Annotated in this window: 48 protein-coding genes, 1 pseudogene and 1 CRISPR repeat array (1 of these 50 running past the window's edge); of the genes and pseudogenes, 13 read left to right on the top strand and 36 right to left on the bottom strand. The window is 49.0% G+C overall.

Translation table 11 applies throughout. From position 1 onward, the window contains the following. Positions 1–324: 324 nt before the first annotated feature. The 6 genes from spoIIID to abc-f all read right to left on the bottom strand — a co-directional run bounded on the left by spoIIID (position 325) and on the right by abc-f (position 6662). Complete coding sequence (gene spoIIID, locus H9Q78_RS09655; RefSeq protein WP_231062968.1) at positions 325–585, bottom strand: sporulation transcriptional regulator SpoIIID; 261 nt, start codon at positions 583–585, stop codon at positions 325–327. Between the two features lie 84 nt (positions 586–669). After that, a complete protein-coding gene (locus H9Q78_RS09650; protein ID WP_249301320.1) occupies positions 670–1623 on the bottom strand; it encodes a DMT family transporter in 954 nt (317 codons plus the stop codon). Between the two features lie 54 nt (positions 1624–1677). After that, entirely contained in the window at positions 1678–2493 is an 816-nt protein-coding gene (locus tag H9Q78_RS09645; protein WP_249301319.1) for a helix-turn-helix domain-containing protein, read from the bottom strand. A 387-nt stretch (positions 2494–2880) separates the two neighbouring features. Beyond that, positions 2881–3525 (bottom strand): WYL domain-containing protein, encoded by a 645-nt coding sequence (locus H9Q78_RS09640; RefSeq protein ID WP_249301318.1) that lies wholly within the window; start codon positions 3523–3525, stop codon positions 2881–2883. Between the two features lie 58 nt (positions 3526–3583). Further along, complete coding sequence (gene malQ / locus H9Q78_RS09635; RefSeq protein WP_249301316.1) at positions 3584–5083, bottom strand: 4-alpha-glucanotransferase; 1500 nt, start codon at positions 5081–5083, stop codon at positions 3584–3586. A 31-nt stretch (positions 5084–5114) separates the two neighbouring features. Beyond that, positions 5115–6662, bottom strand: coding sequence for a ribosomal protection-like ABC-F family protein (gene abc-f / locus H9Q78_RS09630; protein WP_249301314.1), 1548 nt, complete (start codon positions 6660–6662; stop codon positions 5115–5117). 469 nt (positions 6663–7131) lie between these two features. Here abc-f and H9Q78_RS09625 point away from each other — a divergent pair, with 469 nt between their 5' ends. From H9Q78_RS09625 to asrC, 4 genes are all read left to right on the top strand, one after another. Beyond that, a complete protein-coding gene (locus H9Q78_RS09625) occupies positions 7132–7821 on the top strand; it encodes a Crp/Fnr family transcriptional regulator (protein ID WP_249301312.1) in 690 nt (229 codons plus the stop codon). An 80-nt stretch (positions 7822–7901) separates the two neighbouring features. Next, positions 7902–8924 (top strand): anaerobic sulfite reductase subunit AsrA, encoded by a 1023-nt coding sequence (gene asrA, locus H9Q78_RS09620; RefSeq protein WP_249301310.1) that lies wholly within the window; start codon positions 7902–7904, stop codon positions 8922–8924. After that, on the top strand, positions 8911–9702 hold the full coding sequence (asrB, locus tag H9Q78_RS09615; protein ID WP_249301308.1) for an anaerobic sulfite reductase subunit AsrB: 792 nt from the start codon (positions 8911–8913) through the stop codon (positions 9700–9702). Before asrA ends, asrB begins: the two co-directional genes overlap by 14 nt. A gap of 12 nt (positions 9703–9714) precedes the next feature. Beyond that, complete coding sequence (asrC, locus tag H9Q78_RS09610) at positions 9715–10683, top strand: sulfite reductase subunit C (RefSeq protein WP_249301306.1); 969 nt, start codon at positions 9715–9717, stop codon at positions 10681–10683. Positions 10684–10696: 13 nt separating this feature from the next. Here asrC and H9Q78_RS09605 read toward each other — a convergent pair whose 3' ends face one another. Together H9Q78_RS09605 and H9Q78_RS09600 are read right to left on the bottom strand one after the other, a co-directional pair. Beyond that, complete coding sequence (locus H9Q78_RS09605; protein WP_249301304.1) at positions 10697–11131, bottom strand: MarR family winged helix-turn-helix transcriptional regulator; 435 nt, start codon at positions 11129–11131, stop codon at positions 10697–10699. An 87-nt stretch (positions 11132–11218) separates the two neighbouring features. Further along, positions 11219–14980, bottom strand: coding sequence for a diguanylate cyclase domain-containing protein (locus H9Q78_RS09600; protein ID WP_249301302.1), 3762 nt, complete (start codon positions 14978–14980; stop codon positions 11219–11221). A 238-nt stretch (positions 14981–15218) separates the two neighbouring features. On the opposite strand from H9Q78_RS09600, the gene H9Q78_RS09595 reads away from it, so the two are divergent. Together H9Q78_RS09595 and H9Q78_RS09590 are read left to right on the top strand one after the other, a co-directional pair. Next, positions 15219–15725, top strand: a complete 507-nt coding sequence (locus tag H9Q78_RS09595; RefSeq protein ID WP_249301300.1) for a pyridoxamine 5'-phosphate oxidase family protein — start codon at positions 15219–15221, stop codon at positions 15723–15725. Next, positions 15722–16570, top strand: a complete 849-nt coding sequence (locus tag H9Q78_RS09590; protein ID WP_249301299.1) for a DNA-3-methyladenine glycosylase family protein — start codon at positions 15722–15724, stop codon at positions 16568–16570. The genes H9Q78_RS09595 and H9Q78_RS09590 overlap by 4 nt, the downstream gene beginning before the upstream one ends. Positions 16571–16591: 21 nt before the next feature. Here the strand turns inward: H9Q78_RS09590 and H9Q78_RS09585 are convergent, their stop codons facing one another. The 6 genes from H9Q78_RS09585 to bilS all read right to left on the bottom strand — a co-directional run bounded on the left by H9Q78_RS09585 (position 16592) and on the right by bilS (position 24570). Continuing rightward, positions 16592–17986 carry a glutamate synthase-related protein gene (locus H9Q78_RS09585; RefSeq protein WP_249301298.1) on the bottom strand — a complete coding sequence of 465 codons (1395 nt, stop codon included), beginning with the start codon at positions 17984–17986 and terminating at the stop codon, positions 16592–16594. Positions 17987–18121: 135 nt separating this feature from the next. Next, positions 18122–21517 (bottom strand): leucine-rich repeat domain-containing protein, encoded by a 3396-nt coding sequence (locus H9Q78_RS09580; protein WP_249301296.1) that lies wholly within the window; start codon positions 21515–21517, stop codon positions 18122–18124. Between the two features lie 188 nt (positions 21518–21705). Then, positions 21706–22062, bottom strand: coding sequence for an MGMT family protein (locus tag H9Q78_RS09575; protein ID WP_249301295.1), 357 nt, complete (start codon positions 22060–22062; stop codon positions 21706–21708). Positions 22063–22072: 10 nt separating this feature from the next. After that, positions 22073–23059, bottom strand: a complete 987-nt coding sequence (locus H9Q78_RS09570) for an alpha/beta hydrolase (protein WP_249301292.1) — start codon at positions 23057–23059, stop codon at positions 22073–22075. A 32-nt stretch (positions 23060–23091) separates the two neighbouring features. Further along, positions 23092–23931 (bottom strand): ZIP family metal transporter, encoded by an 840-nt coding sequence (locus H9Q78_RS09565; RefSeq protein WP_249301290.1) that lies wholly within the window; start codon positions 23929–23931, stop codon positions 23092–23094. Between the two features lie 135 nt (positions 23932–24066). After that, positions 24067–24570, bottom strand: coding sequence for a flavodoxin family protein BilS (bilS, locus tag H9Q78_RS09560; protein WP_249301288.1), 504 nt, complete (start codon positions 24568–24570; stop codon positions 24067–24069). A gap of 192 nt (positions 24571–24762) precedes the next feature. On the opposite strand from bilS, the gene H9Q78_RS09555 reads away from it, so the two are divergent. Together H9Q78_RS09555 and H9Q78_RS09550 are read left to right on the top strand one after the other, a co-directional pair. Beyond that, complete coding sequence (locus H9Q78_RS09555) at positions 24763–25761, top strand: linear amide C-N hydrolase (protein ID WP_249301286.1); 999 nt, start codon at positions 24763–24765, stop codon at positions 25759–25761. 248 nt (positions 25762–26009) lie between these two features. Next, complete coding sequence (locus H9Q78_RS09550; protein ID WP_249301285.1) at positions 26010–26162, top strand: hypothetical protein; 153 nt, start codon at positions 26010–26012, stop codon at positions 26160–26162. A gap of 239 nt (positions 26163–26401) precedes the next feature. Here the strand turns inward: H9Q78_RS09550 and H9Q78_RS09545 are convergent, their stop codons facing one another. The 14 genes and pseudogenes from H9Q78_RS09545 to H9Q78_RS09480 form a co-directional block, all read right to left on the bottom strand. Further along, positions 26402–26770 (bottom strand): desulfoferrodoxin family protein, encoded by a 369-nt coding sequence (locus tag H9Q78_RS09545; protein WP_249301283.1) that lies wholly within the window; start codon positions 26768–26770, stop codon positions 26402–26404. Between the two features lie 602 nt (positions 26771–27372). Continuing rightward, a complete protein-coding gene (locus tag H9Q78_RS09540) occupies positions 27373–27726 on the bottom strand; it encodes a hypothetical protein (RefSeq protein ID WP_249301281.1) in 354 nt (117 codons plus the stop codon). A 441-nt stretch (positions 27727–28167) separates the two neighbouring features. After that, a CRISPR array of direct repeats spans positions 28168–29137; the repeat unit is 33 nt; unit sequence ATTTCAATCCACAAGGCTCTTGCGAGCCTCGAC. Positions 29138–29321: 184 nt separating this feature from the next. Next, entirely contained in the window at positions 29322–29612 is a 291-nt protein-coding gene (cas2, locus tag H9Q78_RS09535; protein WP_249301280.1) for a CRISPR-associated endonuclease Cas2, read from the bottom strand. Between the two features lie 11 nt (positions 29613–29623). Beyond that, positions 29624–30655: a type I-C CRISPR-associated endonuclease Cas1c gene (gene cas1c, locus H9Q78_RS09530; protein WP_249301279.1), complete on the bottom strand. Its 1032-nt coding sequence runs from the start codon at positions 30653–30655 to the stop codon at positions 29624–29626. Beyond that, positions 30652–31320, bottom strand: a complete 669-nt coding sequence (gene cas4 / locus H9Q78_RS09525; RefSeq protein WP_249301278.1) for a CRISPR-associated protein Cas4 — start codon at positions 31318–31320, stop codon at positions 30652–30654. Before cas4 ends, cas1c begins: the two co-directional genes overlap by 4 nt. Then, the gene (cas7c, locus tag H9Q78_RS09520) at positions 31310–32194 is read right to left on the bottom strand and encodes a type I-C CRISPR-associated protein Cas7/Csd2 (protein WP_147595347.1); all 885 of its coding nucleotides are present in this window, start codon (positions 32192–32194) and stop codon (positions 31310–31312) included. The genes cas4 and cas7c overlap by 11 nt, the downstream gene beginning before the upstream one ends. 19 nt (positions 32195–32213) lie before the next feature. After that, positions 32214–33296, bottom strand: a complete 1083-nt coding sequence (locus H9Q78_RS09515; RefSeq protein WP_283245047.1) for a type I-C CRISPR-associated protein Cas8c/Csd1 — start codon at positions 33294–33296, stop codon at positions 32214–32216. 42 nt (positions 33297–33338) lie between these two features. Then, complete coding sequence (locus H9Q78_RS09510) at positions 33339–34820, bottom strand: type I-C CRISPR-associated protein Cas8c/Csd1 (protein WP_249301277.1); 1482 nt, start codon at positions 34818–34820, stop codon at positions 33339–33341. Beyond that, positions 34795–35571 carry a type I-C CRISPR-associated protein Cas5c gene (cas5c, locus tag H9Q78_RS09505; protein WP_249301276.1) on the bottom strand — a complete coding sequence of 259 codons (777 nt, stop codon included), beginning with the start codon at positions 35569–35571 and terminating at the stop codon, positions 34795–34797. Before cas5c ends, H9Q78_RS09510 begins: the two co-directional genes overlap by 26 nt. Positions 35572–35634: 63 nt before the next feature. Next, a complete protein-coding gene (locus H9Q78_RS09500) occupies positions 35635–38016 on the bottom strand; it encodes a CRISPR-associated endonuclease Cas3'' (RefSeq protein WP_249304808.1) in 2382 nt (793 codons plus the stop codon). 9 nt (positions 38017–38025) lie between these two features. Then, positions 38026–39048: pseudogene (locus tag H9Q78_RS14585) on the bottom strand (virulence RhuM family protein); the annotation flags it as partial. Positions 39049–39148: 100 nt separating this feature from the next. After that, positions 39149–40576 (bottom strand): 23S rRNA (uracil(1939)-C(5))-methyltransferase RlmD, encoded by a 1428-nt coding sequence (rlmD, locus tag H9Q78_RS09490; protein WP_249301274.1) that lies wholly within the window; start codon positions 40574–40576, stop codon positions 39149–39151. Positions 40577–40648: 72 nt separating this feature from the next. Continuing rightward, the gene (locus H9Q78_RS09485; protein ID WP_249301273.1) at positions 40649–41593 is read right to left on the bottom strand and encodes a 3'-5' exoribonuclease YhaM family protein; all 945 of its coding nucleotides are present in this window, start codon (positions 41591–41593) and stop codon (positions 40649–40651) included. 107 nt (positions 41594–41700) lie between these two features. After that, positions 41701–43077, bottom strand: coding sequence for a S1C family serine protease (locus tag H9Q78_RS09480; RefSeq protein WP_249301270.1), 1377 nt, complete (start codon positions 43075–43077; stop codon positions 41701–41703). 146 nt (positions 43078–43223) lie between these two features. Between H9Q78_RS09480 and H9Q78_RS09475 the strand changes: the two genes are divergently transcribed. From H9Q78_RS09475 to H9Q78_RS09455, 5 genes are read left to right on the top strand one after another with little or no spacing between them, the layout of a single operon-like run. Next, positions 43224–45626 carry an endonuclease MutS2 gene (locus tag H9Q78_RS09475; RefSeq protein WP_249301268.1) on the top strand — a complete coding sequence of 801 codons (2403 nt, stop codon included), beginning with the start codon at positions 43224–43226 and terminating at the stop codon, positions 45624–45626. Between the two features lie 9 nt (positions 45627–45635). Continuing rightward, positions 45636–46346, top strand: a complete 711-nt coding sequence (locus H9Q78_RS09470) for a response regulator transcription factor (protein WP_249301266.1) — start codon at positions 45636–45638, stop codon at positions 46344–46346. After that, positions 46343–47755 carry a sensor histidine kinase gene (locus H9Q78_RS09465; RefSeq protein WP_249301264.1) on the top strand — a complete coding sequence of 471 codons (1413 nt, stop codon included), beginning with the start codon at positions 46343–46345 and terminating at the stop codon, positions 47753–47755. Before H9Q78_RS09470 ends, H9Q78_RS09465 begins: the two co-directional genes overlap by 4 nt. A gap of 23 nt (positions 47756–47778) precedes the next feature. Then, entirely contained in the window at positions 47779–48918 is a 1140-nt protein-coding gene (locus H9Q78_RS09460; protein WP_249301263.1) for a sensor histidine kinase, read from the top strand. Further along, the gene (locus tag H9Q78_RS09455) at positions 48915–49619 is read left to right on the top strand and encodes a response regulator (RefSeq protein WP_249301261.1); all 705 of its coding nucleotides are present in this window, start codon (positions 48915–48917) and stop codon (positions 49617–49619) included. The genes H9Q78_RS09460 and H9Q78_RS09455 overlap by 4 nt, the downstream gene beginning before the upstream one ends. Positions 49620–49624: 5 nt before the next feature. Here the strand turns inward: H9Q78_RS09455 and H9Q78_RS09450 are convergent, their stop codons facing one another. The 8 genes from H9Q78_RS09450 to H9Q78_RS09415 form a co-directional block, all read right to left on the bottom strand. Further along, positions 49625–50749: a glycosyl hydrolase family 18 protein gene (locus tag H9Q78_RS09450; RefSeq protein ID WP_249301260.1), complete on the bottom strand. Its 1125-nt coding sequence runs from the start codon at positions 50747–50749 to the stop codon at positions 49625–49627. A 267-nt stretch (positions 50750–51016) separates the two neighbouring features. Then, the gene (locus H9Q78_RS09445; protein ID WP_249301258.1) at positions 51017–51517 is read right to left on the bottom strand and encodes a tRNA (cytidine(34)-2'-O)-methyltransferase; all 501 of its coding nucleotides are present in this window, start codon (positions 51515–51517) and stop codon (positions 51017–51019) included. Next, the gene (locus tag H9Q78_RS09440) at positions 51514–52686 is read right to left on the bottom strand and encodes an aminotransferase class I/II-fold pyridoxal phosphate-dependent enzyme (protein WP_249301256.1); all 1173 of its coding nucleotides are present in this window, start codon (positions 52684–52686) and stop codon (positions 51514–51516) included. The genes H9Q78_RS09445 and H9Q78_RS09440 overlap by 4 nt, the downstream gene beginning before the upstream one ends. After that, positions 52683–53165, bottom strand: coding sequence for an Lrp/AsnC family transcriptional regulator (locus tag H9Q78_RS09435; RefSeq protein ID WP_249301254.1), 483 nt, complete (start codon positions 53163–53165; stop codon positions 52683–52685). Before H9Q78_RS09435 ends, H9Q78_RS09440 begins: the two co-directional genes overlap by 4 nt. A gap of 44 nt (positions 53166–53209) precedes the next feature. Then, positions 53210–53785 (bottom strand): AIR synthase-related protein, encoded by a 576-nt coding sequence (locus H9Q78_RS09430; protein WP_249301252.1) that lies wholly within the window; start codon positions 53783–53785, stop codon positions 53210–53212. Between the two features lie 123 nt (positions 53786–53908). Next, positions 53909–55570, bottom strand: coding sequence for a VanW family protein (locus H9Q78_RS09425; RefSeq protein WP_249301250.1), 1662 nt, complete (start codon positions 55568–55570; stop codon positions 53909–53911). A gap of 231 nt (positions 55571–55801) precedes the next feature. After that, positions 55802–56479 carry an endonuclease III gene (gene nth / locus H9Q78_RS09420; protein ID WP_249301248.1) on the bottom strand — a complete coding sequence of 226 codons (678 nt, stop codon included), beginning with the start codon at positions 56477–56479 and terminating at the stop codon, positions 55802–55804. Continuing rightward, positions 56476–57671 carry the 3' portion of a B12-binding domain-containing radical SAM protein gene (locus H9Q78_RS09415; RefSeq protein WP_249301246.1) on the bottom strand. 505 nt of this gene lie beyond the right edge of the window, so only the last 1196 of its 1701 coding nucleotides appear in the window; its start codon lies off the right edge, out of view; it ends in the stop codon at positions 56476–56478. Before H9Q78_RS09415 ends, nth begins: the two co-directional genes overlap by 4 nt.

Raw genomic sequence — 57671 nt, 5'->3', positions numbered from 1 at the left:
TAACCAAAACCATCATCACAAACTGTACAAGACCAAAAAGACAAGACAAAACATAAGACGCATTATAAAAGAACATCTCTTTTTCCTCCTTTGTCAATGGCAAACATTGTCACACCTGTTAAAATAATTTTATCGTATAGCGAAAAAAATATCAATGCATGTCCCATCTTTTATTTTGCCACACAGCAGATATATCTCGCCGTTCGTTCCAAATTTCCATATATAAAATCAAACTGCGCCCGGAGCCTGATTTCCCCCTGAGCGCAGTTTTCCCTTTGGTCACTTATAACCGGAGCGCGGCCATACGCCGTCCCGGGACTCTTGTCATTTTATTTCCATCTGATGGAGATACTTTTCTTTGGTCGCCATCCCGCCTCTGATATGGCGTTCCGATTTATTGACGTCCAGTACGATCCGTGCCTGGGATGCCAGAGTCGGATTGATCTGCACAAGACGATCTGTCACGTCCTTGTGCACCGTACTTTTGCTGATTCCGAATTTCTTTGCTGTCTGCCGAACCGTGGCGTTCTCCTCAATGATATAATTTGCAATTTCTACGGCACGCTCCTCAATATAATCTTTCAAAAGGGAGTCCCCCTGATACGCTTGTTTTTACAATCTATGCAGGGAGTATTCAATTCATGTGCAGGAAACTCACCATATTTACGGTTAATAATCCACCGCTGCTTCTTTCTCCTTTTTGCTCTTTGTCCGTCCCTCAGAGATCGCCAGCCCGGCTAAAGTAAGCGCCGTCCCCAGAGCAGACATCCAGGTGATCTTTTCATCCAGGATAATCGCTGACGCGGCTACCGTTACAACCGGGACCATATAGATATAGATCGTGGTCTTCACAGCGCCGAGCTTTTTGACCGCTGTATTCCAGGTGACAAAACAGAGAGCGGACGCTCCCAGGCTCAAGTACAGAAAGTTAAACAGCAGCGCAGGATTTCCAAGTACGGAGAAATCCGGCCGAAAATCCATGAGAAACAACGCCGGTATCATGAATACAAGCCCGTAAAAAAACGTCCTTCTGGTGACCTGGATGGTGTTGTATCCATAACGGCTGATCTTTCTGGAAAATACGGCATAAGAACTCCAGGCCAATGCCGCCCCCAGCTCCAGCAGATCCCCCAGCGGATTCACATGGAATCTGCTGGCTCCATTAAAGCTGATAAGACATATTCCGGCGATTGCTGTTAAAAACCCTATGAAAAATCCGGACCGAAGCTTTTCATCCTTTGTAAAAATGTGCGACAGAATTGCCGTAAAAAACGGCGTGACCGATATGATCACTCCTGCATTGGACGCCAGCGTATAAGTGAGCGCCACATTTTCCAGCAGATAATAAAAGGTGATGCCAAACAGCCCGGCGCCGACGAACAAAAGCTCATGCTTTTTCTCCTTCAGCTTCATCCGGCGCGGGCACACGGCGCACAATACCAGGAACGCCAGCAGAAAGCGGAAAAAAAGAATCTCCGCAGGCGCCATCCCTCTAAGTAAAATTTTTGTCGCTATGAATGTTGTCCCCCATACAGCTACGGTGAATACCGCCGCCATATGGCCGCGGGTACTCCCCGCCTCTTCCTCTTGACTTACTGTCTTCTGCTGAAGCTGCTCTTTCATCTCAAAATCCTCCCTATTCTGATCCCAGGTCCTCAAGCCCGTTCCATCCCTCTTTCATTCTCTGAAAATATCCCGGTATTGTCCCGGTGTCAGTCCTATAAATTCTTTAAAATAATTGGTAAAATGGCTCTGATCGGAAAAACCTGCAGCCATAGCCGCATCCAGCGGCTCCCCGCCATGCTCCAGAAACTCCTTCGCTTTATTCACCCGGATATTTTCCAAATACCGGTACGGCGTGATCCCATATAATCTCGTAAAGGTACGCAGCAGAGAATATTTATTCATATCTGCCATGGCCGCCAGTTTATCGAGAGATATCTTTTCTTCATAATGTGTCTCCAGATAGAGGCGGACCTTTTCCGCCTCCTGGTGGATGAAAGGGCTGCTTCCTCCCTCGCCGGGCTCCGCGTATTTCCGTATCAGCTGTTCTGTCAGAAAATAAAACAACTCTTCCTTGTCGAACTCTTTCCGCCCTTCCATTATCATATGATGAAGCTGGCGCAAAAGCTCCGTAAGGCCGCTGTCTGGAACTACAGTTTCCGAAAAATACGGCAGGCATCCTTTTCCGGTTATCTCTTCCGCCACCCGCCACATAGTTCTTCTTTTTATATTAATACACCGGTAATCCAAAGGAGCGTCGTCTATGGCCTCGCATGTATGGCTGTCCGAAGGATTGAACAGCAGCAGAGCCCCAGACTGGACCTGGTAATCCCTATTTTTGCATATCAGGTGCCTGCGGCCGCTCTCAATAAATCCGATCACATAATATTCATGGAAGTGGTTGGGAAACCTTTGCATGATTCCTTGAAAGCAGTACGCCTCTACTTGAAGTTCATTGTCAAACCGAACGCTCCTTTTACCCTGTTCCATGATATTCCCTCTCTTTCCTTATTCCGCGCACAGACAGTATAGCACAGTTCTCAAAAAAGCTCTTGTAAAATATTGCACCTTGTCCAAGAATATTATGGAAAGAAACGGAGCATAGGATGAGCGCCATTGGGACTTATCCATGGCCGCACTAGAAAGGTACACCACATACTCTTCACAACCTGAACGGCATATCCAAAACAGATATGACCTTTTACTTCAGGATCAAAGCAAAAAGAGCGGCCCAGGTACGGCTGGAATATGCCGTTGACTATGTAAAAACAAATGGCAGCCGACTGATCCGTTCTTCAGCCGCCTCCCTGGAGTCAAAAATGCCTGCCCGGCTCACAGCCGGACAGGCATTCCTCATTCTTAATCGCTTTCTCCTCCTCAGGCTTCCTCTTTATACAGGCTGCGGATCTCCTTCAGATACTTCCGATATTCTCTCATTGCGGATGGCGGAGCCGTCATCCTGACTTTACAGCCATATCCGGCCAGCCAGCCATAAAAAGCGTCTCCCACCGCGGCTTTTAATTTCAGGGAAACCATCTGAGCGCTCCCTTTTTTTGTACCAGAGCTGCTTTTCCCGCGAACAGAAACGCCTCCTCCCAATTCATTCAGAATGCTCTCAGCCGCCGTCTCACTGCAAAGCAGCTCAATCTTTGTTTTCCCACGAAGCCAGTCCGGACGCCGTACAGAAGCCGAAGGTTTTTCAGGCTCGGGAGTGATTTCTTTTTCTTTTTTCTGGTCAGCCGGCAAACCGGGCAAAATGCCGGGTACAGCCAGCAGCCCGGCAATACTGCCGGCGTTCTTTAGATAATAGCCGGCCGGCCGCTCTCTCCTGCTGACCACCTCAAAGCCGAAAGTCCGAAGTGCGTCCAGATCATCATAAATGCTCTTCCTCTCCGCGGAAATGCCATGGCTTCGAAGCTCTTCGAGAATCTCATTCATTGTCACCACATGGGACGCATCCGTCCCCGCAAGCAGCTTTATAATGTACAACACTTTCAGTTTTTGATTCATCGATCTGGCCATATGCATTCCTCCTTCTCTTTCCGGCAGACGCCGCGAACCCGTCCTCTGCAGGGCTGTTTCAATACCTGTTATATACGTGCACCAGATGGCCCAGCCAGTCCGATTCCCTTTGACCCAGCTGGCCCTTCCGCAGACGCCATTTCCAATTGTTTCCCAAAGTGGACGGAAAGTTCATGCGGGCGGAATTATCCAGCTTCAGCACATCCTGGGCCTGGAATATCACCACATTGGCAACGCTTCCGTACGCGAGCCGGAACAGCTCCTCCACGATCTTTTCCCGGTCTCTGGTCCCGATCAGGTCAAATAAATAACCAAGCACTTCATCCGACTTGTCGCAGAACAGGCCCGCCAGTGTCTCATTGTCATGAGTCCCGCCGTAGGCGATACAGTTCGTCTCTTTGTAATTATGGGGAAGATGCTCATTGGCCGGATTTCCATCAAAGCCAAAGGCGATTACCTTCATGCCCGGATAATGGTTATCCTCCAGCAATTTCCTCACCGCCGGCGTCACGATTCCCAGATCCTCCGCAATGATATACAGGTTTTCCGCTGTCTCATTGATGACATCGGTCAGTTTTTTTCCAGGACCATCCATATAAGTGCCATGGACACTGTCCTTCGCGCCTCCGGGCACGGCATAGTATCTGGTGATTCCAATAAAATGATCGATTCTCACCGCGTCATACAGCTCCTGGGAGGAAAGGACTCTCCTGCGCCACCACTCAAAATCCTCTTTTTCCATGGCATCCCAGTCATAAAGCGGATTCCCCCAAAGCTGCCCCGTATCGCTGAACGCATCGGGCGGCACCCCGGCAATGAACTTCGGCATCAGATTCTCATCCAGCTGAAAAAGCCCTGGATGAGTCCAAACATCCGCGCTGTCCATGGCGGCATATATGGGAATATCTCCTATGATCCGAATCCCTCTCTCCGCCGCGTACTCCCTCAGTTTCTTCCATTGGCAGAAAAATTTATACTGGCAGAAAGCCCAAAAATCCATATCCTCTTCCAAAAGCTTCTCATACTTCTCCACCGCCTCCGGCCTGCGAAAACGAATGTCTTCCTCCCATTTCAGCCATTCTATGCCGCCAAAATACTCCTTGCACGCCATAAACAGACAGTAATCCCGGAGCCAATAGGCATTTTTCTGTTCAAAGGCCTGAAAATCCGGCTGTTCCCGGTGCCGGCTGTTCTTCGCGGCTGTCCGGAGGACTTGAAACCGGTTCCGGTATACGGTCTCATAAGATACATAGGATTCCTGGTCTCCCCAGGAAAAGCTCTCCACATAGTCCCTTTGCAGCAGCCCCTCTTCCGTCAGAAAATCCAGGTCGACAAAATAGGGATTCCCCGCAAAAGCAGAAAAGGACTGATAAGGGCTGTCTCCATAGCTCGTAGGGCCCACAGGCAGGACCTGCCAGTATTTCTGGCCCGCCCGCTTCAAAAAATCTATAAAATCATAGGCCGCGCGGCCAAAGGTCCCGATTCCATATGGGGACGGGAGACCGCTGACGGGAAGCAGGATACCCGCGCCCCGTTCCAAAACTTGACCTGTCATCATTCGTTACCTCTCTTTTTCTTCTTTTCTATCATTATACTGAAAAACAGGCCGATATACAATACTTACAGCCCCTGGAAATCTTTTCTGAAAATGCGCTGTCATGCTCCACAAAAAGAAGGGAAAGATCGGATTCCTCCAAAAGGTCCTCTATCTGCATTCTGGAAAAAACATCGATATAATTAAGCGGTTCATCCCAGATGTAAAGATGGGCCCGCTCCCCGAGACTTCTGGCTAGCAGCACCTTTTTCCTCTGCCCTTCGCTGTATTCCTCCATGGGCTTCTCAAATTGTTCCCGGGAGAAATCCAGCTTCCGCAGCAGCATTTTCATTAGCTGCCCGTCGCAGCCGCAGCTGTAAATATAATCATCCAGACTTCCGGATAAAAAGGAGGTATCCTGAGGCACCCAGGAAATCTTAAGCCCCGGAGCTGTCTCAATGTTTCCCCGAACCACCCGCAGGCCGTCTCCCGCCAAGCGGGCTTCCACATGCTCCCCGGCGGCCGCCTGAGACAAAACCGCCTTCAGCACCGTGGATTTCCCGCATCCGTTTCCGCCTGCCAGCACCATCCGTTCCCCTCTTCTCAGGGTGAATTCCAGATTTCTGCACACTTCCTTCTCTCCGTACGCCAATGATACTCCGCGGAATTTCACCAGCTCTTCTTTATAGTGGCGGAGCGGAAACAGCTTCAGCTCTTGGACGCTCTCCACATTTTTAAGAAGTCCTGACTTTTCCTTCGCGGCCTCCTCCATCCGGCGTTCCGTCGTCTTGGCGCGCTTCATCATTTTCGCGGCTTTATGCCCGATCGCCCCGCGGTCAGGTCTTAATCCGCCCACCCGTGTCCCGAATTTAGTCTTTTCTATTTCTCCTGACCATGTCTCCGCCCGCTTTGCCGCCACAGACAGTCTTCCGATTTCCTTTTTCAGCTTTTCATTTTCCCCGGCCTCCCACTGATCCCTCCTCGTCTTGTCTTCCCACCAGGATGAAAAATTGCCCTGTACCACATCTATCCCCTGCCTGTTAATAGACATGACGTGATCGATGCAGCCGTCCAAAAAGACTCTGTCATGGGATACCAGGATAAACCCCTTTTTTCGGTTCAGATAGCGGCTCACAATCTCCCGTCCTTCCAGATCGAGATGGTTGGTGGGCTCGTCAATGAGCAAAAAATGATGCTCCTGAATAAACAGCAGCGCCAGCAGCACCTTTGTCCTTTCTCCCTGGCTGAGCGTGGAAAAGGGCCGGTACAGAATCTCCGGATCTGTCTCCAGAAATTGAAGTTCACGGCACAGACGCCACAGCTCATACCCCGGCAAAACTTCCTCCGCCACCTCAAAGGCCATGTTGTCCAAATCCATATCGAGCAAGAAAGGAAAATAGGTGAATTCCCCAGACGAAACGATCCGGCCCTTATATTCCTCCTTTCCCAAAAGCAGGCGCAGGAGTGTCGTCTTCCCCCTGCCGTTCCTTCCGATAAGCCCCAATTTCCAGTCTGTGTCAATGGTAAACGACATATCCCGGAAAATTTCCTGGTGACTTCCTCCATAATAAAATGTTACATGTTCCGCGCGAATTTGTGTCATACAATTTTCCTCCAATCCTTCTAAATTACTTTTCATTGGAGGGTGCGCTGCCATCCTGTCATGGCAAAGATTCCGCCTGGGCGGAGCACAAAAACAGGATGCAGGAATTCCTGCATCCTTTTGTCCATACCATATCATATCGTCACTCTGTCAACGCCGTCTCTGCGGACAGGCATTTCCAGAGCTCCGCTCTATTTGGTTCGCGATAAAAGGAAAAAGCATTACATTCCTGCGGGCATGACAAATAGACATATTCAAAATGTCACGCACCATCCGACCGATCATCTGCAGGAATTAATCTTCATCCTTTCATCTCCTCTCTTCTCATCTCCGCTCCTCCATATGAGGAAGCTTAATCCATGGTATCACAATAGCCATTTGCCTGTCAAGCCTCCGTCTCTCTTTACGAACGCCCTTCTCTTCTGATATAATGAATTTATTTGTACCATTCGTACCAAAGGAGGCCCCTATGATTCCCATGAAAGATGCTCTGAAGCGAATTCCTGTCTTTCAAGATATATCGCCGTCCACTTACGCAGATCTGGCCGGATGCGGTATCATGAGACAATACCGACGGGGCACTCAGCTCTTTCTGGATAAGGAGCCAGTATCTACTGTCTTTTTCCTGGCTGAGGGAAAAGCTTCCCTCTATAAATTGAATCATTTGTATGAAAAAAAGGTGATTTTTCTCTGCGGTCCGGGACAGCCTCTGAACGAGGTCATTCTTCAGGATCCCACCGCCTCCATAAACTGTGAGATTCTGGAGGATTCTCTGATACTCTGCTTTCCCCGCAGGACATTTCTCGGCTTAATGGAACGGGACGCTCATCTGTCCATGGCCGTCATGTCTTCCATGGCCCTCAAAATCCGCCGCCTTTACCATCAGCTTAAAAACACGGTCGGCAGTGTGCGCGGAGACAAACGGCTGGCCGCCAAGCTCTGGAAGCTGTCTCTGGACTATGGAATCCCTTTGGACGACGGCACTCTCATTGATTTTGATCTAAGTATCACGTACCTGGCAGAGCTTCTCGGCTCCAAGCGGGAAACCGTCTCCCGCCTGGTAAAGCAGCTCAGTGAGGCTGGATTGGTAGAATACCGGAAAAATCATTTTTTCATACCTGACCGTGAAAAACTAATGGAGTATTTTAAAGAACCGTGAGAAAGCTCACGGTTTTATTTTTTTCCCAATGATACATTACTTGACAGAACAAATGTCTTCGAAAAGAAAGAGGTGGATATATGGGTTATTGTCTGTCAACAGAGGCGTTATCCGAGGTTTTTCAGCATCTGTCCCTCGAATACGACCTCTACGCCCCCCGTCTTTATCCCAAAGGCGGCGCATTTTCTGACACGGATCTGGTACGTTATGGAAAGATTTCTTCTCCTGAGGAAATTGTGCTCCATGAAAAATCCCGTTTTTCCTGGAAGGAGATCCTCCTTCCCATCAGCCAGACTCTATTTTATTTTACGGAGGGTTCCGTCCTGGAGCCGGAACAGAAGCAAAAGGGAGCTGTCATCTTCCTGCGAAGCTGTGACCTCCACGCATTAAAACGTCTGGATCATATTTATCTGCAGAATGGTCCTGAGGATCCTTATTACCGGGAACGCCGGGATAAACTCCGCTTTGTCCTGATTGGCTGCAAAGAACCATTTTCCAGCTGCTTCTGTGTGGATATGGGGACGAACAAAGCCGACGGCTACGATTTTTCTCTGGATCAGGAAGGCGATGCCTGGCAGATCGACTGTCCAAACGCTGAATGGCAGGAGCTGTTCCGCCGCCATGCCGCCTGCGAGCGAGCGGTCTCTCCGTCCTATCTCACGGAAACCAAGACCAGGGTCCACATTCCCGATCATCTGACCGCGGGCGTCATCAAGAGTAAAATCTGGGAGGAATATGACAGCCGCTGCATCGGATGCGGCAGATGCAATTTTGTCTGTCCTACCTGTACCTGCTTCACCATGCAGGACTTATTCTATACGGACAATGGAAATGCCGGAGAGAGACGCCGTGTATGGGCTTCCTGTATGGTAGACGATTTTTCCGACGTGGCCGGAGGCGGAAGCTATCGGAATACCTGCGGTGAACGGATGCGGTATAAAGTGCTCCACAAGGCGCTGGATTTCAAGAAGAAGAGCGGCTTTCAGATGTGTGTAGGCTGCGGCAGGTGCGACGACGCCTGTCCGGAATACATATCCTTCTCCCACTGTCTGAACCGTCTGTCCGAAGCGATGAAGGAGGTAAATTCCGATGAAGCAAAATGAATATGTCCCTTTTCTCTCTGAAATTGTCGAAGTCATCCGCCACACGGAGATCGAATACACCTTCCGCATAAAATATCTGGGCGATGTAAAGCCGGGACAGTTCTTCGAAGTCTCAATCCCCAAATACGGCGAAGCTCCCATTTCCGTCAGCGGCATTGGCGACGGTACCATAGATCTGACGATCCGCCGTGTGGGAAAAGTGACCAATGAAATCTTTGAGCGCTATAAAGGCGGCCGGATGTTTCTCCGGGGTCCTTACGGAAACGGCTTCTGCTTGAATGATTATAAAGGCAAAGAATTGGTCATCGTCGCCGGCGGAACAGGAGTATCCCCGGTGCGCGGCGTCATGGAGCATTTTGCCAGTCATATGACGGAAATACGAGGCCTGACCATGATCGCCGGCTTTAAATCCCCTTCCGATATCTTATTCCGGGATGATTTTTCACGGTGGAGCCAATGTGCCCAGGTAATCCTCACCGTGGACAGCGGCGGCGGCACAGAATACCGGGAGGGGCTGGTCACCGCGTATATTCCCAGACTGTCCTTCGCTGACCTGTCAAATGCGGCCGCCATAGTGGTCGGCCCTCCGGCCATGATGCGCTTCTCCATACAGGCGCTGAAGAACCGAGGCCTGGAAGACAGCCAGATCTGGATCTCAAAAGAGCGGAAGATGTGCTGCGGTATCGGCAAATGCGGCCACTGCCGAATCAATGATACTTATGTCTGTCTGGACGGTCCGGTCTTCCCTTATACCAAAGGGCGCACACTGATTGATTAGGAGGGTGAATTTATGGATATCAATACAAAAGCACTGAAAAAAAACGCTTTCCGCGTCACTAAAGTGCGCGGGAAGACCGCTTCCCGTATCCGGGTGCCAGGCGGTCATCTGGACGCAAAATGTCTCTCAATGATCCAGGAGATCGCGGAGACTTACGGCGACGGCACCGTACACCTTACCAACCGCCAGGGCTTTGAAGTCCCCGGCATCTCCTATGAGGATATGCCCAAGGTAAACGCCATGCTGCAGCCCATTATCGACGGCCTGGATATCAATCAGCCTGTCCCCGGAAACGGATATTCTTCCTCCGGGACCCGAAATATCACAGCCTGTATAGGGAACAGGGTCTGTCCCTTTGCCTGCTATGACACCACGGCTTTTGCGAAGCGGATAGAGAAAGCCGTATTTCCCAATGACCTCCACTTTAAGATCGCTCTGACCGGCTGTCCCAATGACTGTGCCAAAGTACGAATGCACGATTTCGGCATTATGGGCATGACCATGCCCAGGCTGGATCAGGAGCGCTGTGTTTCTTGCGGCGCCTGTGTAAAGGCATGCAGGCGCAAATCTGTCGAAGCATTGACTACCGTCAATTACCGCCCCCGGAGAAATGCGGAAAAGTGTATCGGATGCGGGGAATGTGTCCTCAACTGTCCGGTCTCCGCCTGGAGCCGCGATCCGTCTAAATATTACCGGCTGACTTTGTTTGGACGCAGCGGCAAAAAAAATCCCCGCCTGGGCGAGGATTTCATCTTATGGGCCGATGAGGACAGTATTGTGAAGATTATTTTGAATACATATCACTATGTGGAGCATTACATAGACCGTACCGCCCCCGGAGGCAAGGAGCATATTGGATACATCGTCGACCGGACCGGCTTTGAGGAATATAAGCGCTGGGCGCTGAAAGACGTATCTCTTCCTCCCGAAGCCAAAATCTGCACACCCGTTTATTGGAAGGGCGTTTCTTACGTTCGCTGACTTATTCCACATGTCATAGGAAGGCCTGCCTGATGTTCTCCGATACCCGGGAAAGAATCCGCTCGAGCACTTCCTGGTCTTCCTCAGGAATACCTTTTCCAATGATCGACATGAACAGTTCCTGAGCTTCTTTGGCCTCCCGTATTATATTGTCCGCCGAAGCCTGTACGGAAAGGTGCAGGATCCGGCGGTCTTTTTTGTCTTCCATTGAAGTGAGATATCCCTTCTGCATCAGCAGATCCACCGCCTTCGACACATAGGATTTCGCTATACAGCGAACTTCCACAATGTCTCTGGCCGTGTCGTAATCCGGATGGTTATAAAGAAACAACAGGATATCCACTTCTATCTTACTCATTCCAAATTTTGCAGAAACCTGGCTGATAACCTTCGTATACAGCTTGTCCAGCTGCTGGCCGTTTTTCAGAATATCGCTGGATGACAGCATACTGATTTCCTCCCTGAGATCATTCTCCGAATCTTCCGAAAGCAACAGTTCTTTAGAGAACCATTCTAGTCCGGCCAAGCTTATTTGTCAAGCCTGGTTTTCCTGCAGCTTCGGTTCTTTATAGCATGTAATGTCACGGCATGAGACCAGGCAGGCTTCTCTTTTGCCCCATCGTATCATGGACGTATTCACGATGACCCACAGCTTCAGCATGGGATTGTACATTTCCCTGCTGCAGTCCTTTCTGAAATTTGTATCCTGGATTGGACAATCGTCGCAGATATCCCCCCTTCCCAGAAGAGACCGGTAGCACTTCTTTCCCACCTCGGCATCTGTCACAGTACTGCGTGTCTTCTCATTGACATACAAAAACTCATAGGTATCCATATCCACTACGTAAATCCATGCATTCTGGTTATCCAGTATCCTGTGAAGATTGTCCACAGCTCCTTTTTCCCGTCCGTTTGCCCGCTCCTTCAACAGAAAAATGGACAGAATCTGAGCTACAAAGGTCAGCGCCTCTACCTGCTCCTGGGTCCAAAGCCGTTTCTTGACACAGTCATCAAAGCCCACAAATCCCCGGAATCTGCCGCTGTCCATGATTGCGCACTGGAGCGTGGATCTGATCCCCTGCCGTTCTAAGATTTCCCGCTGCGTGTCCGGCAGGGCCGCCACATCCGGGCAGTAAAAGATATTCTGCTCTTTGAAATTTTCCTTATATGAATTCCCCACCTGAGCGTAAACGATATCCTGCAGACTGTCCTTTTCCGCTTCGATTCCCGTATTACACCATTCATACGTATTGCTGCAGGCGTTCCCATCCTCGCTGTCCTCAAAAATATAGGCCCTGCTCACCCGAAAATACTTTCCGGTAAATGCGAGAATCGACTCAACTGCCTCCTCAAAATCGTGGATGGCATAAAGCTTCCCAAATATTTCCCGAATCACGCCAGACAGATCATATGGGATACCCGCCTCCGAATCAATCCTCGTTTTCGCCGCCAACAGCTTCTCCGGGCCATGCCCCATGGCCTCCGGATTATAAAACAGGCACCGGTTCTTGCCCTGGCCCTTCGCCATATATAGAGCCTTGTCCGCACTTAAGAACAGCGTATCATAATCATTTCCATTATCAGGACACACAGAAACCCCGATGCTGCAGGAAAAGCAGTCCTCTCCCAAATTCTCCAGGAATATCTCCTTAAACAACTGGAGAATCCTTTCTGCTTTTTCCATGACGACCACAAGACTCGCACATCTGGGCATGAACACGAGGAACTCGTCTCCGCCTATGCGCGATACGATATCTTCTCTGCGGAAAAGGCTGTCTAAGATTCCGGCAAACTCCTTCAGCACCGCGTCTCCGAACATATGTCCGAAGCGGTCATTCATTCCTTTAAAATTGTCCAAGTCAATGATGAGCATAGCGGCCTTTCCCCGGTATCCCCCCTTCGCCAGACAATCCTTGATCTTTTTCCTGGACACAGCCTTGTTCAGAAGATTCGTAAGGGAATCCCGCCCCGCCTTGTCGATAAGCTCTTCTGTCTTCTTCTTCTCATCATCAATATCAATAATGACACCAACAGATTTCACTGCTCTCCCGCGTCCATCAAACTGTGCGGTCGCCCGGATCCGAAACCAAGAATAACTTCCGTCGGCCTTCGCGATTCTTACTTCCGCCTCTTTGTAAGGCAGCCCATCCGCTATCTCACGCATCAGGTTTAGGAATTCCGGCCGGTCCGCCGGATGCAGATGAGACGCCGCCGGAATCCGGCTGCCAACGCTCTCCCGTATCGGAGCATAGCCGAATTTCTTCTCCCAATTGGAAGAATAGACGATACTATCACCGTCAATATCCCATTCAAAGATGATATCGTTGCTCTGGTCCATGATGATCTCATGGCGCTCCAAACTCATCCGAAGCTCTTCTTGAGCCATCCGCGTCTTCGTGATGTCTATCAGAAGACAATACAGATATTCCCTGCCGTCCTGTTCCGTAACGACGCGGCATTTATCAAGCACCCATATGATCTGTCCGTTTTTCGATTCCAAACGGTATTCCACTTCTATGGTATTTCCCGCGTTCCGCTGCTCTCTCATCTGCCGCTTCACGCGGTCCCGGTCCGCAGGGCAGATCATTTCTATAAAATGGTTATGGAATTTTTCCTTAATCTCATCCCTGGTATAATCAACCAGCTTCAAAAAGCTTTCGTTTACATATTCAATGGTGCACCATTTATCGTAAACACATTTCTGCATTCCGGCAAACAGATCCCGCATGGCTTCTGTCCCTTCTCCAAAATGCTGGGGAAGGCGCCGTTCCTCCTGAATCAATTCCTCCGGATGCCAGATGATTATGACCTTTCTCTGGTGCGGATTCTCCACATCGATCCGCAGCAGCGTGGCCGTATTCCACCGGTATTCTTCTTTCATCTGGTCATATACGCGGAACTTCCAGCTCTGCTTGATCATCCCTCCGTTAAAGAACTCATACAGGTATTCTCCAAAGGAATAAAGCACCTTTTCCCGGTCGGAAGGGTGGATCATTTCTTTGGTAAAATTATAGAGCGCTTTCTCAAACAGCCCGCCGGAGCGGAGAAGCTGGAAATTATTGTCCGACAGATATATGACATGATAAACACCCGTGCTGATGTCCAGCTCGATCACCGTGGATTCCAGATAGCGGAGCAGAGAAAAATACTTCATCTGCCCCTGCTCCAGCGTACCCGTCCCCGTCTCCATGACATTCCGCTTCATCCCGCCCCCAATCATCAGATCAGACTTGGGAGAACGCCCGTCCGCATAGTCCCGGGCAAGCCCTGCAAAGGAATCCCTCACATTCTTAAAGCACTCCAAAAGCTTGGGGGAAAAGGTACCGCACTCTCCGTTCAAAATCATATTATATGCCTTCTCCTGCGAATAAGCCTTCTTATAGATCCGCTCTGTTGTCAACGCATCATAGGCATCCGCCAGCCCTACCACCTGAGCGCAGATAGGAATCCGGTCTCCTCTCAGGCCGTCCGGATATCCGTTTCCATCCCATCTCTCATGGTGGTAACGGCAGATATTATAGGCATACTGCTGGTATTCTTTATCATTCATCCGGTCCAATCCGGCCAGTATCTCACACCCTTTCAGTGAATGAGTCTTCATGACCTCAAACTCTTCCGGCGTCAGGCGGCCCGGTTTGTTCAGAACAGAATCGGGTATGGCAATCTTACCCACATCGTGCATGGAAGCGGCCCGGCTGATGATCTCGATCCTGCGTTCATCCAGTCCATATTCCTGGTAGCTCCGCGCCACGTCTTCCAGAAGAATTTTCGTAAACATGCGGATGCGGAGGATATGCTGGCCCGATTCCAGGCTCCGGTATTCGATGACGGAAGACAGCGCGTCGATCATGACCTCGTTGGATTCCCGCAGGCTCGTCGCCTGTTCTTCTACCAGCTCCTCCAGATGCTGCCTGTGTCTGTGCAGATCCACCACGTTTTCCACCCGCCGTTTCACCACATACGGTTCGAAGGGCTTCCTGATAATATCGGAAGCTCCCATATCAAAGGCTCTAACTTCGCAGTCATAGCTGTCCTCTGATGTGATGACGACCACAGGTATTTCCGGCAGGAACTTTTTCTTCTCCATCTGTTCCATCACCTGGTAGCCGTCCTTCATCGGCATGATCAAATCCAGAAGCACCGCCGCTATCCTGCTCCGGTAATGCTCTATAAACATTAATGCCTGCTCCCCATTTTCAGCCTCCAATATACGATACTCCGACTGAAATACTTCACTGAGGATTGCCCTGTTCACTTCCATATCGTCCACTATCACGAGAATGTCCCTTTTATCCATCCCACAGCTCTCCTATCATTCCCGCCCCGGGCGCCGTCTCTCCCTGTCAGGCTTTTTTTCAACATTATTTTGACATTATACTCTATTCTTTTGAAGTCTGCTACCATTTCCAGCACCTGTCGCACTATAAAATTGAAGTCTGCCGTAATACTTTGTCGATTTTTATCGCTTGATATGGTAAAATACAGCTTGAGCCAATAGAAACTATTCTGACTAATTTCAATATAAGGAGGCTGTTATGATACGTAAAGACAGAGAAATGCCCCGCGAATTCGCAGAATCCATCGTTGATAAATGTGAATGGGCTGTTATGGCAATGAACGATGCGGACGGATTTCCCTACTGTATTCCCCTGACTATCGCCCGGGACGGAAATTTCATTTATTTTCATGCAAGCAAAGCTATTGGAAAAAAAGCCGCCGCCCTGGCAGCCGATTCCCGGGTATGTATGACCTGTGTGGGGGATACGAAGCGCGCTTCCGATAAATTCACCACAGAATTCGAATCGGCTGTCCTCACCGGCACTGCGTCCGAAGTCAAAGATGAACAGGAAAAAACACATGCCCTGCGGCTCATATGCGAACGCCATACTCCCGCCAATATGGGGGAATTTCAGCGGTCCATGGAGCGAAGCCTGAACAACACCGCAGTATGGAAAATAACCATTGAAGAAATAACCGGAAAGCGTAAAAAATATGACAAAGACGGGGCAGAGCTGAAATATGGGAGAATGGAATTAGAATGATTGTCAAAACGCTCGCTGATTTTAATCTGAAACAGATTGCGGCCTCCGGCCAGTGCTTCCGTCTGGAAGAAACTGCGCCGGGCCGCTTTCATCTGCTCGCATCTGACCAGTATCTGGAGATTCTTGATATGGGCGGCAGAGAAGATACCCCCGTTGGAGAGCCGTATCGGACTTATGGGTTTTCCTGCACGGAACAGGACTTTGAGGAGTTCTGGAGTCCCTACTTCGACCTTTCCGCCGACTATGGAGCCGTCAAACGTCTGGTGCCGGAACGGGACAGATATCTTCGGAATGCCGTGTCCTTCGGCGGCGGGATTCGGATCCTGCGCCAGGACCTCTGGGAAACCATGGTCACCTTCCTGATTTCCCAGCAGAACAATATTCCCCGAATCCGCCGGTGTATCCGCCTCCTGTGCAAGAACTACGGAAATGCGGTCACAGATTCCAGCGGCCAGATTCACTATGGATTTCCGGGGCCGGATAAACTCGCTTCCGCCTCAGAAGACGAACTCCGGAATTGCAACCTGGGATACCGTGCCAAATACATACAGAAAACAGCCCAGGATGTATCAGACGGAAGTTTCTGCCTGGAATCCGTCCGGCACATGGACTACCCTGCGGCCAGGGAAGCCCTGATGTCTTGCTACGGCATCGGGGCAAAGGTGGCCGACTGTATCTGTCTTTTTGCCCTGCACCATATTGAGGCCTTTCCCATAGATACTCATATACGTCAGGTCCTTGAGCGGGAATATCCCCAGGGCTTTCCTGTCTCCTGCTATAACGGCTGCGCCGGTATCCTGCAGCAGTATATTTTCTATTACGAATTATTCCATTCTGGAAAATGAACCAATTTCGTACTCTCTCATTCACGCGTGGGGGATATTAGTATAGTCAGATATCTCCCGGTCAATGGTACACAAATCTTTTACAGAAAGGCCGCTGAGCTTTTCATGCCCTGTTATTCTCGCAAAGGTCTTAAGCTCCTCCAGGGATGCGTTCAGAAAATTAGCCACTCTTCTCGCCGCGGCATCTACTTTGAAACGAGCTCTCAGCTCCGGATCTTGAGTGGCTACTCCGACCGGACACATGCCCGTACCGCATATACGGTACTGCTGGCAGGCCGCCGCGATCAGTCCTGCTGAAGCTATCGCGACTGCGTCGGCTCCCATGGCGAGCGCTTTGGCAAAATCGGAGGATACCCGCAGGCCTCCCGTTATCACCAGAGAAATATCGGAATTTATGGAATCCAAGTATTTTCTTGCCCGGTATAGAGCATAGACAGTTGGTACGCTCGTCGCATCCCGTATAATCTGAGGACTGGCCCCCGTCGCGCCTCCCCGGCCGTCAATGGTGATAAAGTCCGGCTCCGCGTAGACACAGTATTCCAAATCCTGTTCAATATGCCCGGCGGCAATCTTTATCCCAATAGGCCGTCCCTCCGAAGCCATTCTGAGCTGGGCCACCAGCTCCTTCAGCTCCTCTTTATTGGTCACGTCCCGGAAATAAGACGGGCTGATGATATCTTTTCCCACAGGCTTATTCCGAATCTTTGCGATCTCCGGAGTGACCTTGCCGCCGGGCAGATGGCCTCCCATACCCGGTTTCGTTCCCTGGCCGATCTTAATTTCAATCGCGTCGGAGTTCTTCAGATTTTCCGGTGTCACACTATAGCGGTTCGGCACATATTCAAAAATATATTTGGCAGCCGCTTCCATCTCCTCCGGCAGGATTCCGCCTTCTCCGCTGCACATGGCGGTCCCCGCCAAAGCGCTTCCCTTTGCCAGGGCAATCTTCGTCTCTTTGGAAAGAGCTCCGAAGGACATATGGGAAATGTATACCGGATTATCAATGACCAGAGGCTTTTTGGCATGCGGCCCAATGACTGTGGTTGTATCAATCTCAGCATGCTCTTCCAGAGGCATCGGGTTAAGCTGATTGCCCATTATCAAGATATCGTCCCAGCCCGGCATTTTCATCTGAGTACCCATCGCTCCTATGATCGATGCTCCGCTCACTGCCATCTGATGGATTTCCTTCATATACCGGATGCTGTCATCTTCCCGAACAAAATCAGCCGGATATTCCAGGCTCTGTTCCTTCGTCTCTGCCGGCGCCTCCTCAATCTTCTCTTTCTGTTCTACTCTGTCAAAAAATTTTTTCATCTGGTGACAGACCGGACATTCTTTGAGCTCCGAAAAGGCTTTTCCCTCTTTTTCCTCATCAAACATGTATCCGCAAATACTACATTTGTACACCGCCATAACACACCTCCGTATAAAAAATAAAATAGTAACTATTATCATTTTATTACCAAATATAGGGTTTGTCAACAAGAGAAACAAAAACCGGCGGAACCCTTCCGCCGGCTTTTACATTCATAGAAGCTTATCTGCCTTTTACATTTCTTTCTGATGAGCTGTTTTTTTCTTATGAGAGATCAGGAGGGCCGACGCCAGTATTGCCGCAATAATCCCACATATGGCAGGTAAGACAGGAGCCTGATCCCCGGTTTTCACATTTTGACCTGCCGTGCCGGCAGCTCCTTTTCCATTTTTTCCTCCCATGCTCCCCGGCCTGGATGGACCGTCCGGTCTCGTCGGATTCACAGCCGCCGTACTTTCGGAGCTGCCGCTTCCCTCTTCTTTGCTTTCTTCCGATTCCGTGGTTTCCTGCGGCTCCGTAGTTATCTCTGTTTCCGTAGATTCTTCTTCTTTCTTTGAATCGGCATACACTACGGAGTATGTGGAGAAATAGCCGGAATCAACTGTTATAGTTGAAGCTTCCATATCCAGATCCTCCAAAACCTGTGAAACAAGCTTTCCGCCAAAATCATGGGTTCGGATCAAAGCGAATTTCCGGACTGTGCCTTCAGATGGCATCAGCTCTTCCGGTACTGTAAGAACCAGGCGGAGCGGTATGCCCAGTTCTGAAATAGTCTCAGTCCGGTCCGGCTCTCCCGACGAAGCGTTTTCATATATCTGTTTTTCAATTCTTATCTCATAGTGCGCCCCGATCTGGTAATCTCCCAGGACCTGTGCCACAGAATCGGCTACATCCGACTCTGTTTCATCCTTCGGAAGCACATGCATAGCGACCACAAAACGTCCTATGGCGCCGTCCAGAAGCTGTTCCGCCTCTTCCGCAGTCATGCAGCTCAGCAGATACGCCTCCTGCTCTTTTGAAAGAATCTCTCCCTGTGCCTCCGGCAGATTGGTCTGTACTTCTACGGAAGGAATCTGCAGGAGAGCATCCGCCATTTTTTTGACCGTATCCTCTGAAACAGAACTTTTCTCCTGTTCATCCAGAGCTTCATAATGCAGCTTCATATTCAGGATATCCCGGATATCCTGTTCATCTTCCACCGCGTCCGGCAGGGCCTCGGCCATGTCTTCCAGGTCCTCCGTCTTGACCGGCGCGAAGATCACCTTCATTTCAGTCTGACCCACGGGGATAATGTTCAGCGTGTAGCTGACTTTCCCAGTATCTGACTGCTGTACCCTTTGTATCATCTCCATGCCGTTCACTGACACGGATTCGAGCTTATATCCATATTCAGGCGTTAAAGTAAAGAGCTGACCGGCCACGGGACACGAGTCTATGTCAGGATCAACGGTTCCCCTTCCTTCTGTCTCGATGTGTATGGGGTATTCCACATCGCCAGTGATCTTCGCCTCCCCGGTCAGTCCGGCCGAGATATAGTTTTCCGTATCCTCCGGAATATAGGTCCAGGTTAAGGTCTGCTCCCCCTCCTTTATAACTGCGTCCGAAACGTCCCAGCTGACCGTCCCCGGCGTATCCCCGGAAGTCAATTTAAGAGGAATCTGTGAGACAGCTGTTCCCACCGGCACATGGTCCGGAAACTGAGGATGATAAACGGGACTGGTCTGTCGGATATCTACCCATGTCGCAAAATATTCATACCAGGTGCTCAAGTTCCATTTGCCGCGGTACTCCGGGTGAGCCTTTTCGTACATCTGCACATAGCAGACATATCTCATGGAATCCCCCACATTAGTGACCGGATATACAAAGGGCTCATCGCTGACGTAAAAAAACGAACTGTCATTCCCTTTTAAAGTACAATACAAAAAGGTGTATTCTCCGTCCTCTCCCGCCAGGGGATGAGATGCCGAACATCGGATGTATTCGGTCTTTCCGTCATATTCTTTCGTTTTCACTTCTTCAAATGTAATCTGCGGAGCAGATACCGATTTGGAGAAATAGAGAGTTCCGCCCGTCACAAGCGCATTGGCAGCAACTACCTTCCCCCCTTTTGTAAAACTCCAGCCGATATCATAGCCCGCCATGCTCTCTGCTGTCTCGGGAAACTGAAAACCCGAATCCGTCTCCCATCCGTTGGCCGTTTCATGGTAATTGAGAGGACGCTTATACAGAACCTCTCTGGTCGCCAGAGTCTGTTCCTCTTCATCCAGAAACGTCACCGTCAGCGGATACGCACAATACTGCCTGGACCCGCTGTTCATCTTGGGCTGATACTGGTCGTATAAAGCCTTAGTCGGAAATACGGCAGCGTTCAATGTGGTATCAAAAAGAAAATTAGTGGTATAAGCGACCGTATCGCTGTCCGGCATATAAATCGTACGAATCCCTGTCCCTGTGAAAACGCTGGAACCCACACTGGTGACTCCATCCGGTATCTTTACCCATCCAGACAGCTTTTTACAATTTTTAAACACGTTGCTGTCCAGCACGGATAAAACGTCCGGCAGCTCCACCGCAGCGCCGGAATCTGTTTTTCCGGCAATCCGAACCCTTGTGATCTGGCCGCAGCCCATGAATGAGGAGCCGCCTATTTTCGTAATTCCGTTATTCAGGACAATATCGGAAAAATCATTTTCACTGAAAGCAAAATTCCCAATGATAGACGTCACATTGTCCGGGATTTTCAGACTCCCGGTGAAATGGCATCTCTCAAATACCTGTCCCTGTACTTCCTTAAAGGAAGGATTCTCCGGAAGGCGCAGGGTACCGTCAAACCCACAGCCGGAAAACGCGCTGGAGCCAATGCTGGTCACGCTGTCCGGTATATACAGGTTTCCTTTAATTGTCTTCTGTCCATTAAACGCGTTGCCTCCGATGGCAGTCAGCCCCTCATTCAGCACCAGAGAACAGCTGTCCATTTCACTGTATATGGAGCCAAGGGCATAGAACGCCATACTGTCTATGGTCACGAGATTGACGGCCTCGGACAGATCGATCCTTTTTACCCGTATTCCCTCGTACCTCTTCGTGCTTCCCAAAAAAGCGGAGCTGCCGATCTTCGTCACCTTCTGCCCGTTTATTTCAGCCGGTATGACGATGTCCGTATACCGGAATCCATTTTCTTCCGGAAGGCTGTTCAGATAGCTGTCGGAAAAACCGGTGATCGTGCCCTGGGAGAACGTATACATCTGGCTGTAATCCGGCTGAGAAGAAAAGACCTTGATATTGTCCACCGTCTCCTGCAGATCTTCCTTGCTCCCTGCTGCGTCCGATCTTGATCCATTCTCCATCGGAGTTTCTGACGAATCTGCAGAATCCGTCTCATGGGATTCCCCACTGCTCCCCTCCTGAGGATTCTCGCTGCTCTCCCCTTTAAAGACCGCTGTTTCCTCAGTCCCGGCCGTTTCCTTCTGTGATTCCGGGACACTGCTTTCATTGTCCGTATCCCCTGCTGTCTGAATGCTCTCCTCCGGCACCTCCGCCTGAACCGGCCCAAGACCTCCCAGTAAAGAAAGTACCATGACCATGCACATTAGAGCAGCACAGCCGGCCGCTATTCTTCGTTTCATATTTTCCCCCTATCCGCCGGATACCAGTCCATTTATAGTCCCCTCTCTATGCAGTATCTGACTTTGTTATTCCCCTATGATACTTCTTTCTCTCGTTTTAATCAACCGCTTTTATACTTTCCTCCCGTTTACTGCCTCAGGTATTTTCTGGCAAAGAAAACGGGAGGCCTTTTTTATCCTCCCAGCTTTTATATTCCATGTTTGTCAAAAAAGCTCCGAAGCTCCAGCGCATCTTCTAAAGAATTATTCCACCCGTATCTTTTAAGGTCTACAGTCCTTTCCGCGTTCACTCGGATTCCTTCCTCTTCCAGCAAAAGCTTCTGCAGGTCCGGTGTATCAAAGGAAGCCGCCCCGCTTAAATATCCTTTGGAGTTCACTACCCGATGGGCCGGGATATCCCGTCCCATAAGGCGCCGTCCCAGCGCAAACCCCACCTGTCTGGCGTTCTTTGGAAACCCGCAGAGCAGGGCGATCTGTCCGTATGTAGCCACCGTCCCGCGGGGAATCCGTCTGCAGACTTCCGCGGCCCTTTTATAAAAGTCCATATGCCCCCCTTTACCTAACTCCGTATCTTTCCAAAAAAGAAAAGACCGTTCCATAGTATTCATCGGGCGCTTTGTCCGGCGCCTGAGCATGCCCGGCTCCTTCCATTAACAGAAGCTCTTTGTCACCCGCCGCAGCGTCATACAACTCCTGGGCCATCTCCACCGGGACAAATGCGTCCTCCACTCCATGGATGATAAGAATGGGGAGAGGACACTCTTTTACCGCATTAAGGGCGGAAGCCTTTTTCAGATCGTAACCGCCCCTGAGCTTCAGCATGAGGTTCGCCCCGTCCAGCAACGGAAATGCCGGAAGGTGGAACCACTCTTTCAGCTGTTTTTTAAAGATACTGTATACGTCTGTATAAGCGCTGTCCGACACGATCGCTTTTACATTGGCGGGCAGTTTTTCGCCGCCCATCATCAAAGCACAGGACGCGCCCATGGACTGCCCATGAAGGACAATTTCCGCGTCCGGATCCTTTTCCAGGATGACATCCAGCCAAAGCTGGTTATCCAGCCGGTCTGTCCAGCCCATGCCAATAAAATCTCCTTCACTGTCACCGCTGCACCGCATATCCGGCGCCAAGACCTGATATCCCTGCTGCACATACCGGTAAGCAATTGGATACAGCTCTTCCTTCCACCCGGTATATCCATGCAGGAGCAGTACCCATCGATGATCTGCCCTCTCCTGATAAAATGCCTGAGCCACCAGACGATACCCGTCTTCCGTGGTGACCGACAGAAGCTCCGTATCCGCCGACTGAAGCCATTTTTTGGTCCTTGATATGGCCTCTGCCCGGTTCTCCTGGATATCGTCTGTCTGTACCAGCGCTTCCATTCCCTCTTCCGTCAGGTCCTCAAAGGCCTGGGCCTGCTCCATTTTTTCCGGTATCAGCGCGAGATCGATCAATACATTACAGGCGACGACATATGCTGCGGCCAGCAAAACCGCCAAAATGATCAGAGTTCGTTTCAGCCATTTCTTTTTGTGCATCTTATCAACTACTTTCTATTTTGTCGTCCACATCACAAATAGATGATCAGCAGCCCTGCCAGCAGCCCCAAAATCGTAGAAAATGTGGGGAGCTTGCTCCGATACATTAGAATTGCCTGCGGCAGTATTTCTCCAAAAACTACATAGAGCATAGCCCCGCTGGCAAACCCGAGACTCAGGGACAGCCCCAAGGGGCCCACATCTCCAATCCAATAGCCGAGCATCGCCCCCAGAATCGTCGGCGCGCCGCTAAGGGCTGTGATCAGGACTGCCTTCAGCCGTTTCATCCCTCCGCCGATCAGAGGGACGGAGACGGCCATTCCCTCTGGAATATTATGAATGCCAATCAAAACCGCCAGCATAAGAGCTGAATTTCCCATCACTCCGTCAGTGCTGGCGTAAGAAGCCCCGATCGTCATCCCTTCCGGCACATTATGCAGCGCAATCGCAGCCGCCATAACACTTCCGGCGATCAAAAGACCAAATCTGCTGTCCTTTTTCTTATAATGCTGTTCCAAATGATCGCTGTGGATCAGCTCGTCCAGATCGTCAGCCGTCTGAGGGTGATTCTTGTCAATATGGGGCACCTCCGGATTAGTCCTCCGATCGATCAGATAATTCAGCAAAAAAATCAAAACCACACCTGCTCCGATGGCCGCGACCACGGTAAATATACTCACCCCAGTACCGATGGCTTCTGTGATCAGATCAAAGCACACCACGCTGGTCATAACTCCGCCCGCAAAACTCAAGAGCAGACTGACCGTACGATTCGATTCTTTGCGGAACAGCGCGCCGATCACGCCTCCCAGCCCTGTGCCTCCTATGCCGGCAAAGGCCGTGACAATAATTAATTTTCCAAAAACTCCCATTTGGTTTATCTCCCGTATATCATTCTATTTTTTTCCTATGAGCTATTATAACGCAGAAATCATCATCTGCCACCCGCTAATTTATAATTCACCATCACTACAGTCGGAAGATATAAACCAAGACTGCCGTTCTGTTTATTCTTTTTCCAGGCACCTCAAGACCGCTCCTTTAAGATGCGCCAGATCTGCTTCATCCGGATGCAGCAGGGCCAGATCATAATTTTCAATCAGCTTCTTCATTTTCTCCGGTTCCTCAGAAAGCCTGGATTCATACCGTTTTCGAATCGCCGGGGCCATTTTACCCTGACACATATAAGAACCGATCACGGAATTGGACCCATCCAGCTGCTCTTCCACCCGGGACAAGATCTGCCGGAAATACTCCTCGCTGCCTCCAAACCCCGCCGTTCCAAACAAAAACACCTGCTTTCCGCGCAAGCTTTTCAAAAACTCGGAAACGGTCTCATCGCATGATCCCTTGTCGGTCCAAAAACCTGCAAAGATCATATCTGCTTCTTCTGCTCTCACATCCGGCGCACCGCTGTAGAGACATTCCGTTTCTGGCAGCGTATCCTTGATCTTTTCCGCCAGCAGTCCGGTATTTCCGGTTTTACTGCTAAAAACAATGGAATACTTCATATGGCACAGCCTCCTTATGCTTTTTTCTTTCTTCTGTAGCAAACGTCTTCCCCACGTCATATCTTACATTATATTGCTTTCTTTCCGTTATTTCCATAGCTCCCGCTTACTTTTCCGCCTGGGAGTTTCTCATACCGGATTTCTCGGCCGGCCATTGATCTAACCACTTTAATCCACAGGGAGGGCTTTTAAATGTGCACCGCTATGACTATACAGACCATCCATGGAGACACCTTTTTCGGCCGTACCATGGATTTTTCTTATCTTCTCGACCCTGAATTGTATATCGTGCCCAGAGGCTACCGATGGAATACGATGCTGAACACCCACCAATTCCGAAATCCCTATAGTTTCATCGGAATCGGGCAGGATATTTCCCCCATTACATTCGCGGACGGAGTCAATGAAATGGGCTTTGCCGCCGCCGCGCTCTATTTTCCGGGCTATGCCCAATATGACACCCTGGATTCTGACGATTCTTCTAAGATTCCTGTTGCTGCCATTGAACTGCTCAGCTTTCTTTTGGGCAGCTGCGCGTCGGTGGAACACGCAGTCTCACTTCTCGATACCATCCGTATCATCGGCGTGACAGATTCCATCACTCATTCTGTCGCTCCCCTGCACTGGCTTATAGCAGATCAGAACGGCAGATGCGTGGTAATCGAAAAAGTGGCAGCCGGACTCCGCCTGTATGACAATCCCATGGGAGTACTTTCCAACAGCCCCGAATTCCCCTGGCACATGGCTAATCTTCGAAATTATATGAATATAACAGCTTCTCAGCATGCTGAAGCCCATTGGAATTCCGTGTCTCTCACCCCTTTCGGCCAGGGAAGCGGCACTTTCGGCCTGCCTGGCGACTATACTCCCCCATCCAGGTTTGTTCGCACCGCCTATCATAAAAGCCATGCTTTTACTCCCACCGGGGACAAGGAGGCGGTTCTCTCGTGTTTTCACATCATGGAAAGTGTCAGTATTCCAAAGGGAAGTGTGATGACGGACCGAGGCGCTCCTGATTATACCCAGTATACCGCCTTCATAAACCTTACATCCAAGAAATATTTCTTCAGGACCTACGCCAACAGCCAAATCACCACAGCCAGTCTGGATAAAGACGGCCCGGGCGGTCCTGAGATTTTGTCTCTGGGAAAATTGAACCGTCCGGCAGAATTTAATTCCCTGCATCCCTGATTGGACTAAGCATACCTACAAATATCTTTAAAACAAACGTATCTTTATAACCAGATGAGGCAGGAGGAAATCCGATTCCATCCAGGCGGCTTGCTGGCAGCCGTAACCAGCATCTTTGCGGCGCTCGCCTTACGATGGGATCGGATTGTTCCTCTTTGTCTTTCTTCCCGCACTAAAATAAACGCTCATCTCACTTGAAAGTCATTGGAGCGGACACCGCAGCCCGCTGCTTTATGCGCGCGGGCCGTGTGGATATCCGATTCCGGGCCGGTCTAAAGGTAAGAGCCGCAGGGCAGCGGCCGGTGTTCCCCAGGCGGTGGGAGGCAGAAACGAAAAATACCGATTCCGTTTCCGAGCGAACAGGAGACGGGAAATCATCCGGATTTTCCATCGACATGTGAGCGGTACCCCTGGAGCGGGGATAAAGCGGCCCCTGCATCGCCATCGAACCGAAATCGTGACGGTCCGGAACTTCTGCCGGTGCCTAACTGGAGCGTAATCGGATATTACTAAAATGATTTCAAAAAGTATTTTGTATCATACCCAAGGGCACCCCTTAATTCATGCCCTACGGGCAGGCGCACTCCGTGCGGCAAGGTATAAAGCAAAAAACCGCCGGGGCATTCGTCCCGGCAATTTTTCAGGCAATCTCCGTTTTCCAGAGTCCATGGATATTACAGTATTCATACACCGCTTTCGGTGTCTCGCCCTTCGGCACCTGAAACACTGCCTTTGGCGCGTCATTTGGCTTAAGCTTCTTCAGGATTCCACCACAGCATGTCTCCAGATAGATAAACATGATATAATGCTCCTCAAGCATGGGATGTTCCACACTCCCCACCGTCACTGTGATGGTATCACCATCTCTTTCCACAGCCGGAAGATGCTTTTCATTGGAAGCTTCCACACAGTTGGAATCTAACTTGCCAAAGCTTTTCTCACAGGCATCTTCTCCTGCTATCACTTCCAAAGCGATACTTTGACAGCTGCCGCATTTATAAAATTCCATTTTTATTGCCTCCTTATGGCTTTTTGTATTAAATCTCCCCTAAAACTGCCAGATTATTCATGATTCAAACCTTAATCTTTTCTATTTCTTGAAGAACAAGGGAACCGGCAGAATTCCATACGTTAGTGATCGGGTCGTTTCTTTGCTTTCATGCCGTAAAAAAATCGGCGTCTCCTCTGAAGGACCTTGAAATACAAAAGCTCTATAAACGATGCTTACAGGAGATATGAGATATATTCGCTCCATGAGCTTCAGCATTACAAGTAAAAGGACGCCGCTGTAAATTATCGGAAGGGCCTCGCCAGAATCCTGTATTGGTTTAGCCCACTCGTTTGGTATATGCTGAAGGAAATGCGTGATGACAGTTAGGTTGCCCATGGCACTTCTGCTTTAAAACAATCGACAAAGACGCTTACAAAAAATATGGCAATCCCCTGATCAATTTTGCAGAGAAGGGAGCTCTTGAATCCTTCCCGTTTACTGCCTTCCCTTTCAAATCTGACCGTAAGTTCATGTGTTATGACGGTATCCTCACATAACCACAACACATACGGCCTCCACCATCATTGTGACTGTTTCGTTTTCATTTCATACAAATATTCTTACAGCCTATTATAGTCCAGGTCATCCATATTCCCAGAATTTTCCATTCCGAGATATGTCTCATAGCTGATAATTGGATATCCCGTTTTTTTGATTGCTTCTTTCATTTGAAGCATAGTCTCATCGGAAACAACAACATTGGATTCTTGTCTAACATGGTCTTCCACTGGGGAATCGTAGCCTTTCAGCAATTGCATTGCCGCTTCTTCCTCGCTTTTATCAATGTTTTCAGAAATAATTGTGTCGTTCATATCCGAATTCAGGCCGCTCAATGAATCATTATTACCACAGGCACACAGAACTCCAGCACTTAGGAAGACCATAATCCATCTGTAGACTTTTACTCCCGCCATATCGTTTCCCTATTGTACTTAATGTCAGCTGCAGCTCAAATTTATCCTGTTTCGCACGGAAGCTCTATCCGTAAATTTTCATCTTGGATATGATGAAGGAATTCTTATGTACAAGTAAAATATCTTCTTATCTAGAAAAATATTTGATCCTTATGTTTAAAAACATTACATTTGTTATGTACAATATCTAATTTCAAAGATCTTACACGCGTAAGATTTCTTGACAAAAAATAGTTCTAGATATATGTCTTCTCCCTATAAATATTACGTAAGTAAGATTTACAATTCGAATTAACCTAAAAAGAATTTTCAATAAAATATCACGAGAATATATGAACACTAATAGAGGAACCATAGCTACTTCAATGCATCATAAAACCAACGGACAGTAGACTCTCATGAAGTTCAACCAGGATCATGTAGGTTAAACCACTGTCGCATATTTAAATCTGCAAAGCTCTCGCGAACCTCGACTTTTTGAGCCAGGGTTGTCATTTCCATATCCCTCATTTCAATCCACAAGGCTCTTGCGAGCCTCGACTATGTTAAAATGGAGATATCGGGAGGGGCAGGAAATTTCAATCCACAAGGCTCTTACGAGCCTCGACATCGCCATAAAGCATATTTCTCACTGGACTATGATTTCAATCCACAAGGCTCTTGCGAGCCTCGACGCGGGAGGAACGGGACTGCCAGAGGTGTAAAGTGATTTCAATCCACAAGGCTCTTGCGAGCCTCGACAAGATCATCCGGGACCGAACAACCAAATTGTAAAAATTTCAATCCACAAGGCTCTTGCGAGCCTCGACCTCTACTCTGGATAATGCCATAATGGATATTCAATTTCAATCCACAAGGCTCTTGCGAGCCTCGACAATGACAGACGGGAAAGTACAATATCTGATTGCGATTTCAATCCACAAGGCTCTTGCGAGCCTCGACGCTGGAGGCGGTGGACGCCGGGATCAGCACCGTGATTTCAATCCACAAGGCTCTTGCGAGCCTCGACCGAGAAGATCGCAGAGCAATTTACAGAAGAAGTATTTCAATCCACAAGGCTCTTGCGAGCCTCGACGGCGGTGTCAATGCTCATGTGTCCGGTTATCTGATATTTCAATCCACAAGGCTCTTGCGAGCCTCGACATTTAAGCAGCTATCAAACAAGGAGGATAAAGCATATTTCAATCCACAAGGCTCTTGCGAGCCTCGACTGCGAACGATGATCAAGGCGACGAAGACCTGACAATTTCAATCCACAAGGCTCTTGCGAGCCTCGACCCTAATTGGAACAGGAGGAGATCATGTGTACGATATTTCAATCCACAAGGCTCTTGCGAGCCTCGACACGAGAAAATTAGAGGATTTCATGAATCAAAAGATTTCAATCCACAAGGCTCTTGCGAGCCTCGACGGCAAACACGCACAATTGTCGGTTATTATTTCAAAGATTTTTTGTGCAAGACAACCAATATCAAATAGAAAATTTACACCTTTAATCAAATTTACCTCTTATTCGCACTAAAACTCGGTGCGAATCTCCCAGGGAATCCATGTTCGCTGTAGGTTCGCACGGCCAAATCTCTTCCTTCGGGCCCCTATAATATCAAAGGATCGTCTACCTTCAGTCCGCGCTGCACTCCAAAGTGTTCAACCTTTCCGTTATAATGATTTCCTAAAGAATAAAAACGCAAGCTATCCGCTTCTTCATCTATTTCCTTCAATAGGAGATGCTTTAGCTTCACATACTGGGCAGCATCCACCCGGCATTCGAAAACAGAATTTTGTACCCGTGTACCATAGTTTACGCACTGCTTGGCCACGCGTCTTAAACGACGTGCCCCTGCCGCTTCTGTGATGTTGATATCATATGTTATCAGCACAAGCAAATATAATCACCTCATTTCCATAAAAACGGCGGATATGCGTCTAAATCGCCTCGTAAATATCTGGATAAAAGCATAGCTTGCGCATAAGCAACCAGTCCCCATTGAATCTTTTCTTTTAGATAAGGATGCATAATCGTTTCCTGCTTGCACTTCTGCCAGGCAGATAAAAAGCGTTTTCTTGCTTCATCAGTCATAAAAATGGCTCCGTTTTCTTTTCTCAGGAAATCTTTTCCAGTAAATGTCCCGAGGTTTATCTGTGTTACAACAAATCGGTCTGCCAATGGAGCTCGCAGTTCTTCAAGCAAATCCAGCGCTAAAGACGCTCGTCCGGGACGAACCGTATGAAGATATCCCACTGCCGGATCCAATCCTACTGTTTCCAAGGCACCTGTTATCTCATTTCCCAGCAGCGTATACGCGAAGGAAAGCATTGCATTCACTGGGTCCAGCGGAGGGCGGCGATTTCTTCCATCAAAAGCAAACACATCCTCATTCCGAAGAATCATCTGAGAAAACTCTCCAAAATACACTTTTGCCGCTATTCCTTCAATCCCCATTAACTCACTCCGGCTTCCTGCATTTTCCAGATCCGTCAAAGACTGGAGCATCTGGCCCACAGCACTATTAATTTTCTCCTGGTCGATACGCATAGGATGATCACGTTTCACTCTCTCAAGACACCACCTGCCATTATAAATTTTTCCCAATAGAAACGATCTGGCGATAGCAAGCGACTGCATCTCGTCTGCTGCCCGGAAATATTGTGTTTCACGTAATAGCACATTTCCACTCACCGGCCCGGCAACCCTCGCCAGGAACCGGCCATGCTGGGTCAAAAAGCAAAGACCAATGCCCTTTTCTGCACAAGCTCCCATCAATGCAGGACTTACACCTTTATAGCCAAAGCAGACAACCCCTTCCAGATTGTGAAGCGGTATACGCCCCAGTTCACTTTCTTCGTGCAAAAGTACAATATTTTCTCCATCCAACGACAAATATACATTCGGAGTCGTAACATATAAAGTATTCAACAGTTTCTTCATTGTCCGTCCTCCTCATGAAAAGCTCTTCGATTATATTCTGAAGCCGAGACTTGCTTCGTTAATCTTGGCTGACAGATTTCCTCAAGGGAACAGTTCTTACAGGCTTTTCCCATTTTTGCTTTCGGTGTGTATCCTTTTATCATCAGCTGGTGCATTTCTGCCACAGAGTCTTTAACCTTTTGCCGCAGTTCGTCTGTCAGCATAATCCTCTGCCGACGCTTTATCTTTCCATAATATAGGGCAGCCTCGGGAATATCTGTCACGAACATTTCCTCTAGGCACATCGCCTGTGCACAAAGCTGTAATGCATCTGCCCCTTGTACATCCGGTTGCCCCAGCTTATATTCTACAGGATACAGTCTCCAACGCCCGCTCCGCCCTTGAATCGGAACTCCGTCTTCATCCTTGTAGAGTTCTACCATATCACATACGCCAGTGATTTTCAGTCTTTGAGAGCGCACGGGCATTCCTCGGGACAGCAATACAGCTCCCCGCGCTTCTGTAAAGCTGTCGTCATGTACCCGCTCATGCATATAATGCCCTTCCAATGTCAGTACGTTTTCTTCCCAAAGCTGTTCAATATGAACCAATGCCCAGCGCCTTCGGCAAAACTGAAAATGCTTCAGTCCTGAGATCATCAAAAGATCCGAATCATCATTCGCCATCCAGAACCTCCGGATCGAGGCCATCCAGATTCGCTGTACTTACCGATACATTACCCTGGTCATCGCAGGTTACCTGCAGCGTCCGATGTACTTTAGCGGATGAATATTGACCACTGGCGCAATTATGTTTCCACCAGATCAGCTTTACAACCTCCATACTGCCGGCCGGACGGGCAGAGGTCTCGTCATTACAGAATAAGGTTCTCAGCGCTTCTTTTAATGCTTCTGCATCTTCTTCACTAAAACCTGTCTTATCTGCAAGCTGAACGTTAATCGCCCCATAGGTAACGTAAACGCCAAAATCCACCCGATGCTTCATTCCCATTGTGTCGCTTCCCTTTTTATCCGGATCTTTTCCAGTCTCTAGATTCACAGATTTCGTAATTTGGGAACTTGTGATATTAACCGGCTCTATGCTGAAAGCAGATTGAATGCTGACTGGGCCTCGAATACCAATTGATACGGCATCTGACTCTTCTTCCTCCTTCTTTCCCTTTTTAAAAGCAAAGACCTGTCCGAAAGCCCTGACATCATACCATATTTCACACGCCTGTCTGGCATAATCCTCCCTGGTCTTTTTCCCCGCTTTAATCTGTTTCGTACACTCCGCCAATGCCGGTTCATTATCCGCTCTATCTTTTAAAGAGCGGAACGTATCTCCCTTCCTGCGTCTGTCATCAGACTGAACAAAAATATTCTGTCCTTCATCCAGCAATCGGTTACGGATTTTACGCTTCAGGCAAACATCTGAGACTTCCCCCAGCCCTTTGTATGTAGTTCTCGGGCGATTTCCATCCAAAGGATCTCCATTGGGATTTGCATTTCTTGCAGTAAAAACCAGTGCGAAATCAATTTTGTTTTTCAATACAGACATAATCGTATCTCCTTTTCTTTTATCTATTTCGTTCTTCATAGTAGCAATGCAGGTATATGCTGCCAAGAGGGGTATTTGTATTCCAGCCATGTTGCTGCAGCTCTGCTTCCAGCTGCTCCAAAATAGTATTATCCTCCTCTGCACAATTTCCCGCATATCTTTGATACGGTTCTAATTTAACCCTTAAATTCCTCCATGTGGAGGCCGGCTTCTGGGCAAATGCCATCATAAACCGCAATTCATTTGTACATCGCGCATTTACTTTTTCCTCGCCGATAAAACGCTTTCTTTCCAGCCGTTCCGCGATACCCAGAAGCTTCCCATATATGGCGCTCCGCATATCTTTTTCGGCGTCCCATATCTGAGGCGTCCAGGAAAACCGTGTTTTTCGATAGAACACTCGCTGCATACCATAGTAACCATGCAGATAGCTGCCATCCAACGGTGCTATTGACTCTCGTTCCGACTGTGACATTTGCATTTCAATAATACCAATCAACCATTGATAATATTCAGCCTTCTCCCCTAATCTTTCCAGATAAGGAAGAAGTTTGTCATGTAGTCTTCCCCAGCTTTCATATGGCCTTGCTGCATACACCGTCATCATCTGCATGGCATTCGTCATGCCGATCCGTTCTCCGTCACTGGCCTCCTGCTCCGCAGCATCTGCAATCGCCAGCAAACATCCATATAGTTCTGAGCGTCTGCTTGATAGCTCATACAAGAATTTTTCTTCGTCTTCTTTCCGACCCTGCGGTTCCCATTTTTGAAAGAGGTTCTGCCTCTGGCTGGAAAACCCCTGCAGGAATTCCAACGAAAGCTCCCCGCATTCATACCTGTTCTTTCCCAGAAATAACTCTTCTATTTCTCCCAGTATCAATTGATATATCCTACCGTTAGTCCCAAGCTTTTTAAAACTTGGAATCAACTTCTCATGAATCTTCGGCCACGTTTCGAACGGGCGCTGTACGAACTGCTGCATTAAACGGATTGCATTCGTCGGGTAATCCCGTCCCTTATCCATTGCTCTTTCTTCAATAAAATCCGCCACAGCTAAAAGACGGCCATATAAATAGTCTGATTTTTTCGTATCAAGCTGCAATTCAGGGAAAAATGCTCCATTATCTCCCTGTTTCCCGCGCTGTTAAAAGCAATAAATCATCGCACAAGCAATATCCAGGCTGTCCTCCCATGAAGATCTGGACCATTGCCGTTCTTTGCCACTGACGAAAGCGAGAGGATTACATACTCTGTAAAATGCACTTCGAATAACATCCAAAGGCAGCGGCCGCTTGTCCACAATACAGCTCAAAATTTTTGCCTGCAGTTTACGCATCAATTTCGTATGGGATTTTTCACATTTTTTATCCTTCTTTGCCGCATTTACCGCGTCAATCCCCATTACGGCAACGGCAATACTGTCCGGAGTTGGGGTTCCTATTTCTTTTATTTTCTTTTTCCGGTTATATTGCCACCAGCAGCAATCCTTATACCAGTTTTCTAAACGTTCCACATATCCATTTCCAGGGCACTCCTGATAATAAGTAACGGACATCCTTCCATCCGTCGCCGCTTCCAATCCCAGTATCACCGTACAATTTATCCGTTCCGGGTTATAATCGCGAAGCTTACCTCCATAACCGCTGGCAGCGGAATTCACCTCTTTCGCGTAACTTGCAAATGTATTGATCACTGGTCTGGATGTATCCTCTTCCTCGTCTTCTTCCTCTCCCCAAAAACCATTTTTTTCATCAAGCGGTACTTTTATGACCGCACCATTTGTATTCCAAACCACCCATGTCATACCATATTTCTGTATTCCCTGACGCGCTATGAGCCAAGCCAACGCATTATGCGCGCGAACAGACGCGTCAAAACTAACCGATGCTGCGCTGCGGTCATCTATAAAACGTCCTTTATACTGAAAAGGAAATTCTGAGTCCTTCGCTGAAATCAATTTTGCATTTCCCTGCACCTTTGGATGATTTTCCACAAACGGAAGCATTATCCCTTCCACATAGCAGAACTCTCTGGCCCCCGGCATTTTATCCGAGAGAAAACTCCCCCAGCTCTGCCTGACATCTTCTCTGAGCCATAGATCATCGTTGCTTCCGTCCTGCATTTGAACAGAAAAACATACCATCGCTTTTGTGTCCTCACCCAATCCATCTCGTTTTTCTGCATTCTTATAGTATTTCAGCTTTAAATTCGGCTGTGACTCCAAATCAGCGAGGAGCGTATGTCTGTCCAGATATGTATATACCGCACGCAGGCAGACAGGTGCATCTGACTGCTCACACCATGCACTTAACTGTTCCATATATCGGCCAAACCGTATCAAATTCTTGTCCTCGTAGACCAGATATTTCAACTGTTCCACCAACGGAAAGGGCGCTCCGTTGTCACCAGTACGACTTTCTGCCTGTGGTGTGCTCGGAATTTCCTGAAACTGCGTTTCGTCCATTAACTCATCTGCTGATATAAATTGTCCATCCTGCGAAAGCACCACATGATATTTTACTTTTTTACGTACAAATCCCAATGGAACAAGCATAACGGACTCTTTTGATTGGCCGCAGACAATCCCGGCGTCATAAGCTTCACACAATTTCTGCATCCAGCCCATTCATTCCTCCTCCTTCCCCGGTAAATTCCGACTGAAGAGCTTCCTCCGTCAGGCCGCTGAAATTATTAAGCTCTTTTCCGAATTTCTTTACTTTCATCGGGCGAATCTTCCGCTTCATCTCTTCCGGAATTTCTTCCGGCAGAAGGAACCTGACCACTCCATCTATCATCTTTGGCCTCCAGAATCTGGCAGCCAAAATGGAATCACCGGTCTCATCCGGATAATCAAATCCATGAAACATTAACCCAAAATCCAATTCTCCATAGTCGTCATAATAGCTTTCTCCTTCGCCAAACGTACAAGGCTCCACATATCCCTGGCATTCTCTGGTTCCCAGGAAAATATCTCTGCGGCCTCCTTTCTCCACCATACGCTTTGCGATATTGTGGTGCTTATTCTCATTAAAATCATTTTCCAGATCTTCCCGCCGGTTTTCATTAAATATAAAATGTGCCCGGACCTGATAAGTCACATCCTCCAAATAAGTATAGACGGACAGTGTATTCTTCGGCGCGACGTAACTAATCGGCCGGATATTTTTCGATTCTGTTCGAATAGGCTTCATAATCCGGACTTCATCCACCACCCATAAAATAGACGGCTTCCAATATATGCTTTCTGTGATTCCTTTTAACGCCTGATAAGTCGGAAGCATATAGCTGAACTTCTCTCCGCCCATCCGGGCAATCGGATCACTGAATAATGCGTACTTTCCCGACACACAATATTCAATCTGATTTCTGATTTTCAATACGACATTCCTCCTTTGTTTTATTCGTACTTGTTGATATGGAAATGCCCGTTTACATAATCGTCACATTATGAGATCCACCATTTCCCGCGGCGTAATACTAACTCCGGCCCAGGCGTTGTAATACTCTTCCTTTAAAACAACTGCACCGGTATCTCCCAAAGAAATCAGGGCGCCTTCTCTTCCCAATCGCTCAAAAATCTGTTCAAATAAATCTACGCTGTATCGCTGTGCTTTTTTTAAATATTTGATTTCCTCACTGAGGGGATGCCGGCCGGCCAACTTTTCAATCAACTCTTTTCCCTTTCCATAAGGAACTATTACACTTTTTGTTTTTTGGTCGATGACTCGGAAAGCTGATCCGGCAGTCCGGAAGCTCTGACTAAGTCGTTTGCTGAGATTAGGTAAAGGATTATCCTGCAAATCCTCAGCTACATTCCGGCACTCTCTGTTAGTGGAAAACATGGTGACCAAATCTGAATTCCATTCTTTATACGGATATTTCTCCACCTTCTGAGTATAGACTTCTTCTTTTTCAAAATATTTTTTGATCATCTGTGGGGTTCCTATTTCATCTATATCTCCTATGCTGCTGAACAGGCTCATACTGATTTCTTTTCCTTTCTGGATATCCGGCAATCGCCCCAGTCTCTCCTCAGCCAGATTCCACAAATATATGTATCCCCTATCTGCTTCACAGTTTCGATTACAACGCCCAGCCGCCTGAACCACACTCGGAATGCCGGCCAAACTTCGTATCACGATTGGAAAGCTCACATTGATCCCCGCTTCGATCAAGGCTGTGGAAACACAGCAAACCAGTTTTTCTGCTTCCAGCCAGGCTTTAACCCACCGAACGATTTCTGTTCGATGCTCTGGACACATAAGTGTGCTCAGATGCACACACAAAACCTTGTTTTCTCCACAGTCTCTTGCATATTCCTCAAGTGCTTCATCCGAAAGCCCCTGTTTGATTTCTACTAAACCATAATTCAGTATTTCCAGCTGCTCTAAAATCCCCTTAAAAACATTCCAAGCCGCATCCTTTGTATTTACAATAGTCAGCACGGATTTTTTATCTCGAATAAACTCGACAATATCAATGGCAGCCTCTTGATATCTCCGCACCTCCAATTGAGGAATATAAGTTACCCGCTTTAATTTTCGATACAGCGCATCCACATCTGGGACTAATTCTTTCGCTTCTAAATTCAGCTCCGGCTGTGTTGCCGTACAGAGCAACACGGTACAGTTACAATACCGCACAAGAAATTGAATGGCTTTTTCAAACAATTCCCGGCATCTTTTAGGCAGAGCCTGAATCTCATCAAAAATAAGAACTGAATCCACAAGGCGGTACATTCTTCTTGCTTTGCTATTACCATTCTGAAACAACGAGTCCAGAAATTGAACTAAACTGGTCAAAATAATGTCGCTGTCCCATCGCTCTGTCAATCTTCGATACTTCTTCTCCTCTTCTTCATCCTCCAGGACCACATTGGAATGATGCTCGAGAATTGACGGATAATCAGAAAGCGCATCTCTGATATCCTTAGAATTTTGATCCAGTATCGTATTCATAGGTATAAAATAAAAAATTCTCCTCTGACCATACTTTTTGGCCTGAGCAAGGGCAAACCGCAGACTGGAATACGTTTTCCCTCCTCCCGTGGGAACTGACAGAGTATAAATTCCCGGTTTTAATTCTCCCGCATCTCTGCACCACTCGGATATATTCCATCGAATCTCCGCCAATTTCCCTTTTTTGGGAAAACTTCCCAAAAAAGTCTCAAGCTCAAGAAGAAGCTTTTTCCAATCCGGCTGATCATTCTGAAACGTTTCAAAGGGATTGGCATCATAATCAAAGCATGCAGAATCCCATCTGTCTGAATCAATAAGTACACTCAGTAAGAGCCGTGCCAGCATTCCCCAGTCAAAAGAATATTTATCCAGCCCAAATTTCTCTAGTTCTCCGCATGCCCCAGTAAACAGCTCATCCAATTCCTCGGCAGATGCTATCTCTGAATAGAAGTTTCCCATGGCCTCCATATAATAGTCATCCGACTGCTCCTCCAAACCATTCAAATATGGAGAATTTCCAGAATCATTCAAGCAGTCCGGCAAACCGGCATGATGCCCATAAATACACAAAGCGATCAATTGAGCCGTTTGCCTTTCCTTTACCGTTTTCGCCGGCATCCACCAATGCCGGTGAACATAGAGTGCCCCCAAGCCGGCGTGATTAGGGTGCTTATCGCCGGCCCCTCGCAAGAAGCTTAAAAAATCTACGGTTCCCTTCCCGAAGTCGTGAAGCAGACCAGTCAATTTTGCCAATATGCCTAAACCTAATTTTTCGGCTGCCCAAAAACATAATTTCGACACATTTCTGCTGTGTTCACTCCATGACTGTTCCCTCCCGTCGGATTCTCTTTTATGAGCGATCATACTGCACTTCTGTTCTTCTATTTCAAGAAGAAATCTGTCATAGTCAGACACAAACATTCTATCCTGTACAATGCGATATTTCTCAAACTCTGTTTCCGCATAAAGTTTCGCCTGTTCTGCACTGACTTTACCTGCACCCGTCAGTATTTCATTCCCATTGAATTCCAGGAACCCATCCAGGCGTTTTGCCCAATCCTCCATGCTCATTGGAATTTTACGTTCCGCCTGCAATTCTGCATAATCAAGATATAGCGATACAATTCTCTCCATATAGGACATTTCTTTATCATTCAAATAATTTTTGGCAATCGAGACATCTGACTTAACAATTTTCCCATCAGGAGCCGATGTCCAAGTAGTCAGGCCCATATATTCTTTCTCAGCATCAGCTCGTTCAACAATTAATTCTGCCGCTGTATGTCTGTGGACAGCCCAATGCATCTTATTTTGTACAGTTTGGAAAAAACGTCTGGTGGTCATTGCATCTTTATCGTAATCGAAAGCCGTAGCGTATAAGTCAGTAATTTTTTGATAAAATTTCCGTTCAGAAAGTCGTATTTCCCGAATATTCTGCAATTGCCTTTCAAAATATTCATCTGTAAACATATGACCTTTTTTCAGACGCTCCTTATCCATAGTCCAGCCCTGAATTGTATAATCTTTCACAATTTGTCCTGACCATTTACGAAAGCGTACCGCACGTTCATTATTCACCTTAAACCCAACAGCAATAATTGCCTGTAAATTATAGTGTTTCGTACAATAGGATTTACCATCTGCCGCAGTTATTAAGTATTTCTTAATAACTGCTTCTTCCAGTAATTCGCCATCTTCAAATATTTTCTTGAGGTGCTGATTGATTGCAGATACTGAAACATTATATAATTCCGCCATCATTTTCTGTGTCAGCCATATATTTTCATCTTCATATCGCATCTCAAAGCTGTCTGCCTGATCTCCAATAGACGCGACATATGTTAAATACTCTGCTGCAGAACTGTGTATTGTAACCTCTGTTTTCTTGTTTACCAAGTTTCCATCCCTCCTTTTCCCCATAAAGTTATCATATAAGCTCTGCTTTTAGATTTCTGCTTTTTCGTGCTCTATGAATACCGGATGGGCATCACTCAAGTCAGATAGTTTTGTTTCTTCCCAGTTCCACGCAGACCTCGCAGTGTACCCCCTGCGGGAACATATCCACCGGCTGTACTTTCTCCACCCTGTACGCTTCTTCGCACAAATATTTCAGATCCCTCGCCAAGGTGGCGGAGTCGCAGGACACATAGATGATCTTCCCTGGCCTCATCTGGACCATGGTCTTTAAAAGTGTCTCGTCACAGCCTTTCCTGGGCGGATCCACAACAATGACGTCCACAGAGGCCTCCTCATGCTCCTCATACCACCGGGGCACTACTTCCTCAGCCTTTCCCACAAAGAATTCCGTATTCGGAATACCGTTAAGCTTCGCATTTTCCCGGGCATTTTCTATGGCTGCCGGTACGATCTCCACCCCGAATACCTGTTTTGCCCTCTGTGCCAGAAACAGGGAGATGGTGCCGATACCGCAGTACAGATCCCATACGGTCTCCGAACCTGTCAGGCCGGCGTACTCCAGGACTTTCCCATAAAGCTTCTCCGTTTGGACAGGGTTCACCTGGTAAAAGGACTGTGGAGAAATCTTATAAGTGAGGGCGCCGATCCGGTCGGTGATATAAGGCAGGCCTGACAGGCAGACCACCTTCTCTCCCAATATTACATTGGTCCTTTCCCGATTGATATTGACAGATACCGAGGCCATCCCCTTTATTTCCATCAGCCGATCCGTCAAAACCTGCGCGCGGGGAAGGCGGTCTCCGTTGATGACCAGGCAGACCATGATCTCCCCGGTGTGATAACCTGTCCGAATCAAGGCGTGGCGTATCAGACCGGAATGCGTTTCTTCATTATAGGGTTCAATATGATACTCTTCCATGAACCTCTTTATGGTCTGCAGGATCTTTTCGCAGACCGGCGCTCCCAGACAGCATCCCTCTGCTTCGACAATGGAGTGAGTCCGGCCTGCATAAAAGCCATAGACGATTCTCCCGTCCTTTGCCCTACCAAAAGGAAATTGTCCCTTGTTCCGGTAATGAAAGGGGCCGCTTCCCCCGGTTTCTCCCCGAGTCTCTTTTTCTGAAAAGGGTTCTTCTCCTATTTCCATTCCCAATATCGGCTCCATGGGAAGGCTGTCCTCTGAAAAGCCCCCGATGCGTACCAGATGATTCCGAACCTTATCCTCCTTAAACTGAAGCTGTCTTTCATAGGACATCGCCTGAAGCTGGCATCCCCCGCAGGGCGCAGCGGCGGGACATCTAGGCGTCACCCGAAAGGGGGACGGCTCCAAAATGGACAGCACGCGGCCATAGCCATAGTGCTTTTTGGCTTTCACCACTTTTCCCTCGATACGGTCTCCGATGACCGCATCCTTAATAAAAAGGGTATAGCCATTGACTCTGCCTATACCCTCTCCCTGTTCATTCATATCTTCAATAACCGTCTGAAAAACCTGGTTTTTTTCCAATATAAAAACTCCTTATTCCGGCCGCCTTCCATCTATCGCCGGCGGCCTGCAATTTTAGATTTGATTCCGGGTTCAAAGCTCCGTGGACATCCGCACATTGGAATCCATCAGCCGGTTGAATCCCAGCCAGTCATGATTACCCGCATTCCCTGCCAGAAGCTCCGTCATCGTCTGCATCTTAGCATCGGTATTGTCCGCGAAATTCAGCGCTATGGCCTCCGCCAGCGCCGGTTTCTTCGGAGAACCGTACTCATACTCCCCATGGTGGGCCAGAATACAATGCTTTAATTCCGACGCCGTCTTATGGGGAAAGCCCGGTACCGTCTTAAGCTTCTCATCAACCATCAGCGTACCCATCACTATATGCCCAAGCAGCTGGCCGTCATCGGTGTAGTCATTTTCCGGAAAGTCCGAAAGCTCCTTCGTTTTACCAATATCATGAAACAGCGCGGCGGCGATCAGCAGGTCCCGTTTCAGGACCGGATAATGGCCGCAGTAAAAATCACATAGCTGCGCCACGCTCAGAGTGTGCTCCAATAAACCTCCCACAAAGCCGTGGTGAACGGTCTTTGCCGCCGAATGTCCTTTGAAGGACTGGATAAACGCCTTATCCTCCACAAAAAAGCGCTCCGCCAGGGTCCTCAGCTTCTCATTTTCAATGCTTTTCACAAAACGGAGGAGCTCCGCATACATCTGGTCAATATTTTTGGAGGAAACGGGGAGATAATCCGCAGGATTGTATTCCCCTGCGGCAGCCATCCGCACACGCCGGACATTGACCTGCAGCGCCCCCTGAAAGCTGGTGACATCGCCGTCGATCTTAATATAATCCAATGCTTCAAAATGGTCGATGCCTCCGGAAAGCTCCCATATCTTTCCGTCCACAACGCCGGTTTTATCCTGCAGTACAAGGGAATAATACGTCTTTCCCATTTTAGTCTTCGCAACCTGCTTCGTCTTGCAAAGATAAATTTCTGAAAGCCGTTCGCCCTCGCGTAAAGTCTCAATATATTTCATTTCATTCTCCCGTCTAATTTCTTATCTTTTCTATTTTCCGGCTTTTGATATGCCGTTTTTCCATCGTATCAAAGCCGTTCTGCCGGGCTTATCGTAGGAAATCCCCCTCACCGTACGCCCAGCCCTACAGGAAATTCAATCTCCGTATAGCCTTCCCGGCCAATCCTCTGAGCTTTTACCAGGACCGTATCTCCGGGATTTTTTCCCTCCAGATAGCTTTGGAGTTCTTTGACGGTCAGGACCTCAGTACCGTCCAGCCCGACGATCACATCTCCGCTCTGGATTCCTACATTGTATGCCGGGCCCTCCAGGACCGCGTCCGACACATAAATCCCCCTCGGGACCTGATATTTTTCGCTGATCTCCGCAGTCACATCCTGTCCGATCACTCCCAAATAAGCAAGCGGCACGCCGTTTGATAACCGTTCGATCACTGTCTTAAGATCCGAAATCCCTATGGCTCCCGTATTAGTCCCCACTGTTTTGGATGTGATCATGCCGATGATCTGCCCGTCCAGATTCAACACAAAACCGGTGGCCTGAGCGCTGGTGGACACATCTGTATAAAGCATCCGCACCTCCGCGTCTTCCTTTTGAACGCTGGTCCTGACATAGGTGATCATTCCATATGCTACAGAACCCACATAATCCTTCGGGCTTCCGGCCAGAATCACCGGCTGACCAATCTTCGCGCCAAAAGAATTGCCCAGAGGCACCTGGCTGACCGCGCTTTTTGTGACCTCATCCACGCTTCCCAAAGGAACGCACACAATGGCGATCCCGGTCTTTCCATCTGCAGCCTTTACAAACGCAGAAACCTTCGTTCCATTGCAGAATGTCACCTCAACAGTCGTTTCATTTTCCGAAACCTGGTAACTGGTCAGAACCAGCATCTCTGAAGCCGTGACGTTCCATATCACGCCCGAAGCCTTTCCTTCTGTTTCAATGGTATTGTTAAACCAGTCTGTCTCCTGGGTCCTGGTCGTGACCGTCACGATCCCGGTATTCACCCCGGCAGCCGTCTGACTCATGGCCTCATAGAGGTTTTCATAGTCTTGTACGCTCCAGCGATAGGACTCCACCGCGGATTCCACCACGTCTTTGATGTCTTCTTCCGTCTCCGTCTCTTCTGTGGTCGTCTCCGGGGGGGCCGTTTCGGCCGCGGCCGTGGTCTCTTCGTCCTTGGGTATATGGATAGCCGTCTCCGGCGGCTCCTTGCTGAACCATTTCTCAGCATGTGGCTTAAGCCCTGCAAAGACCAGACAGGAGACCACACCAAAAATAACCGCGCTCACCACCAGCACGGCAATCCTGTTGATCCACTTTCTGCGGCTCTCCGCCTTGTTCAGAATCCTCTCCCGCACAAACATAGACTCTGGTTCCCGCCCAGTCTCCTGCCTGTCCTCTTTTTTCCCCTCAGGGTACTTTGGAGCTTCCTCTGAGGCCTCAAGATCCTCTTGATTCCTATCGTTTAAATCTGCCATACAAACTCTCCTTGACAACAGATACAAAGCCCAAATAGAAACACTGTTTCTATTATAGATGATATCCCCTGTTTTTTGAAGTGTTTTAACAAATTTTTTCCCAAATCACAAAAAGTTTGGTATACTAATAGCCGAGGAGAGTGCCTATGAATCGAAAAGTTCTGCATACTTTGGAATTTGATAAAATAATTGAAAACTTAACGGATCATGCTTCCACACCTTCCGGCAGAGAACTGTGCCGGACACTGGAGCCCATGACCCATATCGACGACATCCGTCTGGCCCAGAGGGAGACCTCCGACGCAGTGTCACGGATCATTCACAACGGACCTTTGTCCTTCTCCGGCGTCCATGATATCCGCGGTTCCCTGAAACGTCTTCAGATTGGAGGCGTCCTTGGCATGTCCGAGCTTCTTCATATCAGCAGCCTTTTATCCGCTACGGCCAGGGTAAAGTCCTATGGAAGAAGCAATATGGAAGACGGCATTGCCGATTCCTTAACAGAAGCATTCAGCCTGCTGGAGCCTCTGACTCCACTGAATCAGGAAATACAAAGGTGTATCCTGTCCGAGGAAGAGATGAGCGATGACGCCAGCTCCGGGCTGCGCCATGTGCGCCGCTCCATCCGGGTCACCGGAGAGCGTATCCACAGCCAGTTAAACACCCTTCTGAACGGAAACCGCGCCTATCTGCAGGATGCCGTCATCACAACCCGCGACGGACGCTACTGCCTGCCGGTCAAGGCAGAATATAAAGCCCAGGTGCCGGGAATGATACACGATCAGTCCTCCACCGGGTCCACCTATTTTATTGAACCCATGGCGGTCATCCGCCTGAACAACGAGCTCCGGGAGCTGGAAGCCCAGGAACAGAAAGAAATAGAAGCGGTCCTGGCCGTTCTCAGCAGCTCCGCTGCGGAACAGGCTGTTTATCTGGAGTCTGATTACGAGCTTCTCGGACGTCTGGACTTTATCTTTGCCAGAGCAGCTCTTTCCGCCCATTATAAATGTACGGAGCCAGTCTTCAACACAGAGGGATATCTTTATATCAAGGATGCCAGGCATCCGCTTCTGGATCCCCGGACCGTAGTTCCGATCACCGCAGAGCTGGGAAAGGAATTTGACCTGCTGATTATCACCGGTCCCAATACCGGCGGCAAAACAGTTTCTCTGAAGACTGTGGGGCTCTTTACCCTGATGGGGCAGAGTGGTCTCCATATCCCTGCCTTTGAAGGCTCTCAGCTGGCAGTCTTTGACGAGGTATTCGCTGATATCGGTGATGAACAGAGCATTGAGCAAAGTCTCAGCACCTTTTCATCCCACATGACCAACATCGTTTCCATCCTGGAAAAAGCGGACAGCCGTTCTCTGGTCCTGTTTGACGAGCTGGGGGCGGGAACGGACCCCACGGAGGGAGCCGCGCTGGCGATCTCCATCCTCACATTCCTGCACAATATGAAGGTACGGACCATGGCCACGACCCATTATAGCGAGCTCAAGGTGTACGCACTGTCCACAGACGGTGTGGAAAATGCCTGCTGTGAATTTGACGTGGACACCCTTCGGCCCACTTACCGTCTGCTGATAGGTATACCTGGAAAGAGCAACGCGTTTGCCATATCGAAAAAACTCGGCCTTCCCGAATACATCATAGAAGATGCCAGAAAACGCATCGGCAGTGAAGACACCGCCTTTGAAGACCTGCTATCTGACCTGGAAAAAAACAGAGTGGAGCTGGAACGGGAACGGCTGGAGGTCAACAGCTATAAAGCGGAGATCGCCATGCTGAGGGAACAGCTGTCGAAAAAGCAGGATCGTCTGGACGAGAATCGGGAAAAAATCCTGGCCCGGGCCAACGAAGAAGCCAGAAAGATCCTGGCCGACGCCAAGGCATCCGCCGACGAGACCATCCGGAATATCAACCGGCTTTCCACCAAATCCGGCGTGGGCAAGGAACTGGAAAAAGAACGAAAAAAGCTTCGTGACCACCTGGATAAAGTGAACAGCAGCATGGCAGTAAAAGCACAGAAACCTAAAAAGGCCTACCGGCCTGAGGATTTTCGCGTGGGCGACGCCGTCCGCGTACTGTCCATGAACCTGAACGGCACAGTCAGCACCCTGCCCAATCCAAAAGGCGAAGTGACGGTCCAAATGGGCATTCTGCGGTCCCAGGTGAACATCAAGGACCTGGAGCTTCTGCAGGAAGATACCATATCCACCCCCATAGGGAATATGGGAAAAAAGGAGATTCAGAAAAACGGTCATTCCGGCTCTATCCGGATGTCCAAATCCTCCTCCGTCTCCCCGGAGATCAATCTGATCGGAAAGACGACCGACGAAGCCATCCCGGAATTGGATAAATATATCGATGACGCTTATCTGGCCCATCTGCCCCAGGTGAGAGTGATCCACGGCCGGGGGACCGGCGCTCTGAAAAATGCCGTGCATCAATTTTTGAGGCGCTGCCGCCATGTATCCTCCTATCGCCTGGGGGATTTTGGGGAAGGCGGGACCGGTGTCACCATCGTACAGTTTTCTAATGACAAATAGGAGGAAAACATGGCATCCAAACAGAAGATCCTGATAGTCGACGATGATGAAAACATTGCCGAGCTGATTTCTTTATATTTGCTTAAGGAATGTTACGAAACACGGATAGTGCATGACGGAGAGTCTGCCCTCCAGGCCTTTCCCGCTTTTCAGCCGGATCTGATCCTCCTGGATCTGATGCTGCCCGGCATCGACGGGTATCAGGTCTGCAGAGAGCTGAGAAAAGACACGTCCGTTCCCATTATCATGCTTTCCGCCAAAGGAGAGGTCTTTGACAAAGTCCTGGGCCTGGAACTGGGCGCCGATGATTATATCATCAAACCCTTTGATTCCAAGGAACTGGTGGCCAGGGTAAAAGCGGTCCTTCGCCGCGCCGTCCCTCCTGCCCCTTCTTCTCTTCCGGTACCGGAGCAGCAGGGACAATACGTGGAATTTCCTGATCTGATCGTGAATCTGACAAATTACTCTGTGATCTACATGGGACATTCCGTGGAAATGCCTCCGAAGGAGCTGGAGCTCCTCTATTTTCTTGCGTCCTCCCCCAACCAGGTCTTCACCAGAGAACAGCTTCTCGATCACATTTGGGGATACGAATACGTGGGCGATACCCGGACCGTGGACGTGCACATCAAGCGTCTCCGGGAAAAGATCAACGACCACCCGGCGTGGCAGCTGTCCACTGTCTGGGGCATAGGATATAAATTCGAGGTAAAGAGATGAGAGTCTCCCTGTATGTAAAGGTTTTATTCGGCTATCTGATCTTCGGCGTCCTTGGCTTCATTACGATCGCCTTTTTCTCATCCAATATGACACTCCAATATCTGGAGCGGGACCGGGCAGATCAGCTTTACAATGAAGCCAGCCTGATAGCCGGAAACTGCCGGCAGAAATATTCCGGCTCCAATATAAATTTTGATTCTCTTGGGCCCCAGCTCTCTTCCATAGGCTCTTATTTTGACGCCGATATCTGGATCGTGGAAAAGCAGGGGAAGATCGTCTACCGCAGCGACGGGCTTCCCGTGGGCACTTCCATCGAAGGGTTCGATCCTTCAGAGCAGGGGAGGGGCCGCTATGTCATCGGCCACTATTATGAATTATTCGAAGATTCTGTCCTCAGCGTCACGGCACCCATTTCGGCCAATTTCAGCACCTATGGATACGTAGTTCTTCATCAGTCAGTATCCGGCATATACGATGTAAGAGACAGGATCCTCAATATCATATACATTACTTTCCTGATAGTCTTCGCCATTTCCCTGGTGATCCTATGGATATTCCGGATCTATATCTTCCAGCCCATCAAGCAAATCACCACCGCGGCCAACGAATTCGCCTCTGGAAACCTCAAGTATAATCTAAAGCTCCATTCGGAGGATGAGATCGGATATCTGGCTGATACGCTGAATTATATGGCCCATGAGCTCAATAATAAGGAAGAGGACCAGCGGAAATTCATATCCAATGTCTCCCACGATTTCCGTTCTCCTCTCACATCCATAAAGGGATATCTGGAGGCCATGATTGACGGTACGATACCGCCTGAGCTCTATGAGAAATATATGAAGCTTGTCATATCTGAGGCGGACAGACTGACTAAGCTGACCTCCAGCACGCTGGCTCTGCAGTCCTTGGATTCCATGGGAAATCTTCTGGATATCACGGCCTTTGACATCAATCAGGTCATCCGGGATACGGTAGCGGCCTTTGAAGGAATCTGCAAGCCCAAGAATCTGAACTTCGACCTGATCTTTGCCGAGCGCTGCTTCTTTGTCCAGGCAGACATGGGAAAGATCCAGCAGGTCCTGTATAATCTGGTGGACAACGCCATAAAATTTTCTCGTCCCAATGCAACCATATGGATCGAAACGTATGAACGCCATGAGAAGATATTTATTTCTGTAAAAGACAGCGGCATCGGAATATCCAAGGACAGTCTGAAAAAAATCTGGAGCCGTTTCTATAAGTCAGACGCTTCCCGCGGCAAAGATAAGAGCGGAACGGGGCTTGGTCTTTCCATCACAAAAGAAATCATCACGGCACACAATGAAAACATCGATGTGATCAGTACAGAAGGCATCGGGACAGAATTTATCTTCACGCTGCCGAAGGGCAGTCCAGTAAAATCATAGACCGAAAACCTGGAGGAAACGGCATGAGTAAATTTGAATTATCACTTTCCGATTGTGTGAAAACCGCGGGCCTTCTGCTGGCCGCTTACGCCGCCTGCCGGCTTCTTCAGCCTCTGACCGGCGCGGAGAACAACACCGCGCTGATCTTTGTTCTCGCCGTGGTCATCATTTCCCGCATAACAAAAGGATATCTATATGGAATTTTTGCTTCTCTGGTAAGTATGTTCTGCATCAACTATTTTTTCACTTACCCTTACTCTCAGTTCAATTTCAGCCTCAGCGGCTATCCGGTCTCTTTTCTGACCCTTTTTGCCGTATCCACCACGGTATGCGCCCTCACCGCACAAGCCAAGCGGCAGACAGAATTGGCTGTCGACCGGGAAAAACAGGCCAAGGAACTTTTTGAAATGAATCAGAAGCTGGCAGACGAACAGCAGGAAATCCGGATGGTAGCAGAGCAGGAAAAAATCCGGAATAATCTCCTGCGCGCCATTTCCCATGACCTCCGCACTCCTCTGACATCCATATTTGGCTCCAGCTCCACACTGCTGACCGATACGACTGAGGTTCTAAGTGATAACGCAAAAAAACTCCTGGCCGATATCCGGGATGATTCAGAATGGCTCATCCGGATGATTGAAAACCTGCTGATCGTGACAAAAATAAGCTCTTCTCCCACCGCCCTGAAAAAAACAGAGGAGGCGGCCGAGGAAATCGTAGCAGAGGCAGTCTCTCAGACCAAAAAACGATATCCCAAGCTGGAAGTAACCGCCCATGTACCGGATCAGCTCCTATTTGTACCCATGGACCCGATACTCATCGAGCAGGTCCTGATCAATCTCCTGGAGAACGCAATCCGCCATTCAGGCGATACCAGCCATATCCTGCTGGATGTGGAAAAGGACGGAGACTACGCTGTTTTCGCCGTTTCTGACAGAGGGCGCGGTCTTTCAGAAGAGGTCCTCAAAATGCTGGAAAAAGGAAAACTTCAGTCACTGAACACGGGAGGCGATTCTACCCGCGGCATGGGTATAGGGCTGTCCGTATGCCAAAGCATTGTTCAGGCTCACAACGGTTATTTTAAAGCAGAGAACTCCCGCTCCGGAGGGGCGGTGTTCCGGTTCGGCCTGCCACTTACGACACAAAAGGAGGAAACACCATGAGCAGCAAACGAACGATTCTTGTCGTCGAAGACGAAGCGAGCATATGTAACTTTATTACTACGATTCTCCATTCAAACGGCTATACCGCCGTAGTGGCCGGAAGCGCCAGCCAGGCGAAAAGCATGATCTCCTCTTACTGCCCGGATCTGATCCTGCTGGACCTGGGACTTCCTGATATGGACGGCCTGGATTTCCTGTCTTCCATACGCCAGTGGTGCCACACCCCCATAATCGTTGTTTCCGCCAGGACTCATGAGTCTGAGAAAGTACAGGCGCTGGATCTGGGCGCGGATGATTATATTACAAAGCCCTTCGGCATATCTGAACTGACGGCCAGAATCCGGACTGCCCTGCGTCACGCAGACCAGGTAGTATCCTCCGCAGGAGTACCGGCTGCCCGGTTCAGCGCAGGCGATCTCATAGTGGATCTGGACAGGCGGCTCGTAACTGTGGCAGGAAAAGAGATCCACTTCACTCAGATAGAATTCAAGATCATAGCTCTTCTCTGCCAGCATGCCGGAAAAGTCCTGACTTATGACTATATCCTGAAACAAATCTGGGGGCCCTATGCCGTAAACGACAATCAGATACTCCGGGTTAATATGGCCAATATACGCCGGAAGCTGGAGGAGAATCCCGCCAGCCCCAAATATATACTGACCGAGCTTGGAGTCGGCTACCGGATGCTTGAAAACCAGTGATGGAATTATTTTCCCATCAGGCTTTGCAGCAGCAGCCAATTGGCGCGGAAGGGACGCATCAGATTCCAATATCCTACTCCCATAAGCCCATAAGCGTCCGCCAATTCCAGCTTCGCCTCGATGCTCCGCACGTCCTCAAACCACACTTCATGCTGTATCCCATTTTCCCAATAGGTAAAATGGGGGCTTTGGGCCACATCGTCAAACTGTATCGCCGCGCCCTGGGCTGCCGCTATTTGTACGGCCTCCACATTCCCGATCACTCTTGCCTCACTGGTTCCCCGGGTAAACGGAAGGGTCCAATCATAAGCATAGTTGGGAATTCCCATAATGATCTTTTGGGCAGGTATCTCCTGCACGGCATAGTCCACCACTTCCCTCACCTTATTTAACGGAGCCACCGCCATGGGAGGTCCATAAGTGTATCCCCATTCGTATGTCATCAGAAACACATGGTCCGCATTCTGTCCCAGCAGCCGGTAATCCACTCCCTCATAGATCAGTCCCGGCTGATCAGCCGAGGTCTTTGGAGCCAGAGCCACAGATACTATGTATCCATTGGCATTCATCACGCTTCTCAGTTCTCCCACAAACCCTGCATATGCCTCTCTGTCCTGGGGTAAAATGTATTCGAAATCCACATCCACCCCTGCATACCCCCTGTCACGGACTGCCGTCAGAAGATTCTGAATCAGAGTATTCCGGATTGCCGCATCCTGAACAATGGTCTGTATCAAATAATTATTGAATTTACCGTCCGGCCCAAAGGGCGTCAGGACGAGCATCGGAGAAATGCCGTAATTCCATGCCAGCTCCACAAGCCACAGATCGTCTGCCTGCGGATAGACCAAAGCGCCCTGCAGTGTGAACCCGAAGGAGAACACCAAAAGCTCATTGAGAATCGGCAGGGATTCCTGCAGAACCGTTCTTTCTACATAGGGGTACGCATAACCGGTCACATACATCGGGCGGATTTTAACCGCATCTCCAGCCGCGATATATAACGCCTGGCCTTCTGCAAGATGGCTCTGTCCATATAGTTGATTATCGTATTCGATCCGCTCTTCCGGCACTCCGAACTCCTGTGAAATCCCATATAAAGTATCTCCCCCGGAAACCACATATATCATATATTCGACCTTTAAGTTTCTTTGATTTATCATATGAAGAAAAAAACATAAGGAGAATACCATTCGGTTTTACTTTCTTAACGGTATTTTAACGGATATCCCGCTTTTCATAGCGGCTTTTTAACGGGTTTCTATTATATAATGATTACGAAGTTAAGACCACATGGATTGTGGTTACTGTCTAATTGCCCCTTTCGACCGTTTAACGGTCCAATTAGATTCCATAACTCAAAAGACCTGCATCCCCCCGGTGCAGGTCTTTTTCTGTCAAAACCATTCAAGCCTGTGCAGCTTTCCCTGCGTCCTCATATGGGAAAACCCATTCTGGCGCAGGGCTTCATACAAAACAACCGCCACAGAGTTCGCTAAATTCAGAGAGCGGATATCGCCTATCATCGGAATCCGAATGGCCGTATCCCGGTGCTCCACCAAAATCTCTTCCGGGATACCGGCACTTTCTTTTCCGAACATGATATAGGCATCCGGCTCATAAGACACCTCCGTGTATACATTCAGTCCTTTCGTGGTAGCCATATAGATCCGTTTCCTGGCCTCCGGATTCCGTTCCAGAAAATCCGGATAATTGTCATATACCGTCACATCCAGACTATCCCAATAGTCCAGTCCCGCCCGTTTCAGCGACTTTTCGTTGATCTTGAATCCCAGAGGCTCAATCAAGTGCAGACGGCTTCCCGTAGCCACACAAGTCCTGCCGATATTTCCGGTGTTGGCCGGCATCTCCGGTTCCAGGAGCACAATATTCATCATTTCCCCTTTTCCTCCAGGCGTTTCACAAAACGTCCCACACGGCCCAATGCTTCCTTCAGCGCTTTCAGCGAATACGCATAGGAAATACGGATGAACCCCTCGCCGCAGGAACCAAAGGCGCTGCCCGGCACCACCGCCACTTTTTCTTCTTTTAGAAGAGTCTCCGCGAATTCTTCTGAGCTCATGCCAAACCGCTTGATATTGGGAAATACATAAAACGCTCCTTTCGGCTCAAAACAGGACAATCCCATCTCCTTCAACGTCTTTAGAACGAACCTGCGTCTCTGGTCATAGGACTCTCTCATCATCGCCACGTCGTCATCCCCGTTCCGCATCGCTTCCACCGCGGCATACTGGCTCGTGGTGGGGGCGCACATGATGGCATACTGATGGATTTTGAGCATCTGTTCCAGGATCATCCTGGGGGCCGCCGTATATCCCAGCCGCCATCCGGTCATGGCATAGGCCTTGGAAAATCCGTTGATCAGGACAGTCCTCTCCCACATTCCAGGAAGGGAAGCGATCGTCACATGATTTCCGCTGTAGGTCAGTTCGGAATAAATTTCATCTGTGATGACCATGATATCCTTTTCCCGCACCACCTCAGCTATGGGCTCCAGATCCTTTCTTTCCATGATGGCCCCCGTAGGATTATTGGGAAAAGGAAGTATCAGTACCTTTGTCTTCGGTGTGATATGGGCAATCAGCTCCTCTGCCGTCAGCCGGAATTCATTTTCTTCCTTCAGCTCTATAACGACCGGAACGGCATCTGCCAGAACCGCACACGGATAATACGACACATAACAAGGTGTGGGGATCAGAACCTCATCACCGGGATTTATCATGGCGCGCAGGGCCAGGTCTATCGCCTCACTGCCGCCCACTGTGACCATGATCTCATGATCCGGGTCGTACTCTACCTGGCAGCGGCGCTTCAGGTAACTGCCGATTTCCTGCTTCAGCTCCTTGAGCCCCGCGTTGGAGGTATAAAAGGTCCGGCCTTTTTCCAGGGAATATATTCCTTCTTCCCGGACATGCCACGGAGTGTCAAAGTCCGGCTCTCCCACTCCAAGAGAGATAGCATCGGGCATTTCACTGACAATATCAAAAAATTTACGGATGCCCGAGGGCTCCAAAGCTACGGCTTTCTCTGACAAGGGATTTCTCATGGCGTCACCAGCATCCTTTCATCTGTAGTTTTTTCCTCCAGGACCGTACCGTGATCTTTATACTTTTTCAGTACAAAATGTGTGGCCGTACTCAGCACGGACTCCAGCGGAGACAGCTTGCTGGAGACAAATAAGGCCACGTCCTTCATGGTCTTCCCTTCCAGGATGACCATAAAATCAAAGGCTCCTGATACCAGATACACCGCATGCACTTCGTCATAATGGTAAATGCGCTCTGCAATACTGTCAAAACCCATTCCTCTCTGGGGAGCAACCTTCACCTCAATCAATGCCGTGACCTTTTCCTCCGTCACCTTATCCCAGTTTATCAGCGTGTGATAACCGCAGATGATCCCTTCCGATTCCATGGCCGCGATCTCATTCATCACATCGGTCTCTTCTTTGCCGAGCATCGCCGCCAGATCCTTCACATCAATCCTGCTGTTCTTTTCTATCATGGATAAAATTTTTTCTCTCATTTTCTTTTCCTTTCCCGATTTGACGTCCAGGCATACTACCGCCTCTATTTATAAAGTTTCTCTATCTCATCCGGTTCAGGCCGGTTCAAGTACCGGCAGTTTCCTCCGTTCAGGATAATACGGTCGTTGCTGTTTGTGATCTTTCCGATGACCGCCGGGGCCCTTCCTGCCGCTTCCAGCTCGCAGATCAGATCATTTCCGTTGTCTGCGGCCATCAGCATACATCCTCCGGATAAAAGTCCATAGGGATTCAGATCCAGCGCCTCGCAGATCTCAATGGTCTCCTGGCGCAGGGGGATCTTCCTCAGATGCACCGTCAGACCCACCTCATGGCGCTCCGCCATTTGCCACAATGCTGTCAATATACCGCCTTCCCTCACTTCTTGCATGGCTGTTTCACCATGCCGTCCCGCGACTGCGGCCTCCGGGGAATCCTTCAGGTATCCTAAAAAGGACTTGGCCGTTTCCAGCAAATCCCACGGAAGCGTCCGGGAAAGAAGCTCCTGCTCCATTTCCGCGGCTCTCACGGTTCCTTCCAGCGCTATGTAATTGGTAATGACGATATCCTGTCCCGGCTTCATGCGCGGTCCAGAATCCATTCCAGTACATTTTTTTTCCACAGCTTCTCCCGTCCGCCCATAAGGCTTACTTTCGCGTAAAAGAGGCCTCCGTTCTTTCAAGGAACGTGGCCTCTTTAGTATAGCACAATTAAAATCAGATTGCATCAGGATTCTCTCACTGTGTCACGACTCCGCAGTCGGATTCTCTGAAGGCGCAGGCGCTTCGGTGGGCGGCGCCGGAGTTGTGGTCGGTTCGGTAGGCGCTGCAGTCGTAGCTTCCGAAGGCGCCTCGGTAGGAGTTGTCGGAGCCTCTGTAGGCGCCGCAGTCGGAGCTTCCGTGGGCGCTGCATCCGGCCCTCTTCTCACCTTTCTCGGTGAAGCCCTGTATTTATCTGTATGAAGAAGGATCTTCTCCTGAAGGACACCGTCCACGTAAATCTCCTTAAATGCCTGGGCGGTCGCCTTCGGATAGGAGGAGGCCTGATCCACGACCTCCTGGCCAGGCGCCAGAGAAGGGTCTATGGTCACTTGCTCTCCTGAATCCTCCTTTTCCACATAGATACCGTAGAATTTAAGCGTCCTGTTGGCAGGACGGGTCTCCTTGCCCCAGATCCGGTATCCCACCTCTCCGCTACCAAGATAAGCCTCGATATAGATCGGGAAATCAAAATCATTGGTCAGCTCCAGGTCCTTGGATCCGCTGTCATTGATCGTGGCGTCCAGACCGACATCCGTATATCCGACGATCATGGAGTGATTGTACCGCTTGGACACATACATTTCCGCTTTCAGGGCCGCGTTATAGAGCGTAGTCGCCAGCTGACAGATGCCTCCGCCATAGCTCTGCTCATATCCGCCGTTGCTGTAGGCAATCGCCGTATCGTATCCGTTTTCCGCCGAAAACGGCGCCAGCGCGTCATGCATGGACCAGCTCTCGCCGGGCATCAGAAGCACTGCGTCCGTCAGCCGGACTCCAGTCTTTAAGTTCTTTCCTCTGCCTGATCCGGTGCCTCCGCTGTAGGAGGTGGCAAATTCACCGATGACATCCTGGACCTGCGAAAGCATTTCTGTGGTCCTGGAAGGCTGCTTCACCTGAGCGGCAGCGGCCACTGTGACATCTTCCTTATTCCAATTCTTCAAAGCACTTATGATAGAAGCCGCCGTCGTCTCCGCATTTACCTCGATGCCTGACTGGCTCTGGGTCACATTGAACCCGCTTCCGCTGCGTTCAAGCTCTGCGTTCACAGGCTCCACAGCCAGACCGGCCGTCTGCTCCGTCACAAAGCTCTTCACCGTATTTTCATCGATTGAAAACGACAGGTCGTATTTCTGATTACTCTGTTCCAGATCCTTTTTGGATTTATACCGGACGATCAGATTTCCGCTCTTTCCGAGCGTCACCGCTTCCATCACCATTTCCGATATTCCGTCCGCTTTGAGTCCCAGCTGGGCGATCGGCACCTGAATAGGGGCCACGTCGTCCGCCCCCTCCAGGGTGAGGGTCAGGGTCTTCTGCCCCAGCTCCTCCATGTGGGCCAATACGGCTTCCATGGCCTGGTCGGCGGTCATGCCGCTGACCTCTACATCGTCAATATATACGCCGTCAGCAATCACAGCATCCGCACCCAGCGGGCTTTTTTCCATCGCTTCCTTCAATGCTTCTTTGGGGTCTGCCGTGGTCTCTTCAGGCGTTGTCTCGGCGGCCGTCTCTTCGGGAGCGCTTGTCTCCTCCTGAGCACCCGATTCTTCTGTCTCCCCATTCTCTCCAGTGGCATAAGCCATTCCAGATACCAGCAGACTGGCAAGAAGGACCAGGACCAGCAACAATGCACATTTCTTTTTCATAAACTGATTCCCTTTCTTTTCAACACAGAACTATAACTGTCCTATAATGACTCATCCATTGTAACATAAGTTTTTGGATTTTCAAGCATAGTCATAGAATCTTAAAAGTATTGCAATAATTTTCATAAAATGGCGCCAAGTACCATCGGGATCACCATTCCCAGGACCAGCAGGACCGCCACTACCCCCACTATGATACGTTTTGCCTTCTGTTTCTTCACATTCATCATATCATTTTTCCTCCTGAACAGACTTGTTTTTATCCTTTTCTGATGCGCTCACTTCCGCGGCCGGACATAAATGGTTTAAAAAGCAGCTGCCGCACTGGGGATTCCTCGCCGGGCATATGCCGCGGCCGTGTGTGATGATCTGGATGTTATAAAGAATCCAGTGGTCTTTCGGCAGGATCTCCATCAGCTCATATTCTATCTTTTCCGGCTCTTCCGACTTCACAAATCCAAGCTTCCTTGATATCCGTTTTACATGAGTATCCACCACAATACTCGGTTCATTATATATGTTCCCGCGAATCACATTGGCCGTCTTTCTTCCCACCCCGGCTAAAGAAGTCAGGTCTTCTATGCTGCTCGGCACTTCTCCGCCGTATTCTTCAATCAGCCTCTTCGCGCAGGCAATGATATTTTTCGCTTTATTATGATAAAATCCGGTGGAATGGATATCCTGTTCCAGCTCCTTAAGATCCGCCCCGGCGAACTTTTCCAGGCTGTCATATTTCCGGAACAGCTTTTCCGTGACAATATTCACGCGGGCATCGGTACACTGGGCGCTGAGAATAACGGCAATCAAAAGCTGCCAGGCATTTTCATGATTCAGATAGCATTTATATTCTCTGGTATAATGTTCATCAAGCAACGCCAGAATTTGGTTCACCCGTTCTTTTTCTGTCATAATTCTTCCCTTCCTTTCTCCGGCCCATGCAGTATAAAAACCTCTGCATTGCCTGTCAGGGGATCTCTTTTCTCATAGTCAAACAGCCAGTACTCCTCTTTTTCCGTGAAAGGCGGAGCAAACCGTTCCACATGCTTTTTCCGTAAGAGCTGCTTCACCGGGACTCCGGGAAAATACGCCTCACACCGGCTGCGGATACATTCTTTATATCCTTCCTCCGGAACCGCAAAGCCAGGACGGCGCTTTGCATATTCTCTGAGATAATAATCCAAGGTCAGGATCTGACGGAACCGTTCTGTTTCTGCTTCAAAGCGTTCCGATATAAATTCCAGGAGAAACTGATACAAAGCCGCCCTTACATGCTTCTTCTTGTCCATCCCCAGGAGCCTGTACTGCCTTCCCAGTGCCTCATACATCCGGAACGGGCTCTCAAAGAGCGCCGACAGCGCCTCCATGGTGTTCTGGAACTGACAGCTGTTATAATAAATCTCCACCATCTGCTCCACTTCCTTCAGGCGGATGATATCCCCATGGGAAAGCCAGGCCGTAGACAGCACCTCGAAGGGAGCTTCGCTCTGATAAAGAATATGGTATTTTTCCGCGTCGTAGTACATGGGAGACCCTTTCAGCACCTTTAAAAACCCCAGCTGAAGCTGACTGGGTTCCATGGCATAGACCTCGTCAAAGGAATGTCCGAAGCTCTCATGATCCTCCCAGGGAAGCCCTGCGATCAGATCCAGATGCTGATGGACATTTCTCCCGTCTTTTATGCCTTTTACAACACTTCTGACTTTTTCCAGATCCATCTTCCGGCGGATGGCGCATATGGTACTGGGATTCACCGACTGCACGCCGATTTCCAGCTGGATCAGCCCCGGCCTCATGGTCCTGATCAAAGACAATTCCTCTTCATCCAAAAGATCCGCCGCTATCTCAAAATGAAAATTCGTGATTCCGTTGTCATGGTCCCGGATATATCTCCAAACGGCCATGGCATGGGATTTCCTGCAGTTAAACGTCCTGTCCACAAATTTCACCTGGGGCACTTTATTATCCAGAAAAAAAGCAAGCTCCCGCTCCACCAGGAACAGCGAACGGAACCGCAGCCTCTTGTCCACAGAAGAGAGGCAGTAGCTGCAGGAAAACGGACATCCTCTGCTCGTTTCGTAATAGACGATACGGTTTTCAAATT

Origin of the sequence: Qiania dongpingensis (assembly GCF_014337195.1) — a bacterium.
GTDB classification, from domain to species: domain Bacteria; phylum Bacillota; class Clostridia; order Lachnospirales; family Lachnospiraceae; genus Lientehia; species Lientehia dongpingensis.
Note: the sequence above shows the minus strand (reverse complement) of the source record. Positions and strands in the feature narration are given on the sequence as shown.

Bases quoted from the DNA above. Each gene is read 5' to 3' on its own strand.
- H9Q78_RS09650 (WP_249301320.1), bottom strand. From the start codon at position 1,623: ATGAAAGAGCAGCTTCAGCAGAAGACAGTAAGTCAAGAGGAAGAGGCG.
- H9Q78_RS09645 (WP_249301319.1), bottom strand. From the start codon at position 2,493: ATGGAACAGGGTAAAAGGAGCGTTCGGTTTGACAATGAACTTCAAGTA.
- H9Q78_RS09640 (WP_249301318.1), bottom strand. From the start codon at position 3,525: ATGGCCAGATCGATGAATCAAAAACTGAAAGTGTTGTACATTATAAAG.
- malQ (WP_249301316.1), bottom strand. From the start codon at position 5,083: ATGATGACAGGTCAAGTTTTGGAACGGGGCGCGGGTATCCTGCTTCCC.
- abc-f (WP_249301314.1), bottom strand. From the start codon at position 6,662: ATGACACAAATTCGCGCGGAACATGTAACATTTTATTATGGAGGAAGT.
- H9Q78_RS09625 (WP_249301312.1), top strand. From the start codon at position 7,132: ATGATTCCCATGAAAGATGCTCTGAAGCGAATTCCTGTCTTTCAAGAT.
- asrA (WP_249301310.1), top strand. From the start codon at position 7,902: ATGGGTTATTGTCTGTCAACAGAGGCGTTATCCGAGGTTTTTCAGCAT.
- asrB (WP_249301308.1), top strand. From the start codon at position 8,911: ATGAAGCAAAATGAATATGTCCCTTTTCTCTCTGAAATTGTCGAAGTC.
- asrC (WP_249301306.1), top strand. From the start codon at position 9,715: ATGGATATCAATACAAAAGCACTGAAAAAAAACGCTTTCCGCGTCACT.
- H9Q78_RS09605 (WP_249301304.1), bottom strand. From the start codon at position 11,131: ATGCTGTCATCCAGCGATATTCTGAAAAACGGCCAGCAGCTGGACAAG.
- H9Q78_RS09600 (WP_249301302.1), bottom strand. From the start codon at position 14,980: ATGGATAAAAGGGACATTCTCGTGATAGTGGACGATATGGAAGTGAAC.
- H9Q78_RS09595 (WP_249301300.1), top strand. From the start codon at position 15,219: ATGATACGTAAAGACAGAGAAATGCCCCGCGAATTCGCAGAATCCATC.
- H9Q78_RS09590 (WP_249301299.1), top strand. From the start codon at position 15,722: ATGATTGTCAAAACGCTCGCTGATTTTAATCTGAAACAGATTGCGGCC.
- H9Q78_RS09585 (WP_249301298.1), bottom strand. From the start codon at position 17,986: ATGGCGGTGTACAAATGTAGTATTTGCGGATACATGTTTGATGAGGAA.
- H9Q78_RS09580 (WP_249301296.1), bottom strand. From the start codon at position 21,517: ATGAAACGAAGAATAGCGGCCGGCTGTGCTGCTCTAATGTGCATGGTC.
- H9Q78_RS09575 (WP_249301295.1), bottom strand. From the start codon at position 22,062: ATGGACTTTTATAAAAGGGCCGCGGAAGTCTGCAGACGGATTCCCCGC.
- H9Q78_RS09570 (WP_249301292.1), bottom strand. From the start codon at position 23,059: ATGCACAAAAAGAAATGGCTGAAACGAACTCTGATCATTTTGGCGGTT.
- H9Q78_RS09565 (WP_249301290.1), bottom strand. From the start codon at position 23,931: ATGGGAGTTTTTGGAAAATTAATTATTGTCACGGCCTTTGCCGGCATA.
- bilS (WP_249301288.1), bottom strand. From the start codon at position 24,570: ATGAAGTATTCCATTGTTTTTAGCAGTAAAACCGGAAATACCGGACTG.
- H9Q78_RS09555 (WP_249301286.1), top strand. From the start codon at position 24,763: ATGTGCACCGCTATGACTATACAGACCATCCATGGAGACACCTTTTTC.
- H9Q78_RS09545 (WP_249301283.1), bottom strand. From the start codon at position 26,770: ATGGAATTTTATAAATGCGGCAGCTGTCAAAGTATCGCTTTGGAAGTG.
- H9Q78_RS09540 (WP_249301281.1), bottom strand. From the start codon at position 27,726: ATGGCGGGAGTAAAAGTCTACAGATGGATTATGGTCTTCCTAAGTGCT.
- cas1c (WP_249301279.1), bottom strand. From the start codon at position 30,655: ATGAAGAAACTGTTGAATACTTTATATGTTACGACTCCGAATGTATAT.
- cas4 (WP_249301278.1), bottom strand. From the start codon at position 31,320: ATGGCGAATGATGATTCGGATCTTTTGATGATCTCAGGACTGAAGCAT.
- cas7c (WP_147595347.1), bottom strand. From the start codon at position 32,194: ATGTCTGTATTGAAAAACAAAATTGATTTCGCACTGGTTTTTACTGCA.
- H9Q78_RS09510 (WP_249301277.1), bottom strand. From the start codon at position 34,820: ATGGGCTGGATGCAGAAATTGTGTGAAGCTTATGACGCCGGGATTGTC.
- H9Q78_RS09500 (WP_249304808.1), bottom strand. From the start codon at position 38,016: ATGATCGCTCATAAAAGAGAATCCGACGGGAGGGAACAGTCATGGAGT.
- H9Q78_RS09485 (WP_249301273.1), bottom strand. From the start codon at position 41,593: ATGAAATATATTGAGACTTTACGCGAGGGCGAACGGCTTTCAGAAATT.
- H9Q78_RS09480 (WP_249301270.1), bottom strand. From the start codon at position 43,077: ATGGCAGATTTAAACGATAGGAATCAAGAGGATCTTGAGGCCTCAGAG.
- H9Q78_RS09475 (WP_249301268.1), top strand. From the start codon at position 43,224: ATGAATCGAAAAGTTCTGCATACTTTGGAATTTGATAAAATAATTGAA.
- H9Q78_RS09470 (WP_249301266.1), top strand. From the start codon at position 45,636: ATGGCATCCAAACAGAAGATCCTGATAGTCGACGATGATGAAAACATT.
- H9Q78_RS09465 (WP_249301264.1), top strand. From the start codon at position 46,343: ATGAGAGTCTCCCTGTATGTAAAGGTTTTATTCGGCTATCTGATCTTC.
- H9Q78_RS09460 (WP_249301263.1), top strand. From the start codon at position 47,779: ATGAGTAAATTTGAATTATCACTTTCCGATTGTGTGAAAACCGCGGGC.
- H9Q78_RS09455 (WP_249301261.1), top strand. From the start codon at position 48,915: ATGAGCAGCAAACGAACGATTCTTGTCGTCGAAGACGAAGCGAGCATA.
- H9Q78_RS09450 (WP_249301260.1), bottom strand. From the start codon at position 50,749: ATGATATATGTGGTTTCCGGGGGAGATACTTTATATGGGATTTCACAG.
- H9Q78_RS09445 (WP_249301258.1), bottom strand. From the start codon at position 51,517: ATGATGAATATTGTGCTCCTGGAACCGGAGATGCCGGCCAACACCGGA.
- H9Q78_RS09440 (WP_249301256.1), bottom strand. From the start codon at position 52,686: ATGAGAAATCCCTTGTCAGAGAAAGCCGTAGCTTTGGAGCCCTCGGGC.
- H9Q78_RS09435 (WP_249301254.1), bottom strand. From the start codon at position 53,165: ATGAGAGAAAAAATTTTATCCATGATAGAAAAGAACAGCAGGATTGAT.
- H9Q78_RS09425 (WP_249301250.1), bottom strand. From the start codon at position 55,570: ATGAAAAAGAAATGTGCATTGTTGCTGGTCCTGGTCCTTCTTGCCAGT.
- nth (WP_249301248.1), bottom strand. From the start codon at position 56,479: ATGACAGAAAAAGAACGGGTGAACCAAATTCTGGCGTTGCTTGATGAA.